The following is a 57,671-nucleotide window of genomic DNA, read 5'->3' as shown; positions in this document are numbered from 1 at the left end:
GCGCGCTTTCCACCGCGAACGAAGGGCCACCGGAGGCAAACGCCAGGTGCTGCTCGGAGTCGGTGCTGCTCAGGTTGTGCTGCCAGCCCAGGGTGCCGGAGACTTCCAGTTGCTGGTGATCATTGACGTTGAAGGTTTTCAAGGCGCGCACCCCCAAGGTGCTCAGCACCAGGTCGCGGCTGTCGTCGCCACTTTTCAGCGCGGCGGCATCGCCCTTCTCTTTGAAGCTGTCCGTGTCCAGGTGCACGTAGGCCAGGTTGGCGAATGGCTCAAGCGCCAGGGGTTGCAGGTTGATGCGGTACGCCGCCTCGGTGAACACCTGGGTGCTGTGGGCATCGACCTTGGCTTTTTGCTTGCCGCTGACGTCGCCGTATTGCAGGTCGCGCTTCACATCGGCGCGGTGCCAGCTGTAGGTGGCTCCGCCGCTCAGGCGCCAGGCGCCGATTTCATGCCCGGCATAGGCGCCGAAGTGGTAGCTGTCGACCGAGGCACGGCTATGGGTGTCGCTGCCCATGTTCAACGACGTATCGCTGTAGCCCGCCACCAGGCCGATGCGCGTTGCGTCGTCGAGGGCACCGTCCACGCCGGCCAGCATGCCGCCGATGGACGTGGTGTAGCCGGCCGTGTCGCTGCGGCTGTCGGTCTTGCCCCAGGCCCCGAGCGCCTTGACCCACACGTTGCCACGGCTGTCGATAGCCTGGCTGGTCGCGCCCATTTCACCGTTGCGCAGCCGCTCGCCAACCGCTTCGCGCACGTAGCGGCTGTCATTGACCAGCGCAGTCTCCAGGGCTGGATAGACTTCGCCGCTCAGTTGCTGGAACGCGCCCTGTGCCGAGACCGCGGTCGGGGCCAGCAGCAAGCTTTCATACACGCCGTTGCCTGCGCCCAATTGCTCGGCGGCGGCGGCGACGGCGCGCTGGTTCGGCGTAGCGGCCACACTGGCGAAGCTGTTGGTGCGTGCCACATCCAGTTGCACACCGCCCGCTGCGTAGTTCAACGTGCCGCCGATGAACAGGTAGTCCGGCAGTACCGCACCGAAGCGGCCGGTGACACCGCCTGCGGCTTGCAGGATGTTGTACTGGCGGCCGATCAGGCTTTGCGCCTGGGACACGCTCAACAAGGTCGGGCTGTTTTCCAGGGCCAGGGTCACGGTGCCGCCATTGAGCGTGGCAGTGCCGCCGGCGACAATCCGGTCGCTGCTGGTGGGCGACAGTTCCACCGCGTAAGTCGAGCCCGCATCAAAGGTGACATTGCCCGCCACGTTCAGCGTGCCGATGGAGTTGCCCGGCGCCACGGTGCCGCCGCTTTTTGCGCTCAGCGAGCCGATACGCCCCGAGCCACCGACCACGCCGCTCTGGCTGACAGTGACGTCGGACGTAACCGAGCCATTGATCGCCAGCAAGCCCTGGTTGACCAGGGTCGGGCCGCTGTAGGTGTTGGCGCCGGTCAGCACCAGCGTGCCAATGCCCTGCTTGGTCAGGCCGCCATGCCCGGCGATGTCATTGCTCCACACGTCCAGCCCGCAATGGATGTCGTTGCACACACGCTGGGTCGGTTTGCCGGCATCCACCACCGCGCCAATGCCCGGCAGGTCCGCGACGAACTGGCCACTGCCGTAGGCGCCGTCGATGCGAAACTCGGCCGGAATATCCTCGGCGGTAACGAACATTCCCGGACCGTTGATCGCCTTGCCCAGGTTGATCATGCCCCAGCCATACAGCGAATCGATGCCCGGCGCGCCGAGGTCGGTGGCGGTGGTCTTGAGCAGCGTGGAGATCTGGTCGCCACTCATGTACGGGAAACGCTCGATCAGCACCGCCGCACTGCCGGCCACATGAGGCGCGGCCATGGAGGTGCCGTTGAAGTTGGCGTAGTCGTTGGTGAGGTTGTCCAGGTTGGTGCCGTTGATGATCGAACTGAAAATCTTCGTACCTGGCGCCGCCACGCAGAAACTCGCCGCATAGCCACAGCGCGACGAGAAGGTGCTGATCACGTAGGGGTTGGCGCTCGCGGTGTCCGGGTTCTGTTGCAGGGCCGCCACCGACAGCCAGTTCGGCGCAATTTCCGGCACGAAATACGCCAGGCCCGAGATGGCATCGGGGTTATTGCGGTTGTAGTCGTTACCGGCGGCGAAGATGGTCAGCACACCGCTGCGGGCCGCGTCGATCGCGCCTTGATAAGCGCCCCCGGCGATCGTGCCGAGGATCGGCCGGATGTTGTTGAATTGCGCCTGGGCTTCATTGACCGTGAAGTTGGGGAACGCCGGATCGCGCCCGCCCTTGGCGTACTGATCACCGATGCCGATGCCCCAGCTGTTGTTGATGATGCGTGCGCCGCTGGCAACCAGCGCATCCCAACCGGCTTTGTACACCGCGCCATCGTTGCCCAGGATGATTCCGTCTTCCGGGCCTGGGTCACCGTTTTCAGCGCTGATGATTTGCGCGTTGAACGCCACGCCATGCATCGGCCCGCCGTCGCGGTTACCCGCCGCAATGCCGCCGACATGGGTGCCGTGGTTGCCCAGCTTGCCGTTGGAGCCCAGGGACGGCGTGCCGTCATAGCGAAACGCATCACCGGCCTTCACCGGGATATACGGGTCGGTGTACTGGCGAATGCCCTCGGTGACGATTGTCACCACTTTGTCGGGGCTGGCGAATTCCGGATGCGGGGCGTACACCGGCTGGTCGAAGATGCCCAGCTTGACGCCCTTGCCGGTGTAGCCGGCGGCATACGCGGTGTCGGCGTGCACGGCGCCCAGGCCCCAGTCGGCCTTGAATTCGTTGCTGCGCCAACTGGCGGCATCGCCCGGCTTGCCGGTTTCAACATAGGGTGCGGCCTGGGCTGTCCCCAGGCTGGCCAGGCAGCACAGCAGCGCGCCGTATGGCACGCGGCTCAACGCCTTGAGCGGATAGCCCGGGCCTGTGTGGAGGGCGATGGTGAACCCTGACTTGCATTTTTTCACGGTGACCTTCCTTAGTTTTCTTATTGCATTTGGAAAAATCTCGACCCGGCGCCACTGTCCTCCTGTGGGAGGGGGCTTGCCCCCGATAGCGGAGTGTCAGTCGCCGGAAGTGCTGGCTGACCCACCCTCATCGGGGCAAGCCCCCTCCCACATTTGGAATGTGGTGTGCCTTTAGAACTGCCAGTTCAGGCTCAGCCCCACGCCCTGGGTTTTCTCGCGCCCGCCCAATTGGCCGTTGTAATCCAGGTTGACCCGTGTCGCCGGGCTCAGCGCCAGGCTCGCCTGCAGCCCTACCAACGCGGCGTCGCGCAGCAACGGTGCGCTGCGCACGGCAAATGACGGCCCGCCGGCGACAAACGCCAGGTGTTCCGCGGATTCCACCGCCGTCAGGCTGTGTTGCCAGCCCAGCGAGCCGGACAGTTCCAGTTGCTGGTGGTCATTGAGGGCCAGGGTTTTCAGGGCACGCACGCCCAGCGTGCCGAGCACCGCATCACGTCGGTCACTGCCGCGCTCCAGGGCCGCCGCCGCGCCTTTTTCGTGGAACGAGTCACTGTCCAGGTGCACGTAGGCCAGGTTGGCGAAGGGCTCCAATGCCAGCGGTTGCAGGTGAATGCGGTACGCGGCTTCGGTGAACAGCTGCGCCGTGCGCGCCTCCAGCTTGGTCTTTTGCTTGCCACTGACCTCGCCGTATTGCAGGTCGCGCTTCACATCGCCGCGATGCCAGCTGTAGGCACCGCCGACACTCAGGCGCCAGTCGCCCAGCTCACGCCCGGCGTAGGCGCCGAAGTGATAGCTGTCGATGGACGCCGAGGAATGCGTGCCGCCGCCCATGCTCAATGAGCTGTCGCTGTAGCCGGCGACCACACCGACGCGGGTCTGTTCGTCCAGTGCGCCATCGACCCCCGCCAGCAAGCCGCCGAGGGAGGTGGTGGAACCTGCCGTTTCACCGCGCGTGTCGGACTTGCCCCAGGCACCCAGTGCCTTGAACCACAGGTTGCTTTCACCGGCCACCGGCACATGGCGCAAGCGCTCGCCCACCGCATCGCGCAGTTGGCGGCTGTCGTTGATCAACATCGCGCCCACGGCCGGGTAGATTTCACCGGACAGTTGCTGCAAGCCCTGTTGCGCCGTGGTCACCGAGTCCGACTGCAGCAGGCTTTCGTACACCGGGTTACCCGCACCCAACTGCTCGGCGGCCGTGGCGACGGCGCGCTGGTTGCGGGTGGCGGCGACGCTGGCGAAGCTGGCGTCATTGCGCCCGACATTCAGTTGCACCCCAGTGGCGGCGTAATCCAGGGTGCCGCCGAGGAACAGATAGTTCGGCAGCACCTGGCCGAACTGGCCCTGGACACCGCCTGCCGCCTCGAGAATCGAATACTGCCGGCCGATCAGGCTTTGGGCCTGACCCTGGCTCAATAATGTCGGGCTGTTTTCCAGGGCCAGGGTGACCGTGCCGCCACCCAGCACGGCCTTGCCGCCGGCGACGATGCGGTCGCTGCTGGTGGGGGTGAGTTCCACCGCATAGGTGGAGCCGGCGCCCAGATTCACATCCCCGGCTACCTGCAAGGTGCCCACCGAGTTGCCCGGCGCCACACGCCCGCCGCTGTTGACCGACAGCGCGCCGATCCGTCCGGAGCCGCCGAGGGTGCCGCTGTCGTTGACCGTCACGGCCGAGGTCAACGAGCCGTTCACCGCCAGCAGGCCGCCGTTGACGATGGTTGCGCCGCGATAGGTGCTGTCGCCGCTGAGCACCAGGCTGCCCGCGCCGGATTTGATCAGGCTGCCTTCGTACACGCGGTTCGCCGCCGCCTGATCGCGCGCACTGCCCACGGCGTAGTCGGTCTGGTCCTGCTGGCTGGCGCTGGTGCTCACGCCGTTCTGCCAGCCTTTGTCGAGCAGGGTTTGCTGCCAGGCGCTGTGCTCGGCGCGGTCTTCGGCCTGACGCTGGAGCAGCGCCTGGTCGGAGATGCCATTGCTCCACACATCGCCCTGCCCGGCTGCGAGGTTCACGTCCATCGCGCCCAGCAACTGCCCCGGCCCATGCATTGCCCGGCCCAGGTCAGGCACGCCCCAGCCGACGATGGCGTTGGGGGCCTGGGTGATTGAGCCGTCAAGCTGCGTGGCGGTGGTCAACAGTACCTGCAGCGCCTGCTCGTTGGTCATGTAGGGATAGCGCTCCATCACCAGCGCCAACGCGCCGGTGGCATGGGGCGCCGACATCGAGGTGCCGGATTTCACGCCATAACCGCCGTCCGGGATGGTGCTGTTGATCAGCGCACCCGGGGTGGAGATACACCAGTACTTGGCGATGCCGCACTGGTTGTACTTCTGGTTGTTGGCCCTATCCAGCCCCGACACCGCCAGCCAGTGACCTTCCAGTTCCGGCTGGAAATACGGCAGCGCCGAGCGCACGCTGGCATTCGCATAGCCGCTGTTGCCGGCGCTGAACACGTTGATCACGCCAGCCTTGGCCACATCCGCCGCCGCGTCCAGCCAGGTGCCGCGGTTGTAGTGCTGGGCGTAGGCCGCGTGCAGATCGCCCAGGGTCTGGTAGCTGACGTCCTTGGGCTGGCTGCCCCAGCTGTTGTTGATGGCGCGCACGCCGGAATCGACCAGGGCGTTGTACACCGTTTTGAAGTACTGAGGGTCCGGAGTCGGGCCGAACAGAAAGCTGTCGTTGGCGTTGGTGTTGCCGACATAGACCTGGGCGTTGTACGCCACGCCATGCATGCCCACGCCGTCGCGCGCCGCGCCCATGGTGCCAGTGACATGGGTGCCGTGGGAGTCGTTGTTCGGGTTGAGTGCGCCGGTGGTGCTGAAGGGCCTGCCATCGACGTAAGTGCCGCTGGCGGTGACCGGATGGAAGCGATCTTTGGACGCTTCGGGGTGATTGGCATCGAACCCCGAGTCCAGCGCGCCGATTTTTACGCCCTTGCCGCTGATTCCGGCGGCATAGGCTTCATCGGCCTTCATGCGCCCCAGGCCCCAATCGCTCTGGTACTCGGCGGAACGCCAACTGGCCGGGTTACCCGGCTGGCCGGTCTCGGCGTATTGCGCCTGCGCCGCAACGGACAACAGCAGCAATGAGCCTGCGGTGAAGGGTTTGAACCGTGGTGAATCCGTGATCATCCGTACACTCCTGTTTTATTGTTATGTGTTGCCCCTACCGCGTTCTCTCCGGACCGAAGGCCTCGTCCACCTTGGCCAGGTCGGTGTCGCGCAAGTTGCCCGCGTAGTAATGCAATTTGGTCCAGGCCATCAGGTAGTCGTACCGCGCCTGGGCCAGGTCGCGGCGGGTGCTGTAGAGCTGCTGCTCGGCATTCAACGCATCGAGGTTGACCCGCTCGCCGCCGAGGATGCTTTGTTTGGTCGACACCACCAGTGCCTCGGCCGAGGTCAGGGCCTTCTGATAGGCGCGCAACTTGCTCACCCCGGACAGGCAGGCACTGAACTGGCGGCGCAGTTCGATCAGGGTTTCGCGGGTCTTGCCTTCCAGTTCGTACTCAGCCTGCTCCATGGCGCGGCTGGCCTGGCGCGTGGAGGCCGAGATAGCGCCACCGGCATACAGCGGCAGGCTGACTTCGACGCCGATGGTGTTGGTGTCGTAGCGCTGGTTGTAGGTGTTGCCGCTGTCCGATTCCTGCTTGCGTGAACTGGCGTAGGCGGTAATTTTCGGCAAATGCCCGGCGCGGTTGCGCTCCACTTCATAGCGCGCCACTTCCAGGGATTGGCGCTGCGAGGCCAGCACCGGGTTGTTGGTCAGCGCCAGTTCGTGCCAGGTGGCGTAGTTGGCCGGGCTGAGGCTGAACGCGGCGAAGCTGTGGTTCAGCGGCGCCAGGTCGTCGATATTCACGCTTTGCACGCCAATCAACGCGCCCAGCTCGCGCAGGGAGGCATCCTGCTCATCCAGGGCCTGGATCTCTTCGGCGGTGGCCAGTTCATAGCGCGATTCAGCTTCCAGGATGTCCGTGCGCGTGCCCTCGCCTGCCTTGAACAAGTGTTCGTTCTGCTGGAACTGCTGCTCGAACGCTTTCTTCTTGGCGCGGGCGATGTCGATCTGGTCCTGGGCGAACAGCGCCTGGGTGTAATAGCTCAACACCCGCACCAGCAGGGCCTGGCTCTTGTCACGAAAGCTCTCGTCGGCAAACAGCGCCTGGGCCACGCCCTTGCGGTAGTTGGCGTAGGCTTCGTAGTCGAACAGCGGTTGTTGCAGGCTGAAGGTGGAGCCGTAGCTGTTGTAGTTGCGGTCGTCGCGATAGCTGCCGCCACGGCCGTCGGGCAGGTGCGCTTCGGAATTGTTGCGGCCCTTGTTGTAGTTGTACGACAGCCTTGGCAACAAGCCGGCGCGGCCGATGGTGCGGTTTTCCAGGCCGGCGTCGCGCTCCTTGATCGCGCCAAGGAACACCGGGTCATTGCGCAGGGCCTGCTCATACACATCGAACGGGCCCATGGCGGCGTGCGCACTGGCACAGCTCAACAGCAAGGCGATGAACACAGGCTTCATGTTCATTCCTCGGTCAACGCAGAGCCGGCGCGATCGAGCAGCGGCTTGAACAGGTAATTGAGCAACGAGCGCTCGCCGGTGCGCACGAACATCTCGGCGGGCATGCCCGGCTTGATCACCAGGCCGTGGAGTTTTTCCAGCGCCGCTTCGCTGACGGTGGTGCGCAGCACGTAATACGGCGCACCGGTCTTTTCATCGAGCATCTGGTCGGCGGAAATCAGGCTCACCTCCCCCGGCACGCGCGGGGTGCGGCTCTGGTTGAAGGCGGTGAAGAGGATGTCCACCGGCAAGTGCGTACCGACCTTGTCCACCAGGTGCACCGGCAAATGCCCTTCCACTTCCAGGCGCGTGCCTTGGGGCACAATCTCCAGCAGGGTTTCCCCCGCGCGCACCACGGCACCGATGGTGTGTACGCCAAGGTTGACCGCGATGCCATCGGCCGGCGCGTTGATTTCGCTGTGTTGCAGGTCGAACCCGGCGGAGGTGAGTTGCTGCTCCAGGGTCAGGCTGCGCAGTTGCGCGTCGGCCAATTGGCTGCGCACTTCCTTCTGGTATTCCTCGCTGTGCTGCTGCAATTTGAGGCGCGACTCGACAATGCCCTGCTCGACGCGGCCACTCTCGCCGGCGTTTTGCGCCAGGTCCTGCTGCACCTGGGACAACTGGCGCTGGTAGTCCATCAGGCGGTTACGCGGGATGTAGCCGTTGTCGGCCAGCGGTTGCAGGTTGCTCAACTGGTCGCGAAGGGATTGCGCCTGGGCGGTCAGGTCGCTGCGGGCACGGCGCATGCCGCCCAACTGCGACATGGCGCCGTCGATGCTCGCCCGAATGCCGGCCTGCTCGCGGGCAAAGGCCTCGCGGCGACTGCTGAACAGTTGGCGTTGGCCCTCCAATACCAGCGCCAGTGCCGGGTCGGGATCAGTGCTCAGCTCGGCGGGAAACGTCACGCCGGGCAGGTTGTCACGCTCACTCTGCCAGCGTGCGGCGCTGGCCCAGGCCATACGGTACTGGGCTTGCAGCGATTGCACGTCGGCCTGGTGCTGGGTCTGGTCGAGGCGAAACAGCGGCTGGCCTTGTTTCACGGCCTCGCCGTCGCGCACCAGAATCCGGCTGACCACGCCGGGACTGAGGGTTTGCACGGCCTTGCGCTTGCCCGACACCACCACCGTGCCCTGTACCGGAATGCCTTGATCAAGCGGCGCGAGGCTGGCCCAGAGGAAAAACCCGCCGGCGCCGACCACGGTCAGCAGCCAGCCCATGCGCACGAAGGTGCGCGCGTCGTGTTGTTCGTAAATCATGCAAGTATCCTTACTGCTTGACGCAAAACGTGTAGGAGCGAGCTTGCTCGCGAAAAACCCACAGGCACTGTGTGTAGCCAATCGGAGCGCGTCATCGTTGACGACTTTCGCGAGCAAGCTCGCTCCTACCGCCGGGTCTTTCCTTCGGTGCTTCGTGCTGGCCGGACAACGCGCGCAGCACTTCCTGGCTCGGTCCGAACGCTTGCAACTGGCCTTCGCTGAGCACCAGCAACTTGTCGGCCTGGGCCAAGGCGGAGGAACGGTGAGTCACCAGCACCACGCTGCTGCCCTGGGCCTTCATCTGCACGATGGCGCTGGCCAGTGCCGCTTCGCCGACGGTGTCGAGGTTGGAGTTGGGCTCATCCAGCACGATCAGCCGCGGCCCGCCGTACAAGGCGCGAGCCAGGGCGACGCGTTGCTTCTGCCCGCCGGACAGGCCGCCGCCGTTGTCGCCCAGTACGGTGTCGTAGCCTTGGGGCAGGCGCAGGATCAATTCATGCACCCCGGCTTGTTGCGCCGCCTTGACCACCCGTTCCGGGTCGGCTTCGCGAAAACGCGCGATGTTGTCGGCGATGCTGCCGCTGAACAGTTCGATGTCCTGTGGCAGGTAGCCAATATGCGGGCCGAGGTCGTCGCGGTCCCAGCGGTGAATATCCGCGCCGTCCAGGCGCACCGTGCCGGCCAGGGTCGGCCATACGCCCACCAACACGCGGGCCAGGGTGGATTTGCCCGAGCCGGAGGCGCCGAGTACGCCCAGCACTTCGCCGGCCGCCAGGGTGAAGCTGACGTGGTGCAGGGTCGCCAGGCGTCGACCGGGCGGGCCGGCGCTGACCTGCTCGAAACTGACCTGGCCCTTGGGCGCCGGCAAGGCCATCTGCTCGCCTTGCGGGGGAAACTCGCGCAGCAGTTCATCGAGGCGCTGGTAGGCCAGCTTGGCCGAACTCCATTGTTTCCATACGGCGATCAACTGGTCGATGGGGCTCAGTACCCGGCCCATCAAAATGGAGCCGGCGATCATCATCCCGGCGGTCATATCGCCCTTGATCACTAGAAACGCGCCCAAGCCCAATACCAGGGATTGCAGGCACAGCCGCAAGGATTTGCTCAGGGAAGTGATCACCGAGCCGGTGTCGCTGGCCTTGTTCTGCAAGCCGAGGAACTGCGAATGCACCGCAAACCAACGCTGGCGCAGCGCACCGAGCATGCCCATGGCCTGGATGGTTTCGGCATTGTGCAAATGGCTGGTGGCCAACTGCGTCGACTGTTGGGAAAAACCGGCGGCGTCGCCCAGCGGCTTTTTGGTCAGGTACTCGTTCAGCCAGGCCAGGCCGATCAGCAGCACCGCTCCCGCCGTGGCGAGCACGCCAAGCCAGACGTTGAACAGGAAAATCACGAACAGGTAGATGGGAAACCATGGCGCATCGAAAAACGCGAACAGCGCCGGCCCCGTAATGAACTGGCGAATGTGGGTCAGGTCGCCCAGGGATTGCCCCGCATGCCGCTGCCCGCGTTGCAGGTTGCGTTCGAACGCGGCTTTGTAGACGCGCAAGTTGAAACGTCGCTCCAACTGGCTGCCGATGCGGATTACCACAAAACTGCGGATAACTTCGAGCAGGCCTATAAAGACAAAGAACCCCACGACCATCAGCGTCAACATCACCAGCGTAGTTTCATTCTGGGAGGACAGCACGCGGTCGTACACTTGCAGCATGTAGATCGATGGCACCAGCATCAACAGGTTAATCAAGGCGGTAAAACAGCCAATGCTGATCAAGATGCTCTTGTACTCACCCAGCGCCTTGAACAAAGGCGCAACGGCATGGGGCTTGGCCATATCTTTTACTCTTCCCTGAACCCAGATGACGCGCAATAGTTGCCCAACCCCCGAACACGGCGCGGTCAACTAACAAATGAAGTTATAAGCTTATAACTGGAAACTAAGGTGTGCGTCGCAACGCAACTACACCACCGGATTTAGTACGCCCCTCATATTCGCCTTCCTTCTGGCGATTCAAGTGCGTGATCCCGCTGCCTTCGGCATTCATCAGCCAGATACCGTCCGGAGTGGGCGACCAGGTCAGGGGCTTTTCACCCAGCCATTGCGCCACACACGCCACGTCGCCCCCCAGGCGATTGGCCTGCTCTTGCAGGTCCAGCGCACAGACCTGGTCGCCCTGGTGCAACTGCCAATGCCCTGCCAACTGCGCGGTACTGGGTAAAACAAGACTGCTCGCCATTGCATGGGCTCCTGCCGACACGATCAAAAGGGTCAACCACTTGGAAAAACGCTGCATCGTTTGGCTCCATCCTGGAACGCGGCGCCGGAGCGCCGCGCTTTACATCACGCCACGATGTCGCTGGCAGCCGCCTGGCCAACGGTGGTGACGAGGAAATCCGCCACACCGTGCCCGGAGAAGTCCACGGCCAACGTGCCCAGGTTGGTACCTGAGGCGTAGGACAGAACCGCATCGCCGGCATGCCCGGTGAAGGCATTGACGAAGGTCACGCCCGCACCCTTGGTGATACCGGACAGGTCGATCTTGTCCGAACCCGAGGTGAAGTCAAAGATCTTGTCCGCAGCCCCTGGCTTGGAGTCGGAACTGGCACCGTACACGAATGTATCGCTGCCGGCGCCGCCCCACAGTTGGTCTGCACCGCCACCGCCGTAGATGAGGTCGTTGCCGGCCCCGCCCTTGATCAGGTTGGCGGCCTGGTTACCAATGATCAGGTCGTTGCCCGCGCCGCCGAACGCGTTCTCGACGGTGACACCTTTGGCGATGGACACGTTGCCCACCAGCCCGCCAACGTCGGAGAACGAGGTCGCATTGAGGTTGATCTTCTGGTTCTGGGTAAACCCGGAGAAGTCCAGGGTGTCGTTGCCGCCACCGTCCCATACCGAGAACACCAGCTTGTCGGCATTGGATGTGGCGCTGAGGAAATCACGCCCGCTGTTGGAGTTGAAACCGTAGGTGGTGTCACCGGCGCGGGTGTTGAGGTTGGCACCGTAGAGCTTCTGGATCGCGGCGATGTCGTCGATCAGCGGACCGGAAGCGTACGCCTCGACCCCGCCTTTGCTGAAGTTCTGGTTGGTGTTGCTCTCGCTCCAGTAACTCATGAGGCTATAGCCACGCGTGTCCTGTCCATAGGTCGCGTCGTTATAGGTCGGGTTGCCATTCCCGGCGTTGTAGTCGCCAGGGTGAGCCAGGCCCAGGGTGTGACCGATTTCGTGGGTCAGGGTCTGCCGGCCATAGTTGTTCAGGTCCGGGGTCTTGTTCGGCGTGTAGCTGTTGTTGGTCAGGTACCACGAGGTGCCGTCGTAGCCTGCGCCGGTGCCGGGCAGGTAAGCGAACGCCGCCGCGCCGTCCTGGCCACCGCTGTAGTTGCCGAAGGTCATGTGCCCGTCGCCGCCGGAAGCCTTTTCGGTAAAGGTCACGTTGGCCACATCCGACCAGGATTGCATGGCCAGTGCGGCCTGTGCTTTCTGCTGGGCGTTGAATTGGCTGAAACCTGAGATGCCATGTTTGTTCATGGTGCTCTGGGTAGCCGAGGTGAGGAAGGTGTAGGTCAGATCGATCTTGCCGTTGCCATCAAAGTCCCGGTACGCGGCGCCATCGCGCAGCAGTTGGGTGGCTGCCTGGTCCACGCTGTAGGACGGTTTGCCATTGACGGTGAGGTTGCCGCCACGGTCATACAAATGGCTGAAGCTATCGATTTGCGAGTAAGCAGTGCTGGCTTGCGCGGCAGATACAATAGCCTTGTCTTTTACTTTTGACATAAACGTACTTCCTTGTTTGCAAGTGCATCAGTCTTTGTTCGATAGGAACCTCGCGGGCGAGGATAGTCCTATCACTCACCTCTTTTGAAGGCGTAAGAAAACTGACACAACTTGAAATCTTTCGTCTACAACTATTTCACTGATGAAAATGTGATGCAGGTTCAACATCAGGAAGTCGCGCGCAGCATTTATTGGGCGTGATTGCTCATTGCGCGCCCAATCTAAGTCCAGTGTTATTTAAATATTAAATAGCGCTAAAGCGCTTTAATTGAGCGTCGTACTTGAATAATGGATCCAATATATTGACACCGTGGCATAAGCAATATTAATGGGCCACTACCTGCATATAAAAGTCCGTCTGGTCTGCCCCCTGATGCCGGGACACGCACCGATTTGACGGGCATTGAAGATAATCAATGTGTCAGGTATACCTCGTATATGAGCGAACTCATTATCAACGTCGTCTCACCCCACTCGGACGATGCAGCGCTGTCACTGTCGCAAAGCCTGTCGACTTTAATTGACCAGGGCGCATCGGTCCGCGTCATAAGCTGCTTCACCACGTCGACATGGGCGCCTCGACTTGAGGCGTCAGCCTCCATCGACGTCGTCACTTCAGTGCGCTATCAAGAAGACCTGGCATTTGTCCAGCGACTGGGGCCTCAAGCCACGTTGCACCACTTGGGCATGGTCGATGAGCCGCTGCGCCCTCCCTGCGCGCCGCTGTCTCACTCGGCCCATGGCCCGGACAGCCCCGTGGTCCAAGCGCTCGTCGAGGCGTTGAGGCAGGCGCAAATCCCACGGGGTATCTGGATGGTGCCCATGGCGGTCAGGCACCCCGACCACCTCATCGCACTCTGGGCGGGCCTTGCCGCAGCCGCTGGTGAGCCAGTGGTGATCTACGAGGATATGCCTTACGCACTGGCATTCACGCCCGATGAAATCGCGCGGCAGACCCAGCATTTCAGTCAGCTTGTACGCCAGCCTCTGCAGCCGGCGACCCTGGGGCAATTCAAGGCACGGCACTGGTGTGATCTGGTCGGTTGCTATGCCTCGCAGTTTTCTGCGCCGCAGGTCGCACAATGGGCTGCTCAAATCGAGTCCAGGGGCGGCGAGCGACTGTGGCTGAGCGCCCGGGCGGCCGAGCGTCTTGCGCCTCAGCTGAAATCCTTGGCGTAAATGACAAACTCGCCACAGACAAACCCATCGAAGTATCTGCGGTAAAAGGTCGGCGAGCGTGGATCGGACCATTGCATGCGTGCAAAGGTGTGACCGCGCTGCTGCAGGTCAGTCATGCAGGACTCGAGCAAACAACGGAATGCGTTCGTGCGTCTGTGCTCAGGGTGAATGCCGGCAGGGCCGATGACGCCCAGGGGCGCGTTATTTGCGCCCGCCACACAGAAGCCAATCACCTGATCGCAAAGAACAACGACATAAGCGATGGGCTTGATGCGCCCCAATGCCATGCGCACTTCGGCCTCAAATGCCGGAAACTGCTCAGCGCAGAATGCCAGCAGTTGCGCCGCTTGAGCCGGTGTCGCGACCGCCCGTATTTCTCCCTCGGAACACGCCGTATTGAACGACTGATGTTGAAGATCCACTCCCATGTCGTAGGTGTTGACGACCGCAGCATAGCCCAATGCCTGAGCAAACCCAGCGATAGCCGAGTCATTCAGAGGCGCGCCGGGGTACAGGTAGTTGGGCAGTGAGCAGTACAGCCATACCCGTGATGCCTCATGGCTGACCGCCTGTGATTCGGCTGCGCGTATCAGCCGTGAGGCGACACCGCGTTTGCGAAAGGCAGGATCGACCAACAAAGTTCTGACACCGGCAACCCGACGCCCCGCAGGGCCATGTATCGCCATCGAAATCGCGCCCACCAGTTCGTCTGACACATGACAGAGAATGAGGCACTCCACCGCTCCTTCAGCCTGCGGATAGAGCTTTTCTTCAATGAGCGCCTGATGCTGGCGCAATTCCGGCATGCACCGGCGCGCAAGGCGCTCAATTGATGGAGCCTGAGCCACGCGTTCGTGGTAGGCGAGCAACATGTTTACAGAAAATACGTTGTCCATGAATGCGGTGTCCTCGTCCTCTCAGGTGAAGGTGTTCTCACTCAGAGAGCGTTTGATAGTGGCGTGAAAGGATTGCAATGCCTCTTCGTTACGGCCGAATACAAACTGCTCGATCGCACCCGACTCAATGGAATGTTGCACCCGCGCTGCCGTGGAAAAATCCTCGTCATACACCGACTCACATAAAAACGCCCAGTTCTTATCCCACAGGCTGCGTGCCCGGTCCGCCAGCTTCCCGTCCGGCCTTAACAGCGCCGTGCGCACCAGACAGTCACTGGGGCTGTTACCGGGATAAAAGCTGTAGACCTCCACGTGATGGCGTTGGAGCAAATAGACGGTGTTGGGATACAGCAGGTAAATCAGCAGGACATGTTCGTCGACATCGTCAGCCCCGACATCTGTTTCCGTTCGGGCCAGCGAGGGACGAGCGGCAGCGATACGAGAGTGTCGTCCAAGGCGATCGTGCACCATGACCCCTCGGTAAAAATGCGGGGCGATCGTCTCCTTATGCAGAGTGGCGACATGGAATATTTCTAGAAAAGTCTCCACGCCCAACTTCCAGTTGAACGCCATACGGTCTTCACGCTGGTGCGCAATCGTTCGCAGGCGAGGCAAATAGTCGGCCAGGTCCTGATCAAGCTCGCCGCCCAGGAAACCGGCCACATCACATGCAGCAGCGCCAGGCAACTGAATCCACACAAGACCATGCCTTACTTGGACGCAAAGCGCCTGCAGCCCGACGCTTTGACGATCAAGGCCCTGGAAGGCGGCGGCATTGGCCACAGACAGGCACGTCCCGGTAGTGTCATAAGCCCAGCCATGGTATTGACAGACGAACGTCCGCTGCTGGCCATGTGCTTGCCGACACAACCTATTGCCCCGATGCCGGCATATGTTGACGAACGCTCGAATCTCCCCACTTTCATCCTTGGTCAGCAAAATCGGCACACCCACCAATTCCCGCGTTACGAAGGAGCCGACGTCGGGCAGCTCTGCTTCATAACCTGCAATAAACGGATACTGGGTAAACAGCACCGACCGTTCAGCCTGAAAGACAGACGGGCTTTTATAAACGTCCACCGGATGAAATTGGAAGGTCTCAGCGAGCGATGAGGTACCGCTGCGCAGCAATGTCTTGAGTTGTTCCGCAATCTCTCTTTTCCTTTGAGCGCGCATGGCGTAACTCCTGTTATCGGGAAGGCGTGCTCCCCTGCCGTCAAAAGATCAGCCCTGCCGCGGGTAGAGCGACGCATCGGGCTTCCAGATAATCGAGGTCTTCTTGCCATCCTCCAGGGACCAGGGGCGTTGACGGTCCCACTCGATCTGCACCACTTCACAGTTCTCCAACTCGACACCCAACATGGCTTTGAAATAGCCACGGTGCCCGATGATTGCGACCGTTTCCCAAGGCGTTGCTTGCAGCATTTTCCAGGCACGGCCAACCCGCTCTGCGAGCGCTTCCTCGCCGCTCCACCATGCCTGCGCTACGCCGGACAGGTCGAATTCCGGAAATGCTGTGGCAAGGTGGTCCGGGGCAGAGCCGACATCGCACTCATGCACAAAGTCCTCACGCAAATGGGGCGATACCTGAATGATCGAACTCAAACCGCATAAGCGCGCGGTCTGGAGCGCCCGTGAATAAGGGGAGGTGAAGGCCGCTTCAAACGCCCGTCCTTCGAGCCACTGCTTGAGTTGCATGGCCTGGTTCTCACCGACCGGTGTCAGTGGCGGGTCCGGCATCGTGGGACGCGGAGCGCCGGCCAGCCAGGCTGCATTGAATGGGGTCTGACCATGACGGATAAAGGTGATGTGCATCGGTGCCTCCTCAATATTGGATGCGTTTGGAAGCCATGCCGGTTTTGAAATAAATCAGCGCCACCAGCAACGGCAGCACGTAACTGATCGGAATGCTGATCCAGACCGCATCCACTCCCAAGGCAGGACGAAATAGATAAATGAACGGCAGGCAAATCACGAATTGGGTGATCGAAAATGTCAGCAGTGGCACAAAGTAGACTTTATTGGCGCGCAACACCCCGAATAGCACCACCGACGAACTGAACAGCACAATAAAACCGGCGGCGACAGCGTTGAGATGCACGCCGATCCTTTGTGCCTCAGGATCGTGTGGCAGCAGCCAGGCAAATATCGGCTCGATGGATAAAACGCTGATGATCACCAGGCTCGACGTGATCAAGACATTACACAAGACCGCCGCCCTGGTGATTTTCCATACTTCTTCACGGTCACCTCGCCCCAATTGTTGCGCAACCAGCACCGAGGTCCCCGAGGCCAACGCCAGGGCGGGCATTTGAATGTAGTTCCAAACCTGCGTGACGACGACATACGCGGCAGTGCTGGTCGATCCGAAACCATTGACCAGCGCGAATAGAATTAATGAATACACCGAGCCAAGAAAAATCTGCAGGCACAATGGCGCGCCCTCTTTGACCATCTCGACAGTCGCGTTGAAGGAATAACCCTTGATAAGAAGAGAGTCGGCTGCGCCTTTGAGGAGCGGGTGGCGACGATGCATTTGCAGCAGCATCCCCAGGAGTGCCACGGTCTGGGAAAGGAACGCAGACCAGCCAGCGCCCTCGATTCCCAAGGCCGGAAACCCTCCAAAACCCAGGATCAATAACGGTGTGAACGCCGCATCCAATAGCACGGCCACCGCGATCCAGATGAATGGGCCCTTGGTTTCTCCCAGCCCTCTGAGTGCCATCATCACAAACAAGAACACGAGCATGGAAAACAGAGACAGGCACATGACACGCAAATAACTGACCGCCATTGCGCGAGAGTCTGTCGGTACACTCAGCATCGTTATGATCTGCGGCGTCAGGATCCAGATCACCACACTCAGCGCCACCGCCAGAATGATGAACCCGAGCAGGGTCTCGTAGAACGTTTTTCGGACTGCCTCGACATGGGCCGCGCCGGTAGCGCGTCCTACTTGCAGCATTACCGCATTCGGTAATCCCGATAGCACGCCGATGATCAGGAAAACTACCATGTTGGCATTCGACGAGGCCGCCAGCGCGGAAGGGCCCAACAGTCGGCTGATATAGGCGACATTGATAGACCCGGTGAGCGACTGCAGAAAGCTGATGGCCAACACAGGCAAGCTGAAGACCAGGAGCGCACCCACGCGGTGGGTGAAGTGTTGTGCACTCACGGTCGATCCCGTGTTGGCGCGTCATTGCTGTCATCTGTCTGGAATAATTGCTTCTGCAAGTTGGAAATCTGCCAATGCAGTTGACTTCTCAGTACCGGATTTTTGGCAAGGAACGATTCATAGCGTTCAAGCAACCATCGACATTCATCAATACGCCGTTCGTGATTGGCCACGCCCGTCAGTCTGGACTGATGATGATTGTGCAAGCGCAAGTGCGTACCGGGCACGACCCCGGCCTGGTAGTCAGCCAGTACCAGGCGGAAGAAAAGATCCGTATCTTCGACGGTGCGCAGGCGTTCATCGAACCCGCCGACTTTCTTTAGACAATCGGACTTTACCGTGACCCCAAAGCCTATTCCGATTGAAAACAGGTCCTCAAGCGTACTGCCGTCGGCAGACGGCGATGCGCAAAACGTGCGAGTGGTGGTGGTGAACTCGCTGGTGCTGTGCGCGGAATAATTCAGGAGTTCGGCGCCACACCACGTAAAAAACACGCGGCCTTCGGCCTTCACCAGTGTCGCGTAGGTTTGCTCGAGGAATGACGCCAGGTACTCATCATCGTCGTCAAGAAAAGTAATGTATCGCCCTCGACTTGCATCGATACCGGTGTTGCGCGCACATGCGGCGCCTTGATTGCCCTTCTGGTAAATGAAGCGCAGCGGTAGGTCGGCAAACTCTTCGACAGCCGGAGCACATGACGGGGTTGATCCATCATCGACAATGACGACTTCAAAGTCTCTGAACCGCTGCGCACGCACGCTAAGCAAGGCCCGCCGCAGGAGCATGGGACGGTTATAGGTCGGAATGACGATTGAAAAATACGGCACAGATCCATTTTGCAAAGCATGCATGTGACACTCCATTTATCAGGTGGCCGTTCGCGGCTTCATGGGGTTTGCTTGAGCCACAATGGGTTCAAGGCAGCGCGATTGACTTTCCCATTGGCGGTAAGCGGAAATGATTCAAGTAACAGGTAGTGATCCGGCAACTTATAGGGCTCAAGCACGTCCGCTAAATAGTCATGGATATGCTCGGCGTGCTTATTGGTCGACGGGGACACCACTACGAACGCCGTCAACCGGTCGCTGTCGGCGTCCCACGTGACGGCTGCGGCTGTGATAAAAGGACAGTCATACAAACAGCTTTCAATTTCGCTCAGTGAAATTCTATGAGCGCGGCGCTTGATCAACATATCTCGTCGACCGACCAGAAAAATGAAGCCATCCGTATCCATGTAGCCGTAGTCGCCCGTATGCAGGCGCCGTTGCCCGTCCACGCTACGAAACACCTCGTCGTTGATGACCTCAGCACCTGCCCAGTAGTCGGCGACATGATCGCCGGTAACTACCAACTCACCGATTTCCCCAGGCATCAGCGTTACGCCCTGCTCATCACAGACCCTCACGCACGTCCCCGCCAAAGGGCGACCCACCGAGCCCTTTTTCGACGGGTACTCTTCGGGAAGCAAGATAGACACGCGTTTGCACTCCGTCAGCCCATACATAGGGAATAGTTCAACGTGGGGAAGGAGCGTTCTCATGCCATCAATCAGCTGCGTATGCAGGGCCTGACCGGTACTCGTGATGATCCTCAGGGCCAGGCCATCACACGCGTGCGCACGCCTCTTCAATTGATAGACCATCGCCTCCCACAGACTGGGCACCAGTGGCAAAACGGTGATCCGATCCTGCTTGATTGCGCTGACCAGCAGCGCCGACGTAGGCGCAGGGGAGCGCAAGACGACGCTTGCGCGCACCTGGCATGCGAGAAATAGCTGATACAGACCATAGTCAAACGACAGCGGCAGGTAGCAGGCGACCACATCGTGCTCGCGATAACCCAGCCTGTGCTGAATGGCCGCAAGGACGAACTGAAGGCCGCCATTGTTTATGACGACACCCTTTGGACGTCCGGTGGAGCCCGAGGTGTAAAGGATGCAGACCGCATCGTCTTGGGCGCAGGATGAAGTGCAGCGCGTATCCCTCCAGGCTTTTTCGCCCCAGGGTTGAACGTTGACCTCGCGATAGTGCGGGTCAGCCACCGCGCTACCAATGACCAGCGCCGGCGAACAGTCTTCCACGATGTAGTTCATGGTCGCTGAACGTGCACCGGGATCGACGATCACAAAGACACACTGTAATCGCGCACAGGCAAAGGCAAGAATGGCCGTTTGCATAACGGCGCTGTTCACTATCAGAACGCGTTCGCCCCTGCGAACGCCCAAAGCGCTCAGTCGATGGGTACAGGCCAGTACCGCTGAATTGAACTCGCGATAGGTCAGCGTGGCAGAGCCCGAGGCGATAAAAGGTTGGTCGCCTGCCAGCGCTACCGCCGTGTCCAGCAATGCGGACAAGCAGAAGCGATCAGTTTCGATAGTCATACACGCATTTCCTGCAGGCACGCTGACGAAGGCTTCGCCGCGGGGGCACTTATCCTGACCAACAAGCTCATTTGATCAGCCCCGACGGACCGGCGATCCAGGTCGCGTATTCCCGATGGGACAGCATCGCCATGCGCTCGACAAGGGATAATCCCAGGGGCACGTCTACGCCATCCCGATTCATGGAATACAACAGTTTTTCGTCAGAAAACACTCTGGGGCTGTTCAACAGGTCGACACCGAATACCACACCGACCACCTCGATGACCTGGCGCAGAACACGGCGCAGCGCTTCGTTGTGAACCGAAGACCACAGCGCCTCTGGCGCCTGCATAGCGTTGAAGTATAAAAACACGTCGACATACGAGCGCAGCGACGGCGCGCTGCGAAGTACCGTGCCGGGTAAATAGGATTCTCGATACAAGTGCAGCGCCAGATTGATGAAGCCGTCCGGCTCGTTGAGCCTGTTAAATCCGTCAGCGCGAACCGCACGGTCAAGCTCCGCTTGCGTCACACAGTCGAACGCATCCCCGTGCCATCCTGACGTAAACGCGACGTCCACCATGAACGCCTTGAGCGACGTGTGCGGTGCGAGTTTATGCAGGTGCGGCAAGTGGTCAGGGCTCAGGCGATATTGAAGTTGAGCCGCTCGACCAAGGGGTTTGACCGTTTCGGTATGCCGGCTGTACGCACCGGGAAGGTAGCCGTCTTCCGCCAGCACTGCCTGTATCGCCTTGGCGCTTTCATGGGCCACTAGCAGGTCAATGTCTTCATAGGGGCGATGAAAGGGTTTTTTGTATAAATTGGCCAGGGCCGGCCCCTTGCGTATCGCGTAAGCAATTCCCGCGCGCTCCAGCAGGTCCCCCAGGCGCTGAGCTTCATGCAAATGCTCTTGGATGCGCCGTTGTTCGTGGGCTACCAACACGTGCATGGCTTCGGCCAGGCGTGCAGGAAACTCAAGGGCGCTGTCGGTCAGCACGCTATCAACCACAGGAAGCAGCTTATTGCGAATGCTGTGTTCAAAAATCGTAGGAAGCAGCCCGTCGATATCGATGCGCGCCGGGCTGCTTACACCCATGTAACACTTCACCACTTCAATTAAATGCTCCATGTCTCGCTCTCCCTTCCCTCGTTGAAGTGGGCTAACTGCAACCCAGACGCTCACCGTCGCGCAGCAGCTGCCCGGAGTAACCGTCATCGGGTAACGACGCGGCAATCAGAACGCCCAACGCACCGGCCGCCGCGGAGCGTGGGGCGCAATCCCCGCCCATATCAGTGCGTATCCATCCCGGACATACCGAATTGATCTTGATGTTGTAGGGGCGTTCTCTGTCGGCGAGAATCTTGGTCAGCGTATTAACCGCGGCCTTGGACGTGCGATACGCGACCGCAGTACCGTCAAGTTCAACACAGCGCCCCATACCACTTGAGACGTTTACGATTCGCCCGTAGTTGTGGCGCCGCATATCGCTGATAAAAGCATCGGTCACCGCATAAGTCCCCACCAGATTGACCGTCAAGGTGTCCGCAAACTGGGACGCGTGGCACACATGCACATCCTTTCTTGGGTCGTCCAGGAACACGCCTGCATTGTTGACAAGAATATCCAGCCGGCCATATTTCCCGATGACAAACGCCCTGCAATGCTCGATGGACAAGGCATCGCTGACATCCAGTGGAAAAACATCAACGCCCGCAATATCCGCAGCCACCCGATAGTCGCCATGCTCGATGTCGCCGGCCTTGCGCGCGCAGAGTACGACCAGGGCGCCATGCGCCACCAACTGACGGCAGATCTCAAGTCCCAGTCCGCGCGCACCTCCCGTCACCAGGGCGACTTTGCCGCGTAGCGCTTCGGGTGTCGCGCGGGTGTAAATCCGATCAGCTCTTTGCATAAGTCACACTGCGGTATATCCGCCATCGATCATCAAGTTCGTGCCGGTAATAAAACCTGCCAGCGGCGATAACAGAAAGGCGATAGCGTTGGCCACCTCCATCGGCTCTCCCATCCTCTTCAAGAGATGCAACCCGCCCAGATCCGACGCACTGTCGGCCCCTGCACGATCGAGCCCGCGGTGTTGCTTGATATAACGCTCATTGGACTCGGTCCAGATCGAACCCGGACTGACAGCGTTAGCGCGTATGCCCTGTGCAGCAAGGTCCAGCGCCATGCATTTGGTCATCGTCAGCAATGCGCCTTTGGAGGCGTTGTAAGTAGCGAACCCCGGCTGGGCAACCAATGCAGAAATAGAGCACACATTCACAATCGCCCCTCCTCCACTCATCCGCTCGACCGCGAGGCGGCTGCACAGTGCCGGGGACACAACGTTGGTGTGCAAGACGGCATGCCACTCCTCAGGCTCTGCCTCCAAGCCTTTCATCAAAAACCGCGCCGCGTTGTTCACCAGTCCCCAAAGGGGTTTGTCGACGGTGCGTGAAATAGTCGCGAACAGTTCATGGACTTGTTCCACCTCGTCCAGGTCAGCCACAAGCGCAATCACGCCCGCCAACCCCTCGGTGGTTTCACGCAGCAGGGTTTCATCCCGGTCCACCGCAATAACACAGGCGCCGCAGCGTGAAAGCAGCGACACAACGGCGCGGCCGATGCCCGATGCGCCCCCGGTGACGACTATTGCTTGCCCCCTCAGCGCAAAATCGACAGGGGTTTGACCACGTGTGTACGCGGCGTGGTTATAAACCTGATCCATTTTCTGCTCCTAACACACGCGGATGACGTCGCCGCGGATGAAATCCGTCGAGATTTCATGGACGCGCGACAGGTGTGCGTCGATGATCGTCTTCACTTGAGGCTCCAGCGCGTTCAGCGCATGGGTGGGAGCACTGATGACCACGTTCACATCAACAGGCGACTTCAAAGGAGCGCCCTTGACCGTGGAAATACCCACCCGACAGGGATAACCGCCAGCCTCGTACACGCTCCTGGCAATATTGCCAGCCAACGCGTTGTAGAGCTTTCCGGTATGGTCCAGCGGGTTCTTGCCGGCCACCGCTTCAATGCTCATCTCGCGGCCCGGCGTGATGAGCCCGTTCATTCGGTTGCCCCGCCCGGTAACGCCCACGTCACCGGTGTCGGCCACTGTTCCGGTGACGGTGAGGTATGCCCGCTTCCAGCGCCGCTCAGGGTTGATCACAAGCTCTGTGCGCTGGGCCCAGCGGCTCAATAGCCAAGCGCTCAAATGTTCCTCGAGCGCCTCGCATTTCTCCATGTAGTCCGCGTAGGACGCCACGCAATCAGCAATGAATGGCACGTTGACCACCAATGAAAAAAGCGTGCCCTTTCTCCAGCCTACGGTTTTGATGTCCGAGCCCAGATAATCAAAATGTTGAGCGCCCTCTCCATGCAGAAGGTATTCATCGACGTTGAGGACCATCTCTTCAAGTGTCGAAAGCGGAAAATAGGCCGAGCACACGTTACAGTCATTGGAGACCAGCTCGGCGTCACTGACCCCGTTCAAATCGTTCGCATCAGCAGGTCGATAACGCGATGGCGCCTGTCCAGGGCCTCGGCCTGAACGAACCCTGTTGGTGACGACCAGATCCTTGTCCGGTGAGAAATTGCGCAAGGTCGTGGTGAGCACACTGATCGCGGCCTGCTTGAACAGGGCGGTGACAGGAATCTCGACCTCCCCCACCCACGTCGCCGCTTTACCGGCCAGGATCACCTCGTACGGGGTCAGCAGGCGACCCTCGTTGAAACCTATCTCTGCTTCTCCGCCAATCAACATCACTTTATCGAACCAGTGATGGGCTACTCGGCCGAAGTGTTTCATACAGAACTGTGAATACAGAACCGACGTCAATTCCGATATTTGATCGCACAACGTGTCCGGGTGACCGTAACCTTTGCGTTCGACGGTTTCCGTTGCAGGCCCGTCCACTTGACTGTGTGAATCCGTGACAATCGATACGTTACTCATCGCGGCATCCTCTGCTTAATAAACCAACTTCTGTGGGTCTTTGAATAGCCGTTGGCAGACATAGGTAAGGTCAATTTTTTCAGCACCGGCACTGCGTGCCTTAACGCTCAGTAGTGCATCGAGTCCAATCGGCGCCGCATTCGGACTGTCTTCTACTTCAAGTTTTACTTCCACCCGGATCTCCATCCCGAGAAAACCTTCCGTGACGATATTGATATAGCCGACCTTTCTATCCTTGAGCGACGGCACATAGTCACTGGGGCCAATACCCAGGATCGACTTATCGATATCCAGCAAGTCCGAGAGTGCCGCTGCTTTGGTATGTCGTTTTGCCGCGCTTCTGTCGCCGTCACGCATATTAAGAAAATCGCAGTTGCCACCGATGTTCAGCTGATAGGTGCTCTTTACTTTCAGCCCCCTCTCTTTGAAGAGTTCAAGCAACGCTTGATGAACGGTTGTCGAGCCGACATGGCTGCGCATGTCATCACCCAGCAATATGCGTCCTGCCTCCTTGAACGCCGACGCAAACTCAGTTGAGTTTGCCAGCACTGCCGGCGTGCAGTTGATAAGGTTGCAGCCTGCATCCAGTGCAGCTCTGGCGTAGAGCTCTGCTGCCTGTTGCGATCCTACCGGCAAATACAGAATGACCGTCTCAACCTTGTGTGCTCGCAATGCATTGGCCACTTGAGCCTGGTCGCAGGCCCGGGATTCAGGGTCGACTTCCATACAAGCCTCCAGCGCGGGGCCGAGGCCGTCCAGCACCGGGCCGGCCATGACCGGCGCGTTGAGCAGGGGCAGTTCGATATAAGACGTGGTGCAGTTAGGCGCTTGGCTGGCCGCAATGGAGATATCCTTACCGGTCTTCCCTCGGTTGACATCGAACCCCAACACAACGCGTAGCCCGGCAATATCCTCCTGCGTTCTTGGCGCTATCAACGAGGTGAAACTCAACGTCCCACGCCGTGCAACTTCAATACTTTGAAGCAAACTCCACGCGCAGTTACCCACACCAACGATTGCAATATTCATCGTTATTTCCTTTGGTTAAAAGTGCAAAGTTTATTTCACACCCTGACGTCAAGGGCGTTATGCTCAGTCACTCGCACAGCAGCAATACGCCCGTTTTATACCCGTCGATCTTTCTTAAAGACCTCGCGTATCGCTATCCACTTATTTCCATGGGTAATTCCAGGCCGGCCCATTGACTGGCCAAACGCCTGAACCATCCGGCAAATAATCCACACAGTTCATTGCCCGACGCTTGACTCACGCGTCCACGGGAATAGTCCCAGGAAAAGACAAGCCGATTGGCGTTGAAAAAAACACCGCCACTCATGGAGTAAACCCGTGTTGCCTCTTGAGTGAATCGCGCGGTGTCAAAAGTGCGTCGACTTTTTTGTACGCCGGACAGCGAGCAGCTACTGTTGGGCTGCAACTTGATATTGAGCGAGATCTCCGGCAAAGGCAGTTCACGCATTCTGTTGCGCACGGACAGGTCTGCGCCTATTTCCCTTAATATGCCGTAACTTTTGCCCGAGCGAAGCAGGTTGAATAATGTATGTCGGCCGTTAATGGCTGAATCACCTCTGGCTGAGGCCGGTAGGATCACGGGGACAACTTCACTCAACCAGCCCACTGTCCGTCGGGTATCGGCACCCGCGATACTTTCCCGACCATGGGTGACCAGCCCCAGGTTGATAAACGGTACGCCAAACCAGTCACATAGCGCATACCCTGCGGCCGCCAGCACTAATTGTGCAGGCGTCACGCCCTGTTGGGATAACGTAAAAAAGAACTGCTCCTGGTTCTCGATGAAGATACTCGAGCGGCTGGATTCGGAATAACGCTCTTGAACGTGCTGTGGATCAGCCGACGTCGACGGGAACAGCCGGGAAGTCTGCTCCCACGGCTGTCGTTGCCACCATTGCAACTGCTGTTCTGCTCGCGCGTTCCAGTAATCGATGCAGCGCGCCGAATACACTGACAACGTCATTGAAACAGGCTCCAGTACGGGGGCCTGGTGGTTCTTGTGCGCTTGGTAAAGATCGAGTAACTCGTCGTTTACCAGCCGAAACGAGATGTCATCCACGATCAAATGATGGGCAATGACACACATCACGCCCCGTTGGGGTTGCATGCCCCCCGCGAGCACCCGGACCAGAGGACCGGAGAACTGCAACGAAGCAACGACACGCTCCAGCACATCCTCTATCTGCGCATGGGCTTGCTCTTCATCGGGCAAGTCCGAGTCAAGCCAGGTAATGGGCAACTCATCCAGATCCGCCTTGATCGTTTCGCACCAACCCAGCGCCGTCATGCGCCCTTGCAGTCGCAAGCCTTCATGACGATCGAACACCGCACGCACTGCGCGCGTCATCGCCTCTCGATCAAGCGGACCATCGAGTAACCACAGCGGGCTGCAGACCGTCCATGCCTGCAACTGCCGCTCCCTTTTGAAAAAATAGGAATAGCGATTGGCGGGCGTGAACATCGCAAGCTCAGGGTGTGTGGAGACACATGGCATCCCGTCATTTTCTGCGCGCAACGCCTCCATCAAATCGCCGACAGAAGCGCAACGCTGCAGCATGGCGAAGGGGTGCGCAGTGCCGAATGTCATTGCCAGGGCGCTGGCATAACCATTTAAAGAGGCGACACCGTCCGACACGTCGGCAATTAACGTGCGAGGATCAATATCATCCCTGCCGGTCATGCACTTTAATAAATGCTTCAGCCGAGCTTCACTCTCAATGCTGTCCATAGCGTGTACCGTCCGCTGGTCGTCATTCTAAAAAGGCAGGCAATACCCGGAGAACTCAGTCAGGTACTTCTGCACAGGTGTTCCGAACTCATCGACTGTCACTCTTGCGTCTCGCAAGTGTGCCGCCACACCATAAGCCCCGGAAAGATGCGCGGCCGCCAGAACGCCTGAAAGTGTCACGTTATCGGGCAGCGGAATAGCACCGTCGAACAGGTTAATCAGAATATTAAAATTATGTTCCAACAACTCACGAATAATCAGCTCCTGTGTATCACCCCTGCACAGGTCCGCAAATTGGTTGACACCCGACTTGCCTGTAAATACACCCTGCCATTCATTAACATCCGTAGCAATCACCGCAGGCTCTTCTGCGTCAAGCAGCGTCCGTGTTTTTCCGTTCACCCATGTTTCATGGGGAACGTCACCCCGATAAATAATCTCGAGGCCTGGCGCAAATAATGCGGTGTGCATGTCACTGCGCGCCGGCTGATAATAACCAAGCGCTTGTAGCGCGGCTTCGCCAAATTGATAGCCCACGAACCCTAACGCATTGGTGGAGCTGTATTGCATGGCGCGAATGCAAGACGGGTCGGCACGGTCAAACAAATGCGCCACGCCCAACGCTTGGAAGTACTCGCTGACGGTCATCGGTACTTGCATGACCTGGCCCGTGGACGGGTCGCGCAGACAACGTCCAGGTGCAGAAACTTTCACGTAAGACATAACTGGCACATTCAGATTTTCGACATACCAATCAAACCGTGATGGCGATAATCCAGACTCCATCGCCAGCAACTTCGCAAGCAACCTGTCGAACGTTGTTGGTAACTCCACTTTGTCGCCTCCGTGTTATAAAGTCGTCACGTTCAATCCGAGATGACCTGGCGCCGTTCAGTTCAGCCCCGTGAGGGCATCAAGAACCATGGACACTTGCAGTGCCACCTCAAGATCGCCCTCAAGCCTCAATACCTTGCCCCTGCGCCGGCTCAACCATGCCTCATGCGAGGCACGAGATCGGCCTGGCCGGCCACCCTGCTCATACTGGGAGGCCCATTCAATAAACACAGGGTCCACAGTGTCATAGCGTTGTCGCTCACGGCTGATCAATCGCTGCAATCGCAGCGGAGTATCCAATACTCTGAATACAATAAGGTCGAAGGCATTTTCCAAGGCCTCTCCCCAATCAACAATGGAGCCGGCCACTGCAATATTCTGCTGGGGCTTCAATGCATTGAGTATGTTCAGTAAACGCGTTGCTTCATCTACCTTTCGCGTAAACGGTGGTACCTTGTCCAGCCACTGGAAGTCATCGGTTTCAAGATGCTCCCACCCTGGACGCTCAGCCAACGCTGCCGCCAAGGTTGAAGTGCCTGACCCGGGCCCTCCCATGATTAATACCCGCAGGGGCCTTGTTATAGGTGTCGATGCTGCCGTGTTCATTTTCCCATCATCATAAATTAGTGATGTACACAACTTACAGGTTAGTGGTTATTAACGAAAGCCTTGATCGCATGAATTCCAATAGAACGTCGCAAACTGTCATTACTGTACATCAGTTTGGCCGAGAGCAAGTCTCGGTACAAGCGTTCGACGCCCAATGAAGGTTCAACGCAATAACCTCTGGCCAGACCAGACAGCTCCAATATGTTATCGACGATGACAACCACTTGTTCTGAAACGTAAACTTTCAACGCATTGACGCGCACAATCAAATCAGCATCGACACCGTCTATCGAATCACTCAAACACTTTTTATAAAGGGCAACGGTATGCCCGATAAAACCTTCGATAGCCAATAGCCTTGTTTTCAACTCGGCGACCCTCGACACATATAAATCGGACTTTAACTTAACGCTCAAGACGTGTTTATCTTCAGCGACCTGTTCAAGCATCCTTTCAAACAAGCCTTGTGCTGCGCCAAGCCAACTGGCCGCCCACAGTATCTGCCCGCAGGGTACAAAGTGCCTTAGCGCCACCGAGCGAAAGTTTTCGGGAAGTACATGCTCGACATTGACCACTACATTAAATGCCATGGGGATGCTTTGCGTGCCGCGCACGCCCATCGCGTTCCATTCTCCAGTGGACTCAATATCGCCGTCCTCGCGGCTGACAAGCACGAACCTGACATCTGTTTCAGGCGCGTGCTCATCTGCCCTCATGGTGATCAGATAATAGTGCGATTGCAGACCGTAACTGACGGTTGGCGCGGTTCGCGCTACCGATACCCGCCCCTCCGCCTGCGCGCCTATCGGTGCGAGTGCTCGGAAAATGTCGCCCCCCTTGCCTGCTTCTGAAGTGACCGACGCAATCAGACGCCCTTGTTCAACGACTTGCTCAAGCGCATGGGCGGCGCACCTGCTGCGGCTCTGAGCCAATACATTCACCTGCTGGGTATGCATGCTCCAGATAAGTGCAGTGGAAAGGCAGCCTTTGCCGATGACCGACGCAATCGAAGCCAACTGCTCGATCTCCAATCCAAGCCCGCCGCGATCGTTAGGAACGGCTGCGCCCATCAGGCCGAGGCTGCGCACAAGCGCCAGGTTGTCCAAAGAACACTGGTTGAGCTTGTCGGCCATTATTGCCCCCGCTAGCAGCTGTGAGCGGCTGGCTTCTTCCAGCGAGGCAAGCAACGATTCGAACCTGCTCATAGCACTTGGCGCTCGATTGCGTTCCAGAGAGTTTGCACGGTATCAAACATGTCAGCGCTGAGCTGTTCGTCCGCAATGACGATGCCCAGTTGCACTTCCAGCTCCACAAGCAGACTGATCGTCGTCAGCGAGTCGATGCCTATTGCAGTCAGGTACGTGTCGGGAAGCAATTGACTGCCCTGCTGGTTAAAGCTCTGCAGAACCGCTAGAAACCTCTCGTATGTGTCCTGTGTTCCCCCATTAAGCCCTTGCATCTGCACACTCCTCCCAGACTAATTTCAGCGCCAGGGCGCGCTTGACCTCACCCTTGGCGATCAGCACTTCCACCGGTACCGGCTTGCCCAAAAATGCAACCAGGCTGGCGGTCAGCCCGTAAGCCCCAACATTTTCAATGGTGAGTAACTCGCCCTCCTGGACAGGAGGCAATGCTATATCTCGCGCCACAATATCCAGTGGCGTGCACAGTGGTCCCACCACAGTGACCAACTGCTGCTGCAGCTGGAGCTGACTGCATCGCAACGGCAGGACGTCCACCTTTTGCCGAAGGGTCCTGCCCAAACCGGACATGCCGCCCAGGCAATGCACACCTGCATCGGTCAAGATGAAATCCCGACCTTTACTTGACTTGTTTTCCAACACGCGAAAGACCAAGGTGCCCGACGAAGCGGCCAGATAACGCCCTGACTCGAACCAGCATTCAGTCCCGCGATCCGAAGCGCTCTCGACCAGCGCATTGATGCTGTGCTGAATACTTTTCAAACACACCGAGCCTTTCTGTGCATATGGCCAGGGGAACCCCCCGCCGAAATTAACAACGTGCAGCGCACACCCCAGCACTTGCGCCGCTTCGTCCAGCGCCGCCAGTGATGTTTCGCATGCCTGGACGATGTTTTGCAAAGGTTCTATCTGCGTACCCAGATAGGTATGGATGCCGATGAGGCGCAGGTGCAGCAGCCCCCTGATCACTTCCCTATTCGATTGGATATGTTCCATATCCATCCCGAACTGCGAAGCGACTCCGGTCATTGACAGCCTGGCGCTGGAGCCAAGACGGGGATTGACTCGAATAAGCACGTCCGGCTTGACGTCCAACTGCCCCGCCTGCCCATCCAGTAAAACCAGCTGGGAAAGCGACTCGATGGAAAATCGCCGGACGCCATTCTCCAGGGCGTGTCTCATTTCCAACGCCGTCTGTACCGGGCCCCCGTACAGTACATCCCCCCGAGCGTCCGGGTTGACGGCGTTCAATTCGGCAATAGATGTAACTTCCACGCCCACGCCCGCTGCCGATAACTCTCTTGCCAGCAGCGGATTAGCTTTGGCCGAGTAAAACAACTTCGCCTTCGAGGTAATAGCCCGGCGTAGTTCGCTTAATCGCACGTGGACGGTGTCCATATCGTAAATATACAAAGGGCTCCCGTAGCGAGCCACCAGCGTACTGAACACCTGTTCGTTATTCACAACCGGCTTATCCATGGGCGTAAGCACTCCGAAATCCGTCACAACGATCAGCCCAACGGGCCGCAGGCCGCGAGAATGAGCGGGTCATGCGATAAACAACCGAGTCAATAGATCACACGCCTTTGAAGTGTGATTCAGCCCGTTACTCATTTCGTAACACGGCACACTGTGCGCCGGGACATGTCCGGAAGGCGCCTGATGACTTGGGATCAACGGCCTTAAAAACGGTGCATGGCTGATGCCGGGGATGTCAATCTGCGGGAACGAGTGTTTGCGATAAAGCGCCACTGCCGTTTCGGCCGGTAGTAATTTGAGCGCGGGCTCATCCCGGTTTTCCGTTGCGTTGAGGTAGACAATCGCGCACAGCGGTTGGCGTGCAACAATTCCAACGTCATACATCGCTTGCAACTCGAAGGGGAAAACATGCACTACCGGTGGCAATACATGGTTGGGTTGGCAGGGTAATACGATGCCATTGCTCAGCGGATGGGAAAGCGCTACGGATCTTGAGTTGTCCTTGCCGTTATCCAGCTGCAGTTCAAGTACGCCGAGCATGTCGGTCCTGATTCGCAAAGACCTGGGCCAACCCTGGCAATGCCAATGACCACTTTCGTGTTTCACGGAGACATTATCATTACTGATGAAGCCCACGCCGAAGCGCCGCATCATTGCCATTGCCAGCGTTGTTTTACCGCTCTTCTTGTCGCCGGCTAAAATCACCGACCCCGCAGGGGTGGCAATCGCGGCAGCGTGCAGGAACTGATGCCCGGTGCGCAGATTTTCAATCCTGAGCACGTGGGACACGGTTCTGGCGACCAGCAATGGTGTAAAGGTGTCATCATCACAGGCAACCCAGATTTTTTTCTGTTGATAGTCAACCGATATCTGCTGCCTTGGCTCTCCCTCCCCCATGAATATCTGGTAGTCCGTGCTCGCATCTGCGAAGTCAGGGGTAACCACGTGCAGAGACCAGCAAGAAAGGGGCGCCTCGCGGGCTTCGATACCGACAAACGGATCCAGCAAAATGCCCAGGGCTTCAATCAGATGGGCGGGCATGCACAGCGCTATATGGGCTGAGTCTACCGTTGCCACCCACGGCGCAACTTCACACTTAGACATTGGCCTTATCCTCCAGCGATACCTGCAGACCGTCTTGAACACCACCACACTCACCCTGCTTGCGCGCTGCCCATAACGACACCGTCTTGTGCAGGGAGGCCGCCGAAGTTGCCACAGTGGTTGTCGAGGAAAAACCAGATAAAGCGGTGCCTGTGCGGTAATCAATACGCGCGCCTATAAAGGCGACGGATGCCGAACGCGCACAGTGTTCATCAACTTGGCTATCGCCGATGAAGATACAATCTTCGGGTTGGACGCTAAGTACGTGCATGATATGCAGCAAACAATCAGCGTCAGGCTTGGGCTTGCCTTCTCCCGCGCATACCGTCACCGCAAAAACCCCTTGAAGTTTGAGTTTCAAAATATCCGCTTCAAACCGTTGGCGTGATCGCCCGGTCGCCACACATAGAGTCACCCCTTCACGGCGAAGGTATTCCAGGATCTGCGGCATGCCTGCTTTCAATCGTGCGGCGCGTTCAAGTAGTGCAAAAGCGATCGGCACCCGTGTGCGGAAAACATCCGCGTGAAGGTCCGATAATGTATCGGCGATTGCCTCAATCAGATTAACGCCCTCAATCGGACTGGAGAGTAAAGCGGCGATGGGCTCGCTCAAAGGGACACCGAGGGCTTTCAATACGTTATCGGCGGCTATTTCCCACAAACCTTCAGAGTCATATAACGTGCCGTCCCAGTCAAAAATAACTACTTTCCTGGTAGTCATTTACTCCCCTCCTTCCAGTGAGCGTCGATAATGTTCAGGTTTTTCCGTGTCAGCCCTGAGTGGCTGACAGGCTGTCTGGCCAGTAATCGCTCATAACATCAAGGCACTCCCGATAAGTAAGATCCTCACACCGGGTGTGCAGCATTAGTTGTTCAGCCGACAGTTTGTCAGCGGGGCTTATATACCGACTCAACATTTGCAATAACGACGGCTGGTGTAACTCAACATAGCGATGAAATAGGCCGCCGGCCTCAGCTGTGTTGCCAAGCCGACTTAGAAAACGCATCCCCAAGCATGAGTCCAGCGCGTTAGGGGCGATATGCAAGGCGTTTCTTGATATGGCAATATCATTGAAGCCAAGCGTCTCACGCGCTAGATAAAGTTGATGGCGAATCGAGCCTGGCCGCGCACATTCCGGATTGACGCTGCCCACTACCTCCTCACGGACTTTGGATAACGGCAGCGTCGTTTTGAGTCGAAAACACAACAACTGCCCGCCATGTTGGCAGAGCCACGACTCCTGGTACGGATAAAAGCCATTGAGCACTGCAAAAGCGTGCCCGCCCTTGCTCATGCGACTAGCGTACAGGCCTGGTCCGACTTTGATACAGGTGCCTTTATCCCAATCTTCCGACAACTGCGCGGTATCGTTGCGCCAGAACATTTCGAGTGCCTGGGATGCCGTGTAGACCGGTAGGGGGTGCTCGGATTGCAGGCAGTCATGCACCGCATGCTCAGCCTGGGCGTTTGGCTCGTTGGCCAACGCGCGCAAGATTCGATACTGCCCGCGCACCATCGTGCGAGCTGCCTGCGAGTCCGCCGCGATGAGGACGACCTGGTCAATCTCGCCAATTGCCATGAGGGGTGAAAACACCAGCTTCAGCGCATGTTGCAATGGATCTTTATGTTTGACCGACAGCAGTTCAGGTTTCAGGAAAAGGAAATGTTCCTCAACCCCACCCGCAAGCAATGGTGCGTTCGCCGCACCAACTTCTTCCACTAACTGACCAAGCGCTATAGACGAATTAGCGCCTTGCCGCGTCGCATTGCTTAGCACCCTGTCGCAGAGCTGATTAATCGATAATTGCGTCATCTCACTTCCCTTTGAGATACATCTCCTGAGTCACCTAGAGCAATTGTCCACACGGCGTGCGGGCATATTCAGCGAACGCTTTGAGGTGATAGTCCAACTCACCCGGCGCCTTTTTAATATTGGAAAAAAACCTGTTGAGTGCAAGCGGTTTTTGCCCTTCCAGTAAAATTTTATTTCGAATTGCGCATAAAAAAATTAAGATTCACCCTTGCAATCAACGTCTTATGCGCCGATTTCAAACATGAAAATGATAGCTAAATCCTTAGTTGCCAGTATATAGCCACTATATAATGGCTAGTTACTGGCAACGCTTAAATTTCTTTGCTTACTTCAAGCTTTTAAAAAATTCTTATTTTCGCCTACGGCCCCGCCATGCGAGCCTTTGAGTAAAAAAAACAGCGCAAGAGACTACTTGCAACAGCCGTCGCGCCTTGACACCCCGCGCTATCGTTGCTAAACAAAAAAGGCATTTTTTCTCATCCGAAGAAAAATACGCAATGAACTCACGCTCATCACCTGCGCAGTAGAAATTCAACTTTCTGCTACCAGCTGATTTGGGAACTAACACTGTTCACGTTGGACAGCCGAAAGGAATCGGGAATGCTGCGCGTGCTTGAACTTCGCTCTAAGAGATCATCAACCTGTCGCCGGCATCATGGGTATCAGCCCTGTCGGACTCGCTGTGCATACGGGTGCAAATGCCTCGCCTTGCTGATGCCTCATTGGCCGGGGGGCGCACTGTGAGCGACTGTGATTTTTCCAACAAGAGCGATCATGATCCACTGATCCGGCAAGTGGCGGCTGCATTCGTCAGCGAACCTGTGCGGGTCTTGCCTCTGGTCAGGCAAGGCCGGAAAACACTGCGCCCAGCGTTCAGCTCAGGTATTTCCAATAAGTTTTTCCTGGAGACGGCGGCACGCGAACGTTTTGTTCTGAAAGAGGCACCGGCCTACGCCAATTCATTACCCTTTTGTCAGGCATCGCTGCAATTTCAACAGCACCTGAGCAGAGACGGGTTGCTGATTCCGGAATATTGCTGCTTGTCAGACGACCACACACGATTCCATTTAGTGCAGCTCGAAGATGGCCGAGAAAGAATATTCACGCTTCAACGCTTGGCCGACGGCGGCGATTTCCCCTGCCTTCCTTCACTGGTCAGGGGCGCGGTTGATGCATTGCATTCATTGCACACTTCGGCGCTCTCCCTACCCGACAATCACCTGCCTCACGGCAATGTCTTCGATTGCGTAACTGACCTGCTTGCGCAAGGCCGAGACGAGCTGGAGACAAAACTGAACGGCCCGTGGCGGCCATACAAAACCGAGGTGCTGGCGTTGATCAGTGCTTTCTCATGGCAGGTCAACCACTATAAATCTCAGGCAGAGTCGGCAGGCTATTTCGAACGTACCCAAGCGGTTCATGGGGACTTTCATCTGAACAATTTATTGTTCAACGATCGCGGAACAGTGTCGGCAATTCTGGATTTTGATGACGCCAAGAACGATAACCCGATTCAGGATTTCGCCAGACTGACTGTGAGCCTTTGCGTTTTCAAATTCCATAGGGATCCTCAGCGGCCATTGGCGGTGATTCCCACGTCGGTGGACGTGCCGCTACTGCTTGAATTGCTGGCTCACTCAAAAAACATTGAAATCCTGCAGTTCCTGAAAGGGCCCTTTGTGCCGACGCTCAAATGCATAGCCTTACAGATGGCTTTCATTGGTTTGCTTTGCGGGATGTATGGTACCGACCAACTACGAGAACTCCGACTTTTCCCGGCGATGTTGGACGCCGGATGCAACCAACTGGATGCCCTGATCAAAAAGGAACACCTACATGGACTATCGTGACCTTCCCTGCCGAAAGAATGTTCGGACCCTTCTGCTGAATCCGCATGATCACATTCTATTGATGCAGGTGACCCTGCCTGACCGGACCTTCTGGTGCACCTTGGGTGGCGGCATCAAGCCGGACGAAGGCCTGGAAGACGCGGCGCAACGTGAGCTGTTCGAAGAAGCGGGGTACCGTCCGGAAGAACTTTCCCAAGGGCGCCTGGTGTGGAGGGGAAAACATATATTAATGCGTGATGGCACGCTTTTTCTTCTGGATGAGTCCTTCCTGCTCTACCGGGTCACCCGCGTCGACTTCACAACCCGGCATCAAACCGACGAAGAGAAAGCCGTGGTCAAAGAAATGCGCTGGTGGAGCGTCGAAGAAATCAATAACACTGAACAATTCATCGTGCCACCGCGCCTGGGACATTATCTGGAGCGTCTGATAACTCAAGGCCCTCCCTCCTCTCCAGAGCTGATTCAGTTAGCGGATGAGTCATGATGGCGCTCGATGAACGTTCACTTCATTTGCGACGACTTATCGCCCAGACGCTGATCTGTGCCGACATGGGCCACGTAGGGCCTTCGTTGTCGCTGGTTGAAATTTTGCGAGTGCTGTATGACTCCGTACTGAGTTTTGACTGCGCACGACCTGACTGGCCAGACCGCGATCGCCTGATTCTCAGCAAAGGCCATGGCTGCGCGGCGCTGTACGCCATTCTTGCAGACAAGGAATTCTTCCCGTTGGCCGAGCTTTCGACGTTTTGTTCGCAGGAGTCCAGGCTGGGAGGGCACCCCGAGAAGTTGAAGATTCCCGGCGTCGAAGCATCGGCAGGTTCCCTTGGACATGGTCTCTCCATCGGCGTGGGAATGGCAGTGGCGGCGCGCCTGCGTCGTCAGACTTATCGAACATTCGTCATAACCGGCGACGGTGAACTTAACGAAGGTTCAATCTGGGAGGCCGCCCTGCATGCCAGTAAGCACCGGCTGGCCAACCTGACGGTGATTGTCGACTGTAACGATCTGCAGTGTTTCGGGCGAACGGATCAAGTGCTTGACATGGCCCCCCTTGCAGAAAAATGGCGCAGCTTCGGCTTCGATTCACTGACCATTGATGGACACGACCTGGCAGCCCTGAAAGACGCGTTCGCCAGACCGCCCTCGCCCAGCGGGTCGCCCTTGGCTGTTATCTGCAAGACAGTGAAGGGCAAGGGGCTGCCAATCGCCGAAGGTAATCCCCAGTGGCACCACAAGGTCAAATTCAGCCAGGAAGACGTGCTCATGATCAAGCACGCGTTTCAGGGAGATCTCTATGAGAAAAGCGTGCTCTGACAAAATTGTCGACATGGCGCTGAGCGACCCAAGGATTGTATTCGTCGGCTCAGACCTGGGGGCCGGAGCCATGGCCCAATTTCAAACACAGAGTCCAGAGCGCTTTTTCATGGAGGGTATTTCCGAGCAGCATATCGTCGGGTTTGCCGCAGGCCTGGCCATGGAAGGGTTCGTCCCGATAGTCAACACGATCGCAACGTTTTTGACACGTCGTGCATTCGAGCAGATTGCGATGGATATTGGCCTGCATAACGTGCCTGTGATTCTCATGGGCAATGGTGCAGGGTTGGTCTACGCCCACCTGGGTCCCAGCCACTTGGCCATTGACGATATAGGGCTGATGCGATTGGTGCCAGGCATGACGGTGTTGTGCCCCGCAGATTCGACGGAGGCTCGCTTGCTCCTGGAGCAAGCTATTGATAATCAGACCCCGACCTACATCAGGATCGGCCCCGCGAACCCGCCCGACTTGCCTCATCAGCATGTTCCACCGGTGATTGGGGTACCGGTGACGCTCCTCGACGCCGAAGAAGTGATTATTTTCTCGACCGGATTTGCCTCACATCAGGCGTTGGCTGCCGCTCACTTGTTGCGCACGCAAGGGATAGATGCGGGGGTCGTGCATGTGCATTCCGTAAAACCACTGTACCTGGATGAGCTGATGGATCGCCTGACCAAGGCGAGGCTGATCGTTACCGTAGAAGAGCACAATCGTACGGGAGGCCTTGGCAGTGCTCTGCTTGAGGGGCTGTCCGATGCCAAGGTGCCTTGCCCTGTTTTTCTGCGCCTGGGTCTTGAGGACTGCTATCCCGATGGCTACGGCGACCAAGCCTATTTAGTTGAAAAGTATGGATTGAGCGCCGAGAAGATTGCTCAGGCCGTACGCGCGACCTATCTGTCGATCTGAGCATGGAACCCGCACAATGATAATAAGCGCCGCGGCATTGACCGGTACGCTGAAGTACGACATTTGCGTGATCGGCTCAGGCCCCGCTGCCCTGACGTTCGCAAGTCAATTTCTGAAGGGCGAAAACAACCTCAGGGTGCTCCTGGTGGAGAGTGGTGAAACGCTGGATACGGCCTATATCAATGAGCATGATGAGTCGTTATCACGTCGTTACAGTGATCTGCAGACCTGCACGCAGGCGCTGTATGGCGGCAGGGTTTCGGGCTGGCTTGAGACGAGCAAGCCCAATTACCTGACCGAAAGCCGGTTACGTGCGTTTGGCGGTACTGGCAATGTCTGGAGCGGCTGGTTATGCGCGATGGAACGCCTCGACCTGGAACGCGGAAAGTGGCCCATTTCGTATGCGCAGATGCAGGTATTTTACAAAAAAGTCTGCGCCTATTATCAGATTCCTACTCGCTGGTGCCTGGACGAAGGCCTTGATGACGCGCCAGGTTGGCAAGCATTACCGTTGTCTTCCGAGGCATTTCGCACCCGCCCCTTGCTCGCACGCCGAATCAATTTCGGCCAGCTTTTCAAGCAAAGGCTGATTCGCTCCAGGAGCGTGGATGTGCTACTGGGGGCCAACGCGGTGCGCATCGATACGGTGGCGTGCGGCACCGATCAAACAAGGTCGGCACGTCAGTTGGTCTTCACGTCGGTTTCGGCGTCACGTCCTCACGCCATTGAGCACACAGTGTCTGCCTCCACATTCGTCATAGCCGCCGGCTGTATTGAAAGTACACGGCTGCTGGAAGCTTCTCGACCCGGTTTGGCGTCGGGTGAATTGGGCCACTACTTTCAAGAGCACTTCTACATTTGGAACGCCGGCACCTACAACTTGACGCAACGATGCGTGCCTTATCGTCCGCTGTATTTTCAGGAAAAAACCCTTAACGTTTCAGAGAACGACTCGATTGTTGGGATGATCGTGCCCACCGCTCGCTACCTGATCCAAGCGGGAGGCGGAACCTTTCGTGCCATCCTGGGCGGCGGGCCGGGCATTCCTGGAACGTTGAACCTGTGCTGTGAACAACTCCCCGCGCAATCGAACCGTATTGTCCCTGATCACGTGGCGGCCGGGGCCGGAACCACTCAGGCAAGTGTGCATGCCCATAACGAACTGAGCGCGGTCGATACCAAGACCATTGAAAACGCCGTGATGACGCTGGGTGAAACCTTACAGAGCAGTGGTCTGATCACGCATTTCAAACCCGCGCCATTCTGCGTAGATCCCACACAATGGCAAGCGCCTCACCGACTCGCGCCCGGCAACCATCCCAGTGGGACCACGCGTATGTCCAATGACCCAAACCAAGGGGTAGTCGATAGCGACTGTAAGGTGCACGGGATGGACAATCTGTATATCGCCAGCACCAGTGTGTTTCCGACAGCGGGTTATGCCAACCCCACGCTCACCCTGATGGCCTTGGCTTTCAGGCTGGCCGAAAAACTACAGGAGAACGGATAAACATGGACTTGGGCCTTGGCGGCAAGCGCATTCTCATCGCTGGAGGCAGCAAAGGCATAGGCCGCAGCCTGGTGGAAACCTTCACGCTCGAGGGTTGCCGCGTGGCCTTTTGCGCACGTGATGAAGCCGCACTGAACCAGTTGATGACCAGCCTCAACGCCACTGAGGATACCGTGCTGCCCTATGTGCTGGATGTGCAAGACACCTCGATGTTCGAGCTTATGGTCAAACAAACCGTCGACCGATGGGGAGGAATCGACTGCTTTATCTGGAATATCAGCGCTCAAAGCAGCAGTTGGTCGACTGGATTCAAAGTTGACATTGAGTCCTGCGTCAACTGCATGGACTTGATTATCCCCTATCTCAGGGCCGCACAAGGCGCGTCGATTGTTGCGGTTGCCTCGCGTGTTGCATCCATCGCGATTCCCAATAACAAGCCCTACGCCGCGCTGAAGGCTGCGTTGGTCCACTACATGGCCTCGTTGAGCCAAGAGCTCGTGAGCGAAGGCATCAGGGTCAATTGCGTTTCGCCCAGTGAAGTGATGTCGCCGGGCAGCGTCTGGTCCCGGTTGCAAAAGGATGAGCCGCAAAGGTATCAGCGGGCGCTGAACAGAAGCCCGCTTGGCCGAATGGCTACACCCGAAGAGGTCGCCCATGCCGTGGCGTTTCTCGCCAGCCCGGCAGCCAGCTATATATCCGGGGTGAATTTGCAGGTGGACGCAGGCGGCCATCAAGCCGTCAATTATTGAACAAAACTGCCCACCATCTGATGGCAACTTCTGACCAATGACCTTTTGCCTGATTCGCAGCAGGTCATGATCCAGGTCAAAGAACCGCCGAACGGACCTGAAAAAGTCGCCTTCCCCTTGCGAACGGATGCTATTTTGAGTGCTCGACACCAGGACTATTGAAGGTCCTGGCTCCTGCCGCGAGCTAAAGGAAGCGCTCAATGAACAAGGTGGGCACTATGAACAAAGTGACATTCCCCAACGCGTGCCAGCTGATGCGCTGGCACTTTCATCCGATGGGCTTCGAGGGGAGCATGGACGCCCCCGGCAGCATGGTGGCCCGCCTGTTTGATCGGACCAGCGGCGAGACACTGATCGCTATCGCTGGCATTCCCTGCGCCACTGTAATGAACGCCGCCGATGTGGAGCGCATCATCGAGGCGGTGGAGGATGAGCTTGAGAGTTTTGTGCCGCCTCTGTCGCTGCGGGCCTGATCGATTGCCGCAGACCGGTGAGATCCAACGGTGGGAGGCGCTGGGTCAGTCACTGCAAGGTTGAATGACAGAGCGCAATCGGGGGCAAGCCCCCTCCCACATTCAGATCGCATTGAGGCCGATCAACCGCGTTGATCGTCGAAGAATGCTTTCCTGCCGTCCACCCGCTCCGATGCCCTTGGCACATTCACCGCCTGGCCTTCGGGCTTTTCCACGTACCAATAACAGTGGCTGACCGCTCGCGTGATGCCGACGTAGGCCAGGCGCAGCACTTCGTCTTTTTGTGCGTTGTCATACGCCTCGTTGTCGCCATCCTTGCCCAGACCCGCCATACGGTAGACCTGGTTCTTGTAAGGCGAACTGGTGAGGTGCTGGCAGTCCCCCAATAGAAACACCGCGTCCGCCTGCAGGCCCTTGGCGCTGTGATAGGTCAGCTGTTTGAGCTTGCGCGCCTGAGGCGGCAAGCTCGAATCAAGATTAACTACGGCCTGAATATGCTCTTGTATCAATAACTTATCGCTGCTTTTTCGATATAGCATCAAGATCGTATCGCCCTGCTGATAATGCTCGAGCAGCTGCCGCGCCAGTGCAGCGTCGTCGCGCTCCTGCACTGTCACGGGCACCAGCGGCTTGGGCTCGCCACTGGCCTTGGCCTTTTTGCCGGGAATGGCCGGCGCACTGCGTACGATGTGCTCGGCAGCATCGATGATGTGCTGATGGCTGCGGTAATTCTCAGCCAGCATTACCCGTGTGGTACTCGGCGATGCAAATTCTTGGTTGAATTCCATGAAGTACTTGGGTGAACTGCCGCGCCAGCCGTAGATCGACTGCCAGTCGTCCCCCACGCACAGTAGCGATGAACGCTGCGCCCCGCGCCCGACATGCATGGCAGGGCCACGGCTGCGGATTTCGCGCAGGCTGGCACGGATCCACGAGACAATCTGCGGCGATACGTCCTGGAACTCATCGATCATCAGGTGCGACATCGGCCGCAGCAATGGGTCGCTGAGCAGCTTGAGGTTTTCCGGGGTATTTTCGCCAAACAACGAAAACATGCGGTTATACGTCATGATCGGCGGCGATTGATCGAGCAAGTGATCTTCCAGGGCCTTCCAGAAAATGCCCAGGGCCTCGAAGAACAAGCGGTCCGGGTCGTCTTTGGCGAAGCTCATGCGGCCCACGGCGCTGGGCACATCCAACCCGAGGTTTTCGATAAAGCCGGCGGCCATCACAAAGCTGTCCAACAGCGGCGCTGAAGCAAGCTCACCCTTGACCTTGTAATCAAACCCTGGCCCGGCCGTGGCATCGCCCGCCAGACTGCTTAACAATCTTTTTGAAGACTCATAGTTATCGAGCCATATCAAAGGCTTGCGACAAAAAGCTTGAAACAAGGTGCGCTTTACCGCCCACTCTGCGCGCACTGACAGCTTTGAATTGGGCCGGCTGATCTGAGGGCTTTCCCGCGAATCAAAGCCCAGCACCACCCACGCGTCCAGCTCGGGGATATAGCCATGGCAATGAAATTTCGCCCCATTGATATCGAACGTCTGCCGGCTCGGCTCGATACCCTTGATCGGCCAGGCGCCGGCGCGAAACCACAGATCCTCGATGACGTCGCAGAGTTCTTCATCACGCCTGGCCGCCAGTTCCGTCACCGCCATGCGCTTTTGTACATCCGGGTGATCGCACTCCAGCTCCTTGAGTTGCAGACCATGGCGCGCCAACGGCGCGATCAACTCACGAAAACGCGCGTGGCTGCCGTGCAAGCGGTGATAGCAGGCGTTCATCTGTTGGCGCTGGGCGTCGTTGATGCGCAGGTCGAACGGATTGCTGTCGGCGTCCTCGACGCCGGCGCTGAGGTTCTCGAACGCCTGCAGTCGCTCAAAGCCCGGCAGGCTGCGCACCATCGGCAGGATGCATGAGTGAAAGGTGCGCACCACCGCCTGGGCCTCTTTTTGGCCAAGGGGTTGGCCCCACAGGCTGAGAATCTGCATGAGCTTGTGGATGAAGTCCTTGCGCGATTCGCGGGTGAACGTCACCACGGTCATCGAACTCAACTCGAAGCCCAGGTAATGGGTGAGCAGAAGGATGCGCAGCACCAGGGAAGTCGACTTGCCTGCGCCAGCGCCTGCAATCACTGAGGTCGAGGGCGTGTCGCTGAAGATCATCTTCCACTGCGCGGCGCTCGGCTGGGCGTGAGCCGGCAGCAAACGTGCAACGTCGGCCTTGATGCGCTTTTTGATGTCGGCGGTCAGGGGCAATCGCCAGTCATCGAACAAGTTGTCATCAATGCCCGGAGCACGAGGCTCATCGGACCGAAAATCACGTATCAGCAGGACTTGCCGGCCCTCTTCCAAACCGTCCGCCTTGCCCTCGCGGTAGCCATACTCCACACCGGCTTCATGCCCGCTGCGAAAACCGTCGGCTTGACCGTGTAACCAGGAGAAACGGTGTTGAGCGCGCAAACGCGTGAGGCCGTGTCCGAACAGACGCGCGGCAAGCCGTTTCAACAGCGGCATTTCCGCCGGCGGGCGCAATTCAGGGGGCAGATCAGGCTGTGGGGGCGGCACGCGAACTCCTGCGATGAGCTGGGTTTTGACAGTGCGCCATGGTCGCCGGAATTGACGCCGAGTTCCAGCCAAATGCTTTGGTGTCATGCAGTTAGGCGATGAAGTGAAAGTTATTGCCCTTAATTAACATCGAATCAGTCGATAGGAATAAGGCAGTTTTTACGCTTTTTATCGATCATGCGCTGGTGGAACATAGGGTCATCAACAGGAGACGATCATGCTTGAACTTCGACCCTTCAACACCCTGGGCGGCGCCCACCATGGCTGGCTCGACGCCCATCATCATTTCTCGTTTGCCGAATACCATGACCCCGAGCGCATGCACTGGGGCAACCTGCGGGTGTGGAATGACGACATCATTGCGCCGGGCACCGGCTTCCCGCAGCACCCGCACCGCGACATGGAAATCATCACCTACGTACGCGAAGGCGCCATCAGTCATGCGGATAACCTTGGCAACAAGGGCCGCACAGAAGCGGGCGACGTACAGGTGATGAGCGCCGGCACCGGGATTGCCCACAGCGAGTACAACCTGGAAGCCACGCCGACCAAGATTTTCCAGATCTGGATCATTCCGAATGAGGCCGGATTGCCACCGTCCTGGGGCGCCAAGCCGTTTCCGCAGGGTGTTCGCGAAGGTTTCGTGACCCTGGCCAGCGGCAAGGTCGGAGACACGCAAAGCCTGCGCATTCGCGCCGATGCACGCTTGGTGGCGGCTAATCTGAAGGCCGGTGAAACTGCCGAGTACAGTCTGGACAGCGGGCGCCGAGCGTACCTGGTGCCGGCAACCGGGACGATTGAAGTCAATGGCTTGCGTGCGCACGCTCGAGACGGTGTGGCGGTTGCCGATGAGCAGGTGTTGCGGGTGACGGCGATTGAAGACAGTGAGATTGTGCTGGTCGACTTAGCCTGACCTCAAGCCACGCTGGCATCTAATGTGGGAGGGGGCTTGCCCCCGATGACGGTGGATCAGCATCGAATACATCGACTGATACAGCGCAATCGGGGGCAAGCCCCCTCTCACATTTCGATCTCTGGGGTGTCAGTTACTCCGAGATGGCTCCGTCTACCAGCACTTGGGCCTCTTGCACCAGCTGCTTGAGGTGATCTTCGCCGATAAAGCTCTCGGCGTAGATCTTGTAGATGTCCTCGGTGCCCGATGGACGTGCGGCGAACCAGCCGTTTTCGGTCATGACTTTCAAGCCGCCGATGGCCTGGTTGTTGCCTGGCGCATGGCTGAGGACCTGCTGGATGCTCTCCCCGGCCAATTGCGTGGACGTGACCTGCTGCGGCGACAGTTTGCCCAGCAAGGCCTTTTGCGCTGGCGTGGCCTTGGCATCGACGCGGATGGCAAACGGCTCACCGAGAGCGTCGGTCAGGCCGCGATAGAGCTGGCTTGGGTCCTGGCCCTTGCGCGAGGTCATTTCCGCGGCGAGCAGGGCCGGGATCAGGCCGTCCTTGTCGGTGCTCCAGACGGTACCGTCCTTGCGCAGGAACGAGGCCCCGGCGCTTTCTTCGCCACCGAACCCCAGCGAACCCTCAAACAAGCCATCGGCAAACCACTTGAAGCCCACCGGCACTTCGTACAAACGACGGCCGATACGCGCGGCCACTCGATCGATCAGGCCGCTGCTGACCACGGTTTTGCCCACGGCCGCATCGGCGCGCCACTCGGGGCGATTCTGGAACAAGTAGTCGATGGACACCGCCAGGTAGTTATTCGGCGCCAACAACCCGCCGGACGGGGTCACGATGCCGTGACGGTCATGGTCAGGGTCGCAGGCAAACGCCACATCGAAGCGCTCCTTGAGACCGATCAGGCCTTGCATGGCGTAGCTGGAAGACGGGTCCATGCGGATCTGGCCGTCCCAGTCGACACTCATGAAGCGGAAGGTCGCGTCGACTTCGGTGTTCACCACGTCCAGGTTCAGCCGGTAGTGTTCGGCAATCGCCGACCAGTAACGCACCCCTGCTCCGCCCAGCGGATCGACGCCCAGGCGCAAACCGGCGCTGCGGATGGCATCCATGTCGATCACGTTGACCAGGTCGGCCACGTAGCTGTTGAGGTAATCATGGCGGTGGGTGGTATCGGCCTTGAGCGCCTGGGCATGAGTGATGCGCTTGACCCCGGCGAGCTTGTTGGCCAGCAGTTCGTTGGCCTTGGCTTCGATCCACTTGGTGACATGGGTGTCGGCCGGGCCACCGTTAGGCGGGTTGTACTTGTAGCCACCACTCTGCGGCGGGTTGTGGGACGGCGTGATCACGATACCGTCGGCCAGGCCGCTGGTGCGGCCACGGTTGTAGCAGATGATGGCGTGAGAAATCGCCGGTGTCGGCGTGTATTCGTCGCCCTCGGCGAGCATGACGTGCACGCCGTTCGCGGCGAGCACTTCCAACGCACTGGCGCCGGCCGGCGTCGACAGTGCGTGGGTGTCCAGGCCGACAAACAGCGGGCCGTCGATGCCCTGGGCCTCGCGGTACAGGCAGATAGCCTGACTGATCGCAAGCACATGCCATTCGTTGAAGCTCAGCTCGAACGAACTGCCACGATGACCGGAGGTACCGAACGCCACGCGTTGGGTGGAGATCGCTGCATCAGGCTGGCCGGTGTAGTAGGCCGTGACCAGTCGCGGGATATCCACCAGCAACTGGGCTGGTGCCGGCTTGCCCGCAAAAGGACTGATAGTCATGCATAAACCTCGGAAAAATGAGTATTCGGAAAAATGACAGTTTACGGGGACTTGGACTACTGCGCGACGGTATCGATCCCACAACTGATGTAGAAATTTCACACCTGTTAGACCTGTGCCTGCTGCAGCGCCCCGGCCAACGTGTCCAGGACGATGTCCAGGTTCGGATGACCGCTGAATGCATGACTCAGGCGCATATGCTGGTGATGCAGGCCGCAGAGGCTGAACAGCTCACCGGGGGCGATCACCACCTGTTGCGTCACCATGCGCTGGAACACCTGATGCATATCCACCGCCGCCGTCGACTGCAACCAGAAACTGGCGCCGGCGCCCGGCATTCGGTAGCTCACCCGGCCCTCCAGACGCACATCCAGACGATGACTCATGGCCTGCGCTTGTTCGCCTAGCCGTTGGCGTAACGTCTGCAAGTGCTGGTCAAACCGCCCGCTTTCGTACAAGCGGGCAATGGCCCGCTGGCGGATCGACGACACACGGAATGCGCGCAACAAAAACTGGCGCTGCAATTGGCTGCTCAGTTGCCGCGACAGTACAAAACCAAACGGTGCTTCCGGACCGAGGATCTTTTCGAGTGACGAAAACACCATCAATCGCTCGGGACTGACCAGATCGCGCAGGGCCGTTGGGGACGGTACGAAGCTCAGTTCGCCGAAGGTGTCATTTTCCAACAGCCAGCAACCGTAGCGATCCAGCAGGTGCGCCACCTGCAACCGCTCCTGCAGCGACAACACGCTGCCTGACGGCATGCTCACCCCCGACGACAGCAGCACCAGATGCACCGGCTCGTGGCGCAGCAGGTGTTCAAAGGCAGTCAAATCGAAGTGGCCATCGGCCTGCCAAGACAATTCGATGACCCGTACGCCCGCGCCCTGCAACAGGCGCAAGACCCGATAATCGCAGGGTGACTCGACAACCACTACCGTGTCCTTGAGGCTCAGGGCGTCAATCAGGATCTCCAGGACACCGCGCAAGTCGGCTCCGATATACACCTCATCCGCCTGCCAGCAACGCGTGGGCGACGAGGTATACCTTGCCGCCAGCGCCGCGCGCAGCTCCCAGACGCCAGAGGGTTGCCAGCGAGTTTGCAGGTGGTGCGGGTAACGGCGGATCAGTTGGCGCTCCAGCATCAGCAATGCGCCATCCAATGAGCCCAGCAGCGCCGGTTCATCGCCGCTGAGCACCACCATGGCTGGCCGCCGCGTTGCCGCATACAGGCGCTCAAGCAAGTCGGCATCGGTCGTCATTTGCGCGTTGGCGGCCACCGGCCAGGCAAAGTAGCCTGACTTGGCCACGGAGTAGATCCGCCCCTCTTTCTCCAATATCGAGTAAGCGTACTGAATCGTCGAGATCGACACTTTCAACCGGGTCGACAGTTGCCGCAGGGAAGGCAACTTTACCGGTGTTTCAAGGCTGACTTCGTTGATCAGGTTGATCATGTAGCGGTACACCGCCTGATAGGCAAAATCAGCTTGCCGCTCTCCTCGCAGCTTCATGAGCGTCCACCCGGGCTTGCACGTACCGGCACGCTTAACGTCCCGACAACTGCGCAATCTGCGCCTGCACCCGCGCTCCGCGGCGTTTGCGTGCCTGGGCGCTACGGCCCGCCTGTAGCGGCCGCTTGCGGTACAAGTGCTGCAGAAGAGGCAATGGCAAGCCACTGGTGTCAATCAGCCATTGCTGCAGCATGTCTGCAGCGGGCTTGCCCTGCAACGCCTTATGCAATTCGGGAAGCCCCACCAGCATGCCGGGGTGGCATTGACGCAGGTAACCCTCCAGGCGCTCGCCGTGATGAATGAAGGGGGAGAACAACAGGCAAGTCAGTTGGCCCTGGTCCAGGCCAAAGAACTCCCTGGCGTAGGTCGTCGACAACACGCGCCCATCGTGACTGCTCATCTCGTCGATCAGGCTCTGCGGGATTTGTCGGCGGCCCATCGCATCCCTTGCCTGATGCACAAACGCTTCAACGCCCTCCTCGTACGACAACTCCCGCAGGCACTGGGCCTGCAGCCCATGCAGGTGTGCCATGAGCAGCGGGTTGGGATAGTCAGGATGGCTGAAGTGAAAGTCGAACGGGTCCGACTTGTGGGCCAGGAACTCGATAAGCAGCGGTGCCGAGGCGATATCGACCTCGTCGAGCAGATCGGCCACCCCGATATGGGCCAAATGGCGATGCCCGCCACGGCCAGGGCTGTCGACCTCCACGAATTGCTCGCCATAGAGGTCGCGGTAGCAACCGGTGCTCCACTCCTGCATGCGCGCGAACAGAATATTGAGCGACGCGGGCCTACGCGGCGGTACAGTGACGCCCGCGCCCAGTGCCGCGCGCTTGAGCCAGGCCAGGTATTGGCTTTGCTTGCGCGGCGAGTCACCACTGACTACGGCGTGCACGCCGCCGTTCCACGTGCTGACGCGCTGGTAGAAATCCCCCAGGGCCAGGTAAGTATCGTCGCACAGCGTCGCGCGGACATCCCCGGACGTCAGGTGCCCGATCATCAGCATATTGCGCTGGCTGACCTCACGGCCAGCGCTGGATGCGGGCCGCTGATGATGGAAAGGTTGCACCTCCTGGTTTTCCACCATCAACAGCTCCACGCGAGGATCATCGTGGAAAAACAGTGCGCTGTAGCCCTCATTCAGACCGTCAAGCGTTGCCTGTGTCATCCCGGCATGCCGCAGCGTCGCTACCCGCAGGTGAAAAGTCTTGGGCGCACGGCCAGCGATGCTCAACTGCGCCGCCCGCAGCAGCGCCAGGGTGTAACTGCTGACCTCGCCGCCGCCGTGGGCGATCAACACTTTGTAGTTAGCCACTTGTTCCATGCCGCCTGCTGCCACCACTATTCGCTGGATCAACAATTGGAGTGCAGTCCTTTCGGCGCGCGTGAAGTGCCCCATCAAACGTTGCAGAACTTGCTGGTAAACATAGTTCATGGCTTGTTCGTGAATTGCGCTCATCGTTCTACTACCTGAGTTGAAATATCAGTTTCAAAGCAAATTTTTAATGTCGTTGCTTGACCCATTACATCTGTAGGCTTGTCTTCCCCTGGAGGGCACAAAGATGATTAAACACTAGCACCTGGCAACAAAATCACCGGGCAGGCACCTGAGCCGTGTACAACCAAACCTGCGCGCAGACGCGAAAGTCCAAGGCCCTGTGTGGCCAGGTCGCACATCCTAGGAATATTCCGACAACTTCCTACAGCGATTTAACTAATAAACTAGCGAAACTTCTGACAAATATTAAATCACCCACTTAATCCTGCTTCTGGCAACAAGGTCGGATGTTCTGAGTGCTCTTCGGCAGCCAGGGTATCGCTTGGTTAGTTCGCTGATGCGGGACAGTAATGTGCAATAGCTAATCATTGCTCAATCCTTGAGATGATGGTGAAGCCACAATTATCGGCGCTCAAACAATGATTAATAGATACAGAACAACGCAGGAAAGCAGTTCAGATGATCCGCGGTGTGAACTTCAGTAACGCCCACACGACAGCGCCGCGCTGGATTTCAGGGCGGCGTAAGGGCCAAAGGTATTGTTTACGGGGGCGCAACGCCCTCGGAGCGGCTCAACCCTGGCGCGGGTTAAGCCCTGACAAATGGCGCATCTGCCGTATCCGCGCAGACGCTTGAGCATTCATTTGCGAATACTCCTACAGCTCAAACAGCTTCAACCTGCAACGCAACCCGCTCGCGGCACGGGCATTCGTCCATGTAGCGATGGGCTTCGACGAACTGGCTGAACGGAAACACCGTGGTTTTCAGCGGTACCAGTACCCGGTCGGCAGTCAGTTGATTGATATCACGCAAGGCACGCTGCAACGCCACCTGGTCCTGAATGATGCCCAGCTCCGGCTTACCAGTGAAGTTGCCGATGCAATGCACAAAAAACTGAATATTCTTCTGGAACGCCGCACAGGCGGGGAATGGCGTCTGGTTACCGCCTTGCAGGCCATACAACACCAGGCTGCCGCGTGGCGCCAGCACATCACCGAGCAACGACATCTGTGGCCCGCCGAGGCCATCGAACACCACATCGACGCCACGATCACCAGTGATTTTGTTGATTTGCATGAGCAGGTCCTGCTCTTCGGTGACGATCACTTTTTCCGCCCCAAGGGACAGCAGGTACTCGCGCTCGTCGCTGTCTTTGGTCGCGGCAATCACGCGTACACCCAAGGCTTTGCCCAACTGCACAAACGAAGGCCCGGCGCAGTGACTGGCATCGGTCACCAGGGCGAACTGCCCGGGTTTGACCCGTGCCAGGTCCATATAAGCAAAATAGGCAATCAACAGCGGCGTGTAATGCACGCTGGCTTCAATGGGGCTCAAGACATCCGGGTAACGGGTCAGGGCCGACCGCGGCAGGACGATCTGCTCGCCATACACCGGGTAATCGTTAGGGCTTTCGGCGGGGAAACTGGCGACCTTGTCGCCCACCGCCAAGTCGTCCACGCCGTCGCCCAACGCGACCACCACACCCGCCATTTCATGACCAAGGCCCGACGGCAGACGTGCATGGGACGACGCCAGGTTCTGGCGCCACAGAATGTCGTACCAGCTGATACCAATCGCGTCGACACGCACCTGCACTTCGCCCGGTGCGGGCTGCGCGGCTGCATGCTCTTCGCATTTGAGCACCTCGGCCGGACCAAACTTGTGAAAACGAATCGTGCGGGACATCGCAAACCTCGTCAAAGTAACCTCTAATGCCATGAACTCTATCTGGGCTTTACGGGTAAGACCACAGGTCGCCATTAATAGTCGACATGTCTGTCATTGATTCCGCATGTGAGGAATAGACCTCAGCTAACGTAGGAAAACTCAATTATCCGGTGCAGAGTACCAGCCTTTACCCGTAAGATTCATGCCGGTCATGCTTCAGAGTGGAACCCTGGAGGTTCTTGATATGGCCACTCTCGTCAAGTTCGCTGACTCTTCCAGGACACAAGATGAACCGTAACGACCTGCGTCGTGTCGACCTTAACCTCTTGATCGTATTCGAAACCTTGATGCATGAGCGCAGCGTGACCCGCGCCGCCGAGAAACTGTTTCTCGGCCAGCCGGCCATCAGTGCGGCCTTGTCACGCCTGCGCGGGCTGTTTGACGACCCACTGTTCGTACGCACCGGGCGCAGCATGGAGCCGACGGCCCGCGCCGTGGAAATCTTCGCCCTGCTCTCCCCGGCGCTGGACTCGATCTCCACCGCCGTCAGCCGCGCCGCCGAGTTCGACCCGGCCACCAGCACCGCAGTCTTCCGCATCGGCCTGTCCGACGACGTGGAATTCGCCCTGCTGCCACAACTGCTCAAGCGCCTGCGCGCCGAAGCGCCCGGCATCGTGCTGGTGGTGCGTCGCGTCAACTACATCCTGATGCCCGGCCTGCTCGCTTCAGGTGAGATTTCCATCGGCGTCAGCTATACCGCCGAACTGCCGGCCAACGCCAAGCGCAAGGTACTGCGCCGCAGCCTGCCGAAACTGCTGCGCGCCGACAGCGTACCCGGCTCATTGAGCCTGGACGACTTCTGCGCAAGGCCGCATGCCCTGGTGTCGTTCGCCGGCGACCTGAGCGGGTTTATCGATGAAGAACTGGAAAAACTCGGGCGCAAACGCCACGTGGTGCTGGCCGTCCCCCAGTTCAACGGGCTGGGGACGTTACTGGCAGGCACCGATATCCTCGCCACCGTGCCCGATTACGCCGCCGACGCCCTGACCTCGGCGGGTGGCCTGCGCGCCGAAGACCCGCCGCTGCCGGTGCGCTCGTTCGAGCTGCATATGGCCTGGCGCGGGTCGCAGGATAATGATCCGGGGGAACGGTGGTTGAGGTCGCGGATTCAGATGTTTTTTGGGGACCCCGATAGCCTGTAATGGAATTCCACTAAATTCCATAAAATCGTTTAATAACAACAAGTTATTGGTTATTTAAGTCCATAGCCGTCTGTCTAAATCCAATGGATTCCACGACTCATGGGGGCATAATTGGGGGCAAATTTCGGTTCCTTAAAAAGGATGCCCCCACCGATGCCCCCAGATAATGCGGTTGTTTTCAAACGAAAACTCAGCGATGCCTTGATCCGCTCACTGACCGAACCTGGCAAACACGCCGATGGCGAAATTCCTGGCCTCTACTTGGAGGTGAGGGCGTCGAGTAAGGCCGGCAAATCCCCTTCCAAGGTTTGGCGATTGAAGTATCGGCTGCATGGGAAGGAAAACCGCTTCTCCATCGGCGCTTACCCCGACATTAGCCTCAAGGAGGCGCGCGACATTGCCCGCGGCGCACGCCGCGACGTGGCTAACCACACCGCTCCGCTTAAGGCCAAGACCGCCAAGATCGAGGCACAGTTGCTCAATGAAGAGCGCACCTTCGCTTACGTGGCCGAGCAATGGTTGGCATTCAAGTCTGCCGAATTGGTGACAAAATCCATCTCGGGATTTACCGGAGCGCTTAACAACCACATCTTGCCTGCCATTGGCAAAAAACCGATCAGCGAGATCAAGTTAGAGCACATCACTACGATCATCACTGAGTTGCGCCGCCGGCGCACCATGGCCATGGCCCGGCGCGTGCGTACCATCATCCGTGCCGTCCTGGGCTTTGCCGAGGGGCGCGGATGGGTGGAACGCAATGTGGCGCTTAGCAACATTGAAGAGTTGAAGATCCGCCATGTCGTGACCAGCAACCCAGCGATCGAAAGGCCGGCCGACCTAGGCCGGTTTCTCCTGCGTCTGGATGACTGCAACCACGGCAGTGTAGCTGCAGCAATGCGGTTGCTGGTCATGTTGCCGGTTCGCCCGGGCGAACTGGTGCAGATGCGCTGGGAAGATGTCGACTTGGTGGCCGCCGATTGGCGTTATGTGGTGAGTAAGACCAAGCATCTGGACAAGAGCAAACACATCGTGCCGCTGCCCGAGCAAGCCCTGGCCCTGTTGCGCGAGCTACATAAAACCCGCGTGGTGGATGAAGAAGGCAAAGGCTGGGTGTTCGTCTCGCCGATCTATCCGGGACGTCCCATAAACCCTACCTCCATGCTCAAGTCTTTTCAGCGTGTCTGGCCGGAGTACAACATCACCGCCCACGGCTTTCGCGCGACCTATAGGACTATTGCGCACGAGCATTTGGGTATTGATCCTATCGTGCTTGAACTGTCTTTATCACATCGAATGCCAGGTGCGCTCGGGGCAGTGTATGCACGAGCTCAATTGCTGGCGCAACGCCGAGAGGCTGCCCAACATTGGGCGAACTACCTAGATCAGTTGCGTCAAAACGCGGCGCGAGTAATGACAGATTGATGATATTTGAAAAATCAGCAGACTTGAGCGAGAACAAGATTGGCATCTGGCCATGCGTATCCACTTAAATCTAAGAGATTTCGATGTTTCCTAAAAACAGGGAATGGATGTCATTCAGAAAGCCCACGGGGTAAACAGGTTTCAAGCATGCACGCTACCTGATGTGGGGCAGCGGACGGGATCATGACTCATCTTCTAACGGTTTGAAAAGTCGGCAATTTAAAAAAATTAATCTATCGCGGATGGACTGAATTGTGTACTCATCACTCTGCGCTGCAAATAACGTCGTCTGAACACATTTCAAACATCTCCTTCTAGCCGGGTTTGATGGATGTGAAGGAGCACAGATCTCAAGGGAGTAAGAACGGGAATGCCATGAACAGCCCCGCGGCACTGGGAGAGCCTTGAACCGTTCTCCCTGCGCCGTCCGGATTGGTTTATTCAATAAATCGGTTACGACCGGCCAATACCGCAAAGACAATCTGCAGGCACGCCGCAGATAACAGCAACCACAGTGATACCTGCCAGGTGCCGAAAATACCGTGTAGCCAACCGGCCAGGAACGGCCCCACCGATCCTAAGCCATAGCCTACACATTGGGCCATGGCCGACAACGAGCTCGCCTGGTGGTGATCACGAACCCGTAGACCGAATAATGTCAGGCACGTGACCATCGACATCCCTGCCCCCACCCCGGCGAACAATAACCAGATCAAAGACAAGGCAGGTGCCCAGACCAGACCCGCCATGCCAACGGTGATCGCCAGCGAGCATAAGAACCCAAGCAGACGCTGATCTTTGAGGCGCTTGATGGCAATGGAAGTAGATAGGTTGGCGACGACAGCAATGGCTTGATAGGCAAAGAGATGAACACCCGATTCCGAGGCACCAATCCCGACCGAACTCGCCATGGCAGGATACCAGTCAATCAAGGTGTAGAACGTAACCGTCTGCAGTGCCATGAACATCGACACCTGCCAGGCGATGGCGCTTCCCCACACTGATTTACTTGCAGCAGGTGGTGCAGCAGGAGCCCGGCCACGAGCGCGCTTCAAGTGCGGCAACCAACATGCGATGGCTACAAGGGCAAGGACAAACCAAACCCCAAGGGAAATCTTCCATGTATAGCCGGTAAGCACCGACAACGGAGCTGAAAGGCCGCTGGCCAGTGCAGCCATCAGGGCCATGGTTGCGGCATATAACCCTACGCACAGAGCTGCGTGACTTGGGAAGTCTCTCTTGACCAATGGAACAACCAGCACATTTGCGGTGGCAATGCCTCCACCAATGAGCAACGTTCCTAACCATAGGCCAGTGTAAGTACCACTGGAACGGGTGATGCAGCCGATTGCGATAAGGCACAGCGCACCAAATAACGCCTGCTCCAATCCAAAACGTCGCGTCAGCCAAGGAGCCAGCGGCGAGGCAGAAGCGAACATCAGCAAAGGCAGAGCGTTCAGAAGACCGGCAGCAGCGCCACTCAAGGAAAAATACTGCTGCATTTGGTCAAGAACTGGCCCCAGCGAGGTAATCGGTGCCCGCAAATTCGCGGCGATTAGCAAAATGCCAATTAGCAGGGATGAGGCGAATAGAGAATTTCCGGCACGAACGGCCGAAGATGAACTTGTCATGAGTACCACGCACAACTGGGGACGAGTTAATCCCGTGTGTGCGTTGGTTGACGTTAACGCTTACGCAGAGCGCCAAAGCGCAATGTCTGCTGGCAGGGTAACAAACCCGTGAGCAACATTTCAACCTATGGCTCCCCCATGCATCCACGGCGCCGGGGCTGACTCAGTGGAAGCGCCGGCATACCCGGTGCTCTTGAGCACTACTGCCAGCAGAATCGGAAGCAGATGAAGCACTGAGTCATTCGGCCGCGAGATCCTCAGTGGTAACTGGCTCCGCGCTCAAGCACATCCTGGTGACCCATGCACAAATGACGAAGCCGGCGGCTAAGAACCCGACGTACTGAAGGCCAACGTGATCGATCAACAGCCCTCCAGCCGAAGTACCAATCATGATCCCAAGGTTGATCGCGCTGACGTTTACGGAGCCGATGAACTGAGCATTAGCCCCTGCCCTTCGCAGCACGTCAACGCCTGTCAACAGGCTGGCACCTGCATGACAGCAGCCGATGGCGGCCACTACCAAAGGTACCAACCATACTGATTCGCCCAAGAGCGAGATCGTAGCGAGGCTGACAGCCAGCACTAACAACAGCGTCTTGAACATGCCATCCAGTTGATCAGGAACCCGCTTGGAGCAGGAGCAAGTTGCCAACAATGTCCGAAACGCCGTACAGGGCTAACATGACCACTACATCCGGCACCTTACGTAGGCCTAGCACTGCGCTCATTTAGGTATCTGTAAGCGACGAAGCCCATAAAAATCAGGAGTTCGCATGGGCCATAGACGATCTAAACCACTCAATTACAGGGGTGATCAGTGAGTTGTTACGATGCCGAGTGCGCAGGAGGTAACCGTGGTCATCGCGAATTACTGTCGGCCCTAACCGCACCAATAGACCATCCTGGATCGCCTGATCCACAAGTGCCCCCCAAGCGAGCGTGAGGCCTTTTCCTTGAATGGCAGCGTTCAAAAGCAATGGATAATTGTTAAAGGTGAAACTGGTTTTTTCATCAATTGAACCAAACCCAGCAAGGGCAGACCATCTCGCCCAATCCAACCACCTTGGATTGCGTTCATCCATGTGAAGCAACGCCAGCGACCTCAAGTCGCTCAGTGTTACGTCAGTCCACAAACCGTGCTGCTGCGCAAAAGCCGGGCTGCATACTGGAAAAACCTTCTCCGGCGCGAGCATGATTTCGCTTTCCATTTTCACATCGCGTTGATCGAAGCTGATGGCCAAATCTACGTCATGCAAATTGGATGTGTCGTGCGAATCCATAGGAAGAATTTGAAATCGTAAACCAGGAAATTCGCGCTGTAGAAGATGCAGCCTAGGTAATAGCCAAAGATGGGAAAAACCAAAATTCGCAGAAATTGTAATCAATGGGACATGGTTAGAAAGGCCTGCTTGGACTCTTTCCAACGCAGAGTCTAAGTTGGAAAGCAGGGGCGATAGGTCTTCGTAGAAGCGCTTTCCACTGGCCGTTGGCCGCAAGTGATTGCCCGAGCGATCAAGCAAGGCTCCTCCCACCATTTCCTCAAGGCTTCTGATTTGCTGTGAGATAGCCGGCTGAGTGGTGCCTATTTCCCTGGCTGCTGCGGTCATTGACCCGAGTCTGACTGCGGCCTCAAACGCCACCAGCGCCTTCATGGCAGGGAAAGTTTTTCTCTGACCGCCCATAAGATTTATGCATGCTCCGTATAAGGTTTAAGCGTGTATCTCGGCCGCTGGGGACTGAGTAGTCTTGGGCTTGAACCGAAATCTAAAACAAAAAAACTCGGTCATCCTCACACACAAATTTGCTCTCTGCCAAGACCTACTAACCCTAGGCTTTGTACGAAAAGTACTGTCGCAAACACCGCATGGAACAAGCCAGCGAGACCATAGCCGCATAACTTCTCGCCAGCTTGTCGAAGCGGGTCACGATGCGACGGTTCTCCTTCAACCAGCCAAACATGCGCTCAATGATGTTGCGCTGTCGGTACTTGGGACGATCAAAAAGCCTCGGCAAACCGGGCTTGGGCTTGCGTTTCATGTCGCGTAACGGGATCACCGAGCGCATCCGGTAACGGTCGCAGTATTTGCGTAAAGCCTCGGCGTCATACCCCTTGTCGGCCAATAACCATTGGCAGCGTTTGCGAGGACGCCCGCGCAGGCTGGGTACAGATGCGCCATCCAGCAGGGGCTGTGCATAGGTGATGTCGCTGGCATTACCGCCCGACAACAGAAAACGCAGCGGTATTCCGTTGGAATCGCACAGCATGTGAATCTTGGTCGTCAGGCCGCCCCGGCTGCGGCCGAGCGCGTGGTCTTGCGGTTCTTCAGGCCCCCCCTTTTCCCGGCACCTGAAGAGGCTCGGGTTGCTCGCACTGCGGTGGAGTCGATCATCCAAGTCTTCAGATCGATCATGCCCTTCTCGTTCAGTTTGAGATGAAGGCGCTTGAGCATCTGATCGAACGTGCCCTGGTTACGCCAGTCCCTGAACCGCTGATAGACCGTTGACCATGGGCCAAAACGCTCGGGCATGTCCCGCCAGGCCGCGCCAGAGCAGAGCACCCACAACACACCATTGAGCATCAGGCGGTCATCGGTTCTGGGCCGGCCAGTACGCCGGTACTCCGTGAAGATATCCGCGACCAGCTCCCACGCCGCATTGGGGATTTCGTACCGTTTTGCCATCGTAATCGAGGCTCCAGCCTTTGATGGCAGCGGACTTTACCGGATTACGTCAGCAAGGAGGTTTCAAAGGATTTCGTACAGAGCCTAG

At 58.1% G+C, this 57,671-nt stretch carries 47 protein-coding genes (1 of these 47 running past the window's edge); 11 read left to right on the top strand and 36 right to left on the bottom strand.

Annotation, left to right across the window (positions count from 1 at the left end):
• The 7 genes from BFQ04_RS27495 to BFQ04_RS27465 form a co-directional block, all read right to left on the bottom strand.
• A protein-coding gene (locus BFQ04_RS27495) for an autotransporter domain-containing protein (protein ID WP_065953479.1) crosses the window boundary here: on the bottom strand, positions 1–2,962 show its 5' portion. Its footprint begins 146 nt before the window's first position; 2,962 of the gene's 3,108 nt are visible here — the first part of the coding sequence; it begins with the start codon at positions 2,960–2,962; the stop codon falls past the left edge of the window.
• A gap of 171 nt (positions 2,963–3,133) precedes the next feature.
• Complete coding sequence (locus BFQ04_RS27490; protein ID WP_065953478.1) at positions 3,134–6,091, bottom strand: autotransporter serine peptidase EprS; 2,958 nt, start codon at positions 6,089–6,091, stop codon at positions 3,134–3,136.
• Between the two features lie 34 nt (positions 6,092–6,125).
• On the bottom strand, positions 6,126–7,466 hold the full coding sequence (locus BFQ04_RS27485; protein ID WP_065953477.1) for a TolC family outer membrane protein: 1,341 nt from the start codon (positions 7,464–7,466) through the stop codon (positions 6,126–6,128).
• A gap of 2 nt (positions 7,467–7,468) precedes the next feature.
• Positions 7,469–8,761, bottom strand: coding sequence for an HlyD family type I secretion periplasmic adaptor subunit (locus BFQ04_RS27480; protein WP_065953476.1), 1,293 nt, complete (start codon positions 8,759–8,761; stop codon positions 7,469–7,471).
• Positions 8,762–8,852: 91 nt separating this feature from the next.
• The gene (locus BFQ04_RS27475) at positions 8,853–10,595 is read right to left on the bottom strand and encodes a type I secretion system permease/ATPase (protein WP_065953475.1); all 1,743 of its coding nucleotides are present in this window, start codon (positions 10,593–10,595) and stop codon (positions 8,853–8,855) included.
• Between the two features lie 103 nt (positions 10,596–10,698).
• A complete protein-coding gene (locus BFQ04_RS27470; RefSeq protein WP_065953474.1) occupies positions 10,699–11,055 on the bottom strand; it encodes a protease inhibitor Inh/omp19 family protein in 357 nt (118 codons plus the stop codon).
• A 47-nt stretch (positions 11,056–11,102) separates the two neighbouring features.
• A complete protein-coding gene (locus BFQ04_RS27465) occupies positions 11,103–12,536 on the bottom strand; it encodes a serralysin family metalloprotease (RefSeq protein ID WP_065953473.1) in 1,434 nt (477 codons plus the stop codon).
• Positions 12,537–12,974: 438 nt separating this feature from the next.
• On the opposite strand from BFQ04_RS27465, the gene BFQ04_RS27460 reads away from it, so the two are divergent.
• Positions 12,975–13,715 (top strand): PIG-L family deacetylase, encoded by a 741-nt coding sequence (locus BFQ04_RS27460; protein WP_065953472.1) that lies wholly within the window; start codon positions 12,975–12,977, stop codon positions 13,713–13,715.
• Here BFQ04_RS27460 and BFQ04_RS27455 read toward each other — a convergent pair.
• From BFQ04_RS27455 to BFQ04_RS27360, 20 genes are all read right to left on the bottom strand, one after another.
• Complete coding sequence (locus tag BFQ04_RS27455) at positions 13,694–14,611, bottom strand: GNAT family N-acetyltransferase (RefSeq protein WP_065953471.1); 918 nt, start codon at positions 14,609–14,611, stop codon at positions 13,694–13,696. The genes BFQ04_RS27460 and BFQ04_RS27455 overlap by 22 nt on opposite strands.
• 21 nt (positions 14,612–14,632) lie before the next feature.
• On the bottom strand, positions 14,633–15,787 hold the full coding sequence (locus BFQ04_RS27450; protein ID WP_065953470.1) for an aromatic ring-hydroxylating oxygenase subunit alpha: 1,155 nt from the start codon (positions 15,785–15,787) through the stop codon (positions 14,633–14,635).
• Between the two features lie 48 nt (positions 15,788–15,835).
• Positions 15,836–16,426, bottom strand: a complete 591-nt coding sequence (locus tag BFQ04_RS27445) for a histidine phosphatase family protein (protein WP_065953469.1) — start codon at positions 16,424–16,426, stop codon at positions 15,836–15,838.
• 10 nt (positions 16,427–16,436) lie between these two features.
• The gene (locus tag BFQ04_RS27440; protein WP_065953468.1) at positions 16,437–17,789 is read right to left on the bottom strand and encodes an MATE family efflux transporter; all 1,353 of its coding nucleotides are present in this window, start codon (positions 17,787–17,789) and stop codon (positions 16,437–16,439) included.
• A complete protein-coding gene (locus BFQ04_RS27435) occupies positions 17,786–18,640 on the bottom strand; it encodes a glycosyltransferase family 2 protein (RefSeq protein ID WP_065953467.1) in 855 nt (284 codons plus the stop codon). Before BFQ04_RS27435 ends, BFQ04_RS27440 begins: the two co-directional genes overlap by 4 nt.
• A gap of 35 nt (positions 18,641–18,675) precedes the next feature.
• Positions 18,676–20,169, bottom strand: coding sequence for a class I adenylate-forming enzyme family protein (locus BFQ04_RS27430; RefSeq protein ID WP_065953466.1), 1,494 nt, complete (start codon positions 20,167–20,169; stop codon positions 18,676–18,678).
• Between the two features lie 67 nt (positions 20,170–20,236).
• Positions 20,237–21,280 (bottom strand): nucleotidyltransferase family protein, encoded by a 1,044-nt coding sequence (locus tag BFQ04_RS27425; protein WP_065953465.1) that lies wholly within the window; start codon positions 21,278–21,280, stop codon positions 20,237–20,239.
• A 31-nt stretch (positions 21,281–21,311) separates the two neighbouring features.
• Positions 21,312–22,064 (bottom strand): SDR family NAD(P)-dependent oxidoreductase, encoded by a 753-nt coding sequence (locus BFQ04_RS27420; protein ID WP_065953464.1) that lies wholly within the window; start codon positions 22,062–22,064, stop codon positions 21,312–21,314.
• A 3-nt stretch (positions 22,065–22,067) separates the two neighbouring features.
• Positions 22,068–22,877, bottom strand: a complete 810-nt coding sequence (locus BFQ04_RS27415; protein WP_065953463.1) for an SDR family NAD(P)-dependent oxidoreductase — start codon at positions 22,875–22,877, stop codon at positions 22,068–22,070.
• Positions 22,878–22,886: 9 nt separating this feature from the next.
• On the bottom strand, positions 22,887–24,107 hold the full coding sequence (locus tag BFQ04_RS27410) for a methionine adenosyltransferase (protein WP_065953462.1): 1,221 nt from the start codon (positions 24,105–24,107) through the stop codon (positions 22,887–22,889).
• Between the two features lie 15 nt (positions 24,108–24,122).
• A complete protein-coding gene (locus BFQ04_RS27405) occupies positions 24,123–25,136 on the bottom strand; it encodes an inositol-3-phosphate synthase (RefSeq protein ID WP_065953461.1) in 1,014 nt (337 codons plus the stop codon).
• Positions 25,137–25,269: 133 nt separating this feature from the next.
• Entirely contained in the window at positions 25,270–26,865 is a 1,596-nt protein-coding gene (locus tag BFQ04_RS27400; protein WP_065953460.1) for a condensation domain-containing protein, read from the bottom strand.
• 27 nt (positions 26,866–26,892) lie between these two features.
• On the bottom strand, positions 26,893–27,699 hold the full coding sequence (locus tag BFQ04_RS27395) for a hypothetical protein (protein WP_139111975.1): 807 nt from the start codon (positions 27,697–27,699) through the stop codon (positions 26,893–26,895).
• A gap of 57 nt (positions 27,700–27,756) precedes the next feature.
• A complete protein-coding gene (locus BFQ04_RS27390) occupies positions 27,757–28,224 on the bottom strand; it encodes a hypothetical protein (protein WP_139111974.1) in 468 nt (155 codons plus the stop codon).
• Between the two features lie 122 nt (positions 28,225–28,346).
• Positions 28,347–29,513: an acyl-CoA dehydrogenase family protein gene (locus BFQ04_RS27385; RefSeq protein WP_065953458.1), complete on the bottom strand. Its 1,167-nt coding sequence runs from the start codon at positions 29,511–29,513 to the stop codon at positions 28,347–28,349.
• Positions 29,510–29,767, bottom strand: coding sequence for a phosphopantetheine-binding protein (locus BFQ04_RS27380; RefSeq protein ID WP_065953457.1), 258 nt, complete (start codon positions 29,765–29,767; stop codon positions 29,510–29,512). The genes BFQ04_RS27385 and BFQ04_RS27380 overlap by 4 nt, the downstream gene beginning before the upstream one ends.
• Positions 29,754–30,989, bottom strand: coding sequence for a hypothetical protein (locus BFQ04_RS27375; RefSeq protein WP_065953456.1), 1,236 nt, complete (start codon positions 30,987–30,989; stop codon positions 29,754–29,756). Before BFQ04_RS27375 ends, BFQ04_RS27380 begins: the two co-directional genes overlap by 14 nt.
• Before the next feature lie 69 nt (positions 30,990–31,058).
• Positions 31,059–32,030, bottom strand: a complete 972-nt coding sequence (locus BFQ04_RS27370) for a hypothetical protein (protein WP_139111973.1) — start codon at positions 32,028–32,030, stop codon at positions 31,059–31,061.
• A gap of 55 nt (positions 32,031–32,085) precedes the next feature.
• Positions 32,086–32,814: an HAD family hydrolase gene (locus tag BFQ04_RS27365; RefSeq protein ID WP_065953454.1), complete on the bottom strand. Its 729-nt coding sequence runs from the start codon at positions 32,812–32,814 to the stop codon at positions 32,086–32,088.
• A gap of 49 nt (positions 32,815–32,863) precedes the next feature.
• The gene (locus BFQ04_RS27360; protein ID WP_065953453.1) at positions 32,864–33,907 is read right to left on the bottom strand and encodes a hypothetical protein; all 1,044 of its coding nucleotides are present in this window, start codon (positions 33,905–33,907) and stop codon (positions 32,864–32,866) included.
• A 740-nt stretch (positions 33,908–34,647) separates the two neighbouring features.
• Here BFQ04_RS27360 and BFQ04_RS27355 point away from each other — a divergent pair.
• The 7 genes from BFQ04_RS27355 to BFQ04_RS27325 all read left to right on the top strand — a co-directional run bounded on the left by BFQ04_RS27355 (position 34,648) and on the right by BFQ04_RS27325 (position 40,710).
• Positions 34,648–35,757 (top strand): aminoglycoside phosphotransferase family protein, encoded by a 1,110-nt coding sequence (locus BFQ04_RS27355; RefSeq protein WP_175413323.1) that lies wholly within the window; start codon positions 34,648–34,650, stop codon positions 35,755–35,757.
• The gene (locus tag BFQ04_RS27350; protein ID WP_065953451.1) at positions 35,744–36,241 is read left to right on the top strand and encodes an NUDIX hydrolase; all 498 of its coding nucleotides are present in this window, start codon (positions 35,744–35,746) and stop codon (positions 36,239–36,241) included. The genes BFQ04_RS27355 and BFQ04_RS27350 overlap by 14 nt, the downstream gene beginning before the upstream one ends.
• Entirely contained in the window at positions 36,238–37,071 is an 834-nt protein-coding gene (locus tag BFQ04_RS27345; RefSeq protein WP_218187765.1) for a transketolase, read from the top strand. Before BFQ04_RS27350 ends, BFQ04_RS27345 begins: the two co-directional genes overlap by 4 nt.
• Entirely contained in the window at positions 37,052–37,978 is a 927-nt protein-coding gene (locus tag BFQ04_RS27340; protein ID WP_065953449.1) for a transketolase family protein, read from the top strand. The genes BFQ04_RS27345 and BFQ04_RS27340 overlap by 20 nt, the downstream gene beginning before the upstream one ends.
• Positions 37,979–37,994: 16 nt before the next feature.
• A complete protein-coding gene (locus BFQ04_RS27335) occupies positions 37,995–39,488 on the top strand; it encodes a GMC oxidoreductase (RefSeq protein WP_065953448.1) in 1,494 nt (497 codons plus the stop codon).
• A gap of 2 nt (positions 39,489–39,490) precedes the next feature.
• The gene (locus BFQ04_RS27330; RefSeq protein WP_065953447.1) at positions 39,491–40,237 is read left to right on the top strand and encodes an SDR family NAD(P)-dependent oxidoreductase; all 747 of its coding nucleotides are present in this window, start codon (positions 39,491–39,493) and stop codon (positions 40,235–40,237) included.
• Between the two features lie 200 nt (positions 40,238–40,437).
• Complete coding sequence (locus BFQ04_RS27325; protein ID WP_065953446.1) at positions 40,438–40,710, top strand: DUF1652 domain-containing protein; 273 nt, start codon at positions 40,438–40,440, stop codon at positions 40,708–40,710.
• 122 nt (positions 40,711–40,832) lie between these two features.
• Here BFQ04_RS27325 and BFQ04_RS27320 read toward each other — a convergent pair whose 3' ends face one another.
• A complete protein-coding gene (locus BFQ04_RS27320; RefSeq protein ID WP_065953445.1) occupies positions 40,833–43,280 on the bottom strand; it encodes a UvrD-helicase domain-containing protein in 2,448 nt (815 codons plus the stop codon).
• A 217-nt stretch (positions 43,281–43,497) separates the two neighbouring features.
• Between BFQ04_RS27320 and BFQ04_RS27315 the strand changes: the two genes are divergently transcribed.
• The gene (locus tag BFQ04_RS27315; RefSeq protein ID WP_065953444.1) at positions 43,498–44,193 is read left to right on the top strand and encodes a pirin family protein; all 696 of its coding nucleotides are present in this window, start codon (positions 43,498–43,500) and stop codon (positions 44,191–44,193) included.
• Positions 44,194–44,326: 133 nt separating this feature from the next.
• Here the strand turns inward: BFQ04_RS27315 and pgm are convergent, their stop codons facing one another.
• From pgm to BFQ04_RS27295, 4 genes are all read right to left on the bottom strand, one after another.
• Complete coding sequence (pgm, locus tag BFQ04_RS27310; RefSeq protein ID WP_065953443.1) at positions 44,327–45,970, bottom strand: phosphoglucomutase (alpha-D-glucose-1,6-bisphosphate-dependent); 1,644 nt, start codon at positions 45,968–45,970, stop codon at positions 44,327–44,329.
• 107 nt (positions 45,971–46,077) lie between these two features.
• A complete protein-coding gene (locus BFQ04_RS27305) occupies positions 46,078–47,481 on the bottom strand; it encodes an aminotransferase-like domain-containing protein (RefSeq protein ID WP_065953442.1) in 1,404 nt (467 codons plus the stop codon).
• A gap of 34 nt (positions 47,482–47,515) precedes the next feature.
• Positions 47,516–48,940, bottom strand: coding sequence for a hypothetical protein (locus tag BFQ04_RS27300; protein WP_083218077.1), 1,425 nt, complete (start codon positions 48,938–48,940; stop codon positions 47,516–47,518).
• Positions 48,941–49,642: 702 nt separating this feature from the next.
• Positions 49,643–50,665, bottom strand: coding sequence for a zinc-dependent alcohol dehydrogenase family protein (locus BFQ04_RS27295; RefSeq protein ID WP_065953441.1), 1,023 nt, complete (start codon positions 50,663–50,665; stop codon positions 49,643–49,645).
• 269 nt (positions 50,666–50,934) lie between these two features.
• Here BFQ04_RS27295 and BFQ04_RS27290 point away from each other — a divergent pair, with 269 nt between their 5' ends.
• Together BFQ04_RS27290 and BFQ04_RS27285 are read left to right on the top strand one after the other, a co-directional pair.
• A complete protein-coding gene (locus BFQ04_RS27290; RefSeq protein WP_065953440.1) occupies positions 50,935–51,849 on the top strand; it encodes a LysR family transcriptional regulator in 915 nt (304 codons plus the stop codon).
• 153 nt (positions 51,850–52,002) lie between these two features.
• Positions 52,003–53,271, top strand: coding sequence for a tyrosine-type recombinase/integrase (locus BFQ04_RS27285; RefSeq protein ID WP_065953439.1), 1,269 nt, complete (start codon positions 52,003–52,005; stop codon positions 53,269–53,271).
• A gap of 437 nt (positions 53,272–53,708) precedes the next feature.
• Here BFQ04_RS27285 and BFQ04_RS27280 read toward each other — a convergent pair whose 3' ends face one another.
• From BFQ04_RS27280 to BFQ04_RS29070, 4 genes are all read right to left on the bottom strand, one after another.
• Positions 53,709–54,902: an MFS transporter gene (locus BFQ04_RS27280; protein ID WP_065953438.1), complete on the bottom strand. Its 1,194-nt coding sequence runs from the start codon at positions 54,900–54,902 to the stop codon at positions 53,709–53,711.
• A 238-nt stretch (positions 54,903–55,140) separates the two neighbouring features.
• Entirely contained in the window at positions 55,141–55,506 is a 366-nt protein-coding gene (locus BFQ04_RS27275; RefSeq protein ID WP_065953437.1) for an MFS transporter, read from the bottom strand.
• A 157-nt stretch (positions 55,507–55,663) separates the two neighbouring features.
• Positions 55,664–56,584 (bottom strand): LysR substrate-binding domain-containing protein, encoded by a 921-nt coding sequence (locus BFQ04_RS27270; protein WP_065953436.1) that lies wholly within the window; start codon positions 56,582–56,584, stop codon positions 55,664–55,666.
• A 145-nt stretch (positions 56,585–56,729) separates the two neighbouring features.
• Positions 56,730–57,583, bottom strand: a protein-coding gene (locus BFQ04_RS29070; RefSeq protein ID WP_139111911.1) for an IS5 family transposase whose coding sequence is annotated in 2 segments (ribosomal slippage) — positions 56,730–57,227 and positions 57,230–57,583 — 852 coding nt in all. Because the reading frame shifts where the segments join, the coding sequence is not laid out codon by codon here.
• Between the last annotated feature and the right edge of the window lie 88 nt (positions 57,584–57,671).

It is taken from the genome of Pseudomonas sp. 37 R 15 (assembly GCF_900004865.1).
In the GTDB taxonomy this organism is placed as follows: domain Bacteria; phylum Pseudomonadota; class Gammaproteobacteria; order Pseudomonadales; family Pseudomonadaceae; genus Aquipseudomonas; species Aquipseudomonas fluorescens_AM.
This window is presented reverse-complemented; position numbering and strand designations above follow the sequence as displayed.

Bases quoted from the DNA above. Each gene is read 5' to 3' on its own strand.
- BFQ04_RS27360 (WP_065953453.1), bottom strand. From the start codon at position 33,907: ATGACGCAATTATCGATTAATCAGCTCTGCGACAGGGTGCTAAGCAAT.
- BFQ04_RS27350 (WP_065953451.1), top strand. From the start codon at position 35,744: ATGGACTATCGTGACCTTCCCTGCCGAAAGAATGTTCGGACCCTTCTG.
- BFQ04_RS27465 (WP_065953473.1), bottom strand. From the start codon at position 12,536: ATGTCAAAAGTAAAAGACAAGGCTATTGTATCTGCCGCGCAAGCCAGC.
- BFQ04_RS27475 (WP_065953475.1), bottom strand. From the start codon at position 10,595: ATGGCCAAGCCCCATGCCGTTGCGCCTTTGTTCAAGGCGCTGGGTGAG.
- BFQ04_RS27405 (WP_065953461.1), bottom strand. From the start codon at position 25,136: ATGAATATTGCAATCGTTGGTGTGGGTAACTGCGCGTGGAGTTTGCTT.
- BFQ04_RS27380 (WP_065953457.1), bottom strand. From the start codon at position 29,767: ATGCAAGGGCTTAATGGGGGAACACAGGACACATACGAGAGGTTTCTA.
- BFQ04_RS27415 (WP_065953463.1), bottom strand. From the start codon at position 22,877: ATGGATCAGGTTTATAACCACGCCGCGTACACACGTGGTCAAACCCCT.
- BFQ04_RS27445 (WP_065953469.1), bottom strand. From the start codon at position 16,426: ATGCACATCACCTTTATCCGTCATGGTCAGACCCCATTCAATGCAGCC.
- BFQ04_RS27420 (WP_065953464.1), bottom strand. From the start codon at position 22,064: ATGCAAAGAGCTGATCGGATTTACACCCGCGCGACACCCGAAGCGCTA.
- BFQ04_RS27485 (WP_065953477.1), bottom strand. From the start codon at position 7,466: ATGAAGCCTGTGTTCATCGCCTTGCTGTTGAGCTGTGCCAGTGCGCAC.
- BFQ04_RS27305 (WP_065953442.1), bottom strand. From the start codon at position 47,481: ATGAAGCTGCGAGGAGAGCGGCAAGCTGATTTTGCCTATCAGGCGGTG.
- BFQ04_RS27340 (WP_065953449.1), top strand. From the start codon at position 37,052: ATGAGAAAAGCGTGCTCTGACAAAATTGTCGACATGGCGCTGAGCGAC.
- BFQ04_RS27375 (WP_065953456.1), bottom strand. From the start codon at position 30,989: ATGGATAAGCCGGTTGTGAATAACGAACAGGTGTTCAGTACGCTGGTG.
- BFQ04_RS27330 (WP_065953447.1), top strand. From the start codon at position 39,491: ATGGACTTGGGCCTTGGCGGCAAGCGCATTCTCATCGCTGGAGGCAGC.
- BFQ04_RS27385 (WP_065953458.1), bottom strand. From the start codon at position 29,513: ATGAGCAGGTTCGAATCGTTGCTTGCCTCGCTGGAAGAAGCCAGCCGC.
- BFQ04_RS27280 (WP_065953438.1), bottom strand. From the start codon at position 54,902: ATGACAAGTTCATCTTCGGCCGTTCGTGCCGGAAATTCTCTATTCGCC.
- BFQ04_RS27400 (WP_065953460.1), bottom strand. From the start codon at position 26,865: ATGGACAGCATTGAGAGTGAAGCTCGGCTGAAGCATTTATTAAAGTGC.
- BFQ04_RS27315 (WP_065953444.1), top strand. From the start codon at position 43,498: ATGCTTGAACTTCGACCCTTCAACACCCTGGGCGGCGCCCACCATGGC.
- BFQ04_RS27365 (WP_065953454.1), bottom strand. From the start codon at position 32,814: ATGACTACCAGGAAAGTAGTTATTTTTGACTGGGACGGCACGTTATAT.
- BFQ04_RS27450 (WP_065953470.1), bottom strand. From the start codon at position 15,787: ATGCGCGCTCAAAGGAAAAGAGAGATTGCGGAACAACTCAAGACATTG.
- BFQ04_RS27410 (WP_065953462.1), bottom strand. From the start codon at position 24,107: ATGAGTAACGTATCGATTGTCACGGATTCACACAGTCAAGTGGACGGG.
- BFQ04_RS27300 (WP_083218077.1), bottom strand. From the start codon at position 48,940: ATGAGCGCAATTCACGAACAAGCCATGAACTATGTTTACCAGCAAGTT.
- BFQ04_RS27270 (WP_065953436.1), bottom strand. From the start codon at position 56,584: ATGGGCGGTCAGAGAAAAACTTTCCCTGCCATGAAGGCGCTGGTGGCG.
- BFQ04_RS27325 (WP_065953446.1), top strand. From the start codon at position 40,438: ATGAACAAGGTGGGCACTATGAACAAAGTGACATTCCCCAACGCGTGC.
- BFQ04_RS27285 (WP_065953439.1), top strand. From the start codon at position 52,003: ATGCCCCCAGATAATGCGGTTGTTTTCAAACGAAAACTCAGCGATGCC.
- BFQ04_RS27455 (WP_065953471.1), bottom strand. From the start codon at position 14,611: ATGGACAACGTATTTTCTGTAAACATGTTGCTCGCCTACCACGAACGC.
- BFQ04_RS27345 (WP_218187765.1), top strand. From the start codon at position 36,238: ATGATGGCGCTCGATGAACGTTCACTTCATTTGCGACGACTTATCGCC.
- BFQ04_RS27470 (WP_065953474.1), bottom strand. From the start codon at position 11,055: ATGCAGCGTTTTTCCAAGTGGTTGACCCTTTTGATCGTGTCGGCAGGA.
- BFQ04_RS27435 (WP_065953467.1), bottom strand. From the start codon at position 18,640: ATGCATGCTTTGCAAAATGGATCTGTGCCGTATTTTTCAATCGTCATT.
- BFQ04_RS27480 (WP_065953476.1), bottom strand. From the start codon at position 8,761: ATGATTTACGAACAACACGACGCGCGCACCTTCGTGCGCATGGGCTGG.
- BFQ04_RS27275 (WP_065953437.1), bottom strand. From the start codon at position 55,506: ATGTTCAAGACGCTGTTGTTAGTGCTGGCTGTCAGCCTCGCTACGATC.
- BFQ04_RS27490 (WP_065953478.1), bottom strand. From the start codon at position 6,091: ATGATCACGGATTCACCACGGTTCAAACCCTTCACCGCAGGCTCATTG.
- BFQ04_RS27290 (WP_065953440.1), top strand. From the start codon at position 50,935: ATGAACCGTAACGACCTGCGTCGTGTCGACCTTAACCTCTTGATCGTA.
- BFQ04_RS27460 (WP_065953472.1), top strand. From the start codon at position 12,975: ATGAGCGAACTCATTATCAACGTCGTCTCACCCCACTCGGACGATGCA.
- pgm (WP_065953443.1), bottom strand. From the start codon at position 45,970: ATGACTATCAGTCCTTTTGCGGGCAAGCCGGCACCAGCCCAGTTGCTG.
- BFQ04_RS27430 (WP_065953466.1), bottom strand. From the start codon at position 20,169: ATGACTATCGAAACTGATCGCTTCTGCTTGTCCGCATTGCTGGACACG.
- BFQ04_RS27295 (WP_065953441.1), bottom strand. From the start codon at position 50,665: ATGTCCCGCACGATTCGTTTTCACAAGTTTGGTCCGGCCGAGGTGCTC.
- BFQ04_RS27370 (WP_139111973.1), bottom strand. From the start codon at position 32,030: ATGCCCGCCCATCTGATTGAAGCCCTGGGCATTTTGCTGGATCCGTTT.
- BFQ04_RS27335 (WP_065953448.1), top strand. From the start codon at position 37,995: ATGATAATAAGCGCCGCGGCATTGACCGGTACGCTGAAGTACGACATT.
- BFQ04_RS27425 (WP_065953465.1), bottom strand. From the start codon at position 21,280: ATGGAGCATTTAATTGAAGTGGTGAAGTGTTACATGGGTGTAAGCAGC.